The sequence below is a fragment of the Pseudomonas sp. 1928-m genome (assembly GCF_029269135.1).
Classification (GTDB): domain Bacteria; phylum Pseudomonadota; class Gammaproteobacteria; order Pseudomonadales; family Pseudomonadaceae; genus Aquipseudomonas.
This window is the reverse complement of sequence record NZ_JARIXO010000004.1, coordinates 170,415-228,085: the sequence shown is the minus strand read 5'-3', so window position 1 is coordinate 228,085 and position 57,671 is coordinate 170,415. Positions and strand designations below refer to the sequence as shown.

Here is a 57,671-nt window from a genome sequence, read left to right as displayed (position 1 = left end):
GCTCAGGCTGGCTTACGCCATTGAGACGGATGATCACGAAATCGCCATTGCTCAGACTGATACCGGCGAAAGTCGGCTTGTCGGCCGCTTCAGGCTTGGGCATGCGGAACAGCGCCTGCAGCACCACCGGCTCAACGCCTTCCTGGCTACGCGTCGCCGCTTCAACAACATTCCAGCCTTGCGCAGCATCGGCCTGGGTAACCGGCGTCTGACCTGCGCGCAGAGCAGCCAGCTGCTCCTCGGCTTGGGCTTTGACGGCTTCGCTTGCACGAACCTTGGTCAACTGAGCGCGGATGCTATCGGCAACCTGCTCAAGCGGCAGTTGCTCAGGCTTGTTGTGCTCTTTAACGCGCACCACCACCACAGTGTTCGGATCAAGCTCGATCACACTGCTGTTGCTGCCGTCTTCCAGCACTTCATCGCTGAATGCCGCTTGAATCACCTGACGATTGGCAGTCAGGCCTTCAGTACCACCCTGACGACCAAAGGCCTCAGTGGTCTTGACCTCAAGACCCAGCTCCTGAGCTGGCTGAGCCAGGTCAGAGGCTTCAAACGCGGCGTCTTCAAGGTCTTTGGAAACTTCGACAAAGCGCTGCTCAACCTGACGCGCCTTGAGGTCGCGCTGCAGTTTCTCTTCCAGGCTGGCGAAGCTCGGCACTTCCGGCGCCTGAACGCCCAACAGCTTGATCAGGTGCCAGCCGAACTCACTGCGTACGGGAGCCGATACAGCATTCTCGTCCAGCGCATACAGCGCTTCTTCAAAGGCAGGGTCATATACGCCAGGGCCGGCAAAGCCCAGATCACCGCCCTCACCTGCCGAACCCGAATCATCGGAGACTTCTTTGGCCAGCGCGGCGAAATCTTCGCCCTGCTCAAGACGCTTCTGCACCGCAACCAGTTTGGCCTGGGCTTGTTCGTCATTCAGCTTATCGTTGACCTCAACCAGAATGTGCGCGGCACGGCGCTGCTCGGCGAGATTGGCGATTTCGCTCTGATAAGCGCTTTGCAGCGCCTCATCAGTGACTTCAACCTGATCGAAGAAGGCATCCTTCTTCAATTCGACGTATTCCAGCACAACCTGCTCAGGACTCATGAACTCGCTGGCCTGAGCGTCGTAATACGCCTTGATGTCGTCATCGCTAAGCGTGACTGCATCCAGATCAGCTTTGAGGGTCAGCGTGGCGAAGTCGCGGGTCTGCTTTTCCAGGGCGGCAAAGGCTTGCACCTGGGCATCGGTCACAAAGCCGCTGTTGGCCAAACCAGCGCGCAACTGACCGATGAGCATTTCCTGCTCAAGCATCTGGCGGAACTGCAAGCGGCTGTAGCCCAGCTGACGGATAACCTGATCGAAACGCTCAGCGTTGAACTGGCCATCAACAAGAAACTCAGGTGTTTTCAGGATCAGCTGATCCAGCGCTTGTTGCGAAAAGGCGAACTTGGCGTTTTTGGCGCTATCGAGCAACAAGGTGCGCTCAACCAGGCCATTCAGGGCGGCTTCACGCAGCAGCTTCTCGTCCAGCAGGGAGGCATCAAAATCGCGCCCCAACTGTTGCAGCAATTGACGACGCTGCATCTCGACAGCCTGGCTGAGCTCGGCAGAAGTGATCTTCTCGCCATTCACTTCAGCGGCATTCTGGCTATTACTGGTGCTGGTAAAAATGGCATCCACACCCGTCAGCGCGAGCAGCGCGACAATGATGCCGATGATGGTTTTGGCAATCCAACCCTGTGAATTGTCCCTGATGTTTTGCAGCATGCGTCCCCCAGAACGACTGTACAAATAAAGCAGTCGCGCAGTGTGGGTAAAATCCGGATAGAAGAAAGGCGCATCAGTGGATGCGCCTTCTCGTAACTGGCGAAGCGGATCGAACTCAAGCAGCTGATTCGTCGTGTTCAGCGAGTTATGACTGACTGAACATCCCGCCCCGCGTCAGATCAGCCATTCAACTGATCTGCTGGGCAAAACCGAAAGAGGCTTAGTTGACAGCGTCTTTCAGAGCTTTACCGGCTTTGAAGCCTGGAATCTTGGCAGCAGCGATGCTGATCGGGTTACCAGTTTGTGGATTACGGCCAGTGCGAGCAGCACGCTCTTTAACAGCGAAGGTGCCGAAGCCAACCAGTACTACGGAGTCACCAGCCTTCAGAGCGCCAGTAACGGATTCAATTACTGCGTCCAGCGCACGGCCGGCAACAGCTTTTGGGATATCAGCAGATGCAGCGATGGCATCGATCAGTTCCGACTTGTTCACTCTTAAGTCCCCTTAATTTCTGTTGAGTTTATTTCTTGCTTTTAAATGTAAGCGAAGCTGGTGCGGAGAGCCTGCCGACACGATAAGAGCCGCTTTATAACAAGGGCTCTAAAAATGTGTCAAGAAACCCCTCCGGCTAATGCGTGCTAATTCGCTCCTTGGAATCAGTCTCGCGTTTTTCATCCTTTGCAACCATGGGAGCCGCATCAGGCAAGGGCTCCGGGGCGTATTGCAGCGCAATTTGCAGGACCTCGTCAATCCATTTAACCGGTTTAATCTGCAGGTCTTGCTTAATATTCTCCGGAATCTCTTTCAAATCGCGCACATTCTCTTCCGGAATGATCACGGTCTTGATTCCACCACGGTGAGCGGCCAGCAGTTTTTCTTTCAAACCACCAATGGCCAATACTTGACCACGCAGGGTAATTTCACCGGTCATTGCCACGTCCGCACGCACCGGTATCTGCGTCAGGGCTGAAACCAGCGCCGTACACATGCCAACGCCTGCGCTGGGGCCATCTTTGGGCGTCGCCCCTTCCGGCATATGGATATGGATGTCCTGCTTCTCATAGAAGTCCACAGGCACGCCCAGACTCTTAGCTCGACTGCGTACAACAGTCTGCGCAGCAGTGATGGATTCCAGCATCACATCACCAAGCGAGCCGGTTTTGATCAGCTGACCTTTACCAGGCACCACAACCGCCTCGATGGTCAGCAGCTCACCGCCAACCTGGGTCCAGGCAAGGCCGGTGACCTGACCAATTTGATCCTGCTGCTCGGCCAAACCATAGCGGTGCTTACGCACGCCGAGGAAATGCTCAAGCGAATCAGCTGTGACGGTGACCTGGAAGCGCTTCTCGGTGGAGTGCTCCTTGACCACCTTACGGCACACCTTGGCAATCTGCCGTTCCAGACCGCGCACACCCGCCTCGCGAGTGTAATAGCGAATGATGTCGCGGATCGCTGCGTCCTCAAACACCAGCTCAACCTTCTTCAGACCATTGGCCTGAACCTGCTTGGGCGCCAGGTATTTGATCGCGATGTTGATCTTCTCGGCTTCGGTGTAACCCGGTAGGCGAATCACCTCCATACGGTCCAGCAACGGCCCTGGAATGTTCATCGAGTTGGCCGTGCAGAGGAACATCACATCGGACAGGTCGTAATCGACCTCCAGATAGTGATCGTTGAAGTTGTGATTCTGCTCTGGGTCCAGTACCTCAAGCAGCGCCGACGCAGGGTCGCCGCGCATGTCCTGGCCCATCTTGTCGATTTCATCGAGCAGGAACAGCGGGTTGCGCACGCCAACCTTGGTCATCTTCTGAATCAGACGACCTGGCATGGAACCGATGTAAGTGCGGCGATGACCACGGATTTCCGCCTCATCACGTACGCCGCCAAGGGCCATGCGTACGAACTTGCGGTTGGTGGCGCTGGCAATCGACTCAGCCAGCGAGGTTTTACCCACACCAGGCGGGCCGACCAGACAAAGCACCGAACCTTTGATTTTCTTCACGCGCTTTTGCACGGCGAGGTATTCAAGAATGCGCTCTTTGACCTCATCCAGACCGTAATGGTCGGCATCGAGGATCGCTTCGGCACGCGCCAGATCCAGGCGTACCTTGCTCTGCGCCTTCCACGGCACATTGACCAGCCAATCGATATAAGAGCGCACCACGGTGGCTTCAGCCGACATCGGCGACATCTGCTTGAGCTTGTTCAGTTCAGCATTTGCCTTGGTGTGCGCTTCGGCAGTCAGCCCAGCATTCTCGATGCGTTTTTTCAGCTCATCGAGTTCGTTATGACCTTCTTCGCTGTCGCCCAGCTCCTTCTGGATGGCCTTCATCTGCTCATTCAGGTAGTACTCGCGCTGGCTGCGCTCCATTTGCTTCTTGACCCGACCACGGATGCGCTTCTCGACCTGCAACAGGTCGATTTCAGCATCAAGCAGCGCCAGAACATGCTCGACCCGCGCCTGCAGATCAGTGATTTCCAGGATTTCCTGCTTCTGCTCGATCTTCAGCACCATATGCGCGGCCATGGTGTCGACCAAGCGGCTCGGCTCATCGATGCCATTGAGGGACGCCAGCACCTCGGCAGGTACCTTCTTGCCGAGCTGTACGTACTGCTCAAATTGGCTGAGCAGGCTGCGGGTGAAGACCTCGGACTCACGCTCGGCGGCAGCCACCTCATCGATCAGCTGCACTTCAGCCCGGCAGTGACCATCGACCTCGATAAAGCGCTCAATCTCGCCGCGCTGCTCGCCCTCGACCAACACCTTGACGGTGCCGTCTGGCAATTTCAGCAGCTGCAACACAGTGGCGACGGTACCGACGCGGTAGAGGCCAGCCTCATCCGGATCGTCGTCAGCAGGATTCTTCTGTGCGAGGAGCAGAATTTGTTTGTCGCCCGTCATCGCAGCCTCAAGGGCCTCAATGGATTTCTCACGCCCGACGAATAACGGAATGACCATGTGCGGATAGACCACAACATCGCGCAACGGCAGGAGAGGCAATTCGATGGTTGTCTTCATGATTTTGGCTCTACAGCGGCCATACGGCCGTAAACAGATGGGATGACCCTTAGCCCTAAGATGGGGGCAGCCCCAACAAAAAACAAGCGCTGGCGCAGCAAAAGCAAAGGGGCCCGCAGGCCCCTTGCTTTCAACATGTTGCAAAGCTGTTACGCGTCAGGCGCAGCCTTGGCTGGCAGCTCGTTGTTCTCATAAATGAGCAACGGCTTGGAGGTGCCATCGATGACGCTTTCATCGATAACCACCTTGCTGACATCAGACTGCGACGGAATCTCGTACATGGTATCGAGCAGGATACCTTCGAGAATCGAACGCAGGCCGCGGGCCCCGGTCTTACGCTCCAGCGCCTTGTGGGCAACCGATTTCAGCGCATCCGGACGGAACTCCAGTTCAACCCCTTCCATCTCGAACAGCTTGGCGTATTGCTTGGTCAGGGCGTTCTTCGGCTCAGTCAGAATCTGCACCAAAGCCGCTTCGTCCAATTCATCCAGCGTGGCGATAACCGGCAAGCGGCCCACGAACTCAGGAATCAGGCCAAACTTGACCAAGTCATCAGGCTCAACGGCGCGCAGTGACTCGCCGATTTTCTTGCCCTCTTCCTTGCTGCGGACTTCGGCGCTGAAGCCGATACCACCCTTGGTCGAGCGACCCTGGATAACTTTTTCCAGACCAGAGAACGCACCACCGCAGATAAACAGAATGTTGCGCGTATCAACCTGCAGGAACTCCTGCTGCGGATGCTTGCGACCGCCCTGCGGCGGCACTGAGGCAACCGTACCCTCGATCAGCTTGAGCAGTGCCTGCTGCACGCCCTCGCCCGATACGTCGCGGGTAATCGACGGGTTATCCGATTTGCGCGAAWTCTTGTCGATTTCGTCGATGTAGACGATGCCCATCTGGGCTTTTTCCACATCGTAATCACACTTCTGCAGCAGCTTCTGAATGATGTTCTCGACGTCCTCACCGACATAACCGGCTTCGGTCAGGGTGGTGGCGTCGGCGATAGTGAACGGTACGTTAAGCAAGCGTGCCAGGGTTTCGGCCAGCAGGGTTTTACCCGAGCCAGTCGGACCAATCAGCAGGATGTTGCTTTTGCCCAGCTCGACATCGTCTTTCTTGTCGCGCTGGTTGAGGCGCTTGTAGTGGTTGTACACCGCTACCGCCAGAACCTTTTTCGCACGCTCCTGACCAATGACGTACTGATCGAGGATGGTGCTGATTTCCTTGGGAGCAGGCAATTTATGCGCGCTGCTCTCGGCCTGGGCTTCCTGCACCTCCTCACGGATGATGTCATTGCACAGGTCGACGCACTCGTCGCAGATAAAGACCGAGGGGCCGGCAATCAATTTGCGCACTTCATGCTGGCTTTTGCCGCAGAAGGAGCAATAAAGCAGCTTGCCGTTGTCCTCGCCGTTGCGGGTGTCAGTCATTCGTTCAATCCAAATCCGATAGGCTTGCAACACAAGATGAAGGCTTATGCGGGCTTTTTCAAGCCCGCCAGAGGCCGGACACGCCGACCCGCCCTATTTTGAGTTGCTTATATTAAGCGGGGCGCTTTTCAATCACTGCGTCGATCAACCCGTACTCACGAGCGGCTTCGGCGCTCATGAAATTATCACGGTTGGTATCGCGCTCGATTTCTTCCAAGGTGCGTCCACTGTGCTTGGCCATCAGCATGTTGAGGCGCTCACGGATGAAGAGGATTTCCTTGGCGTGAATTTCGATGTCCGACGCCTGCCCTTGGAAACCACCCAGAGGCTGGTGAATCATCACGCGCGAGTTCGGCAGGCAGTAACGCTTGCCCTCGGCGCCAGCGGTCAGCAGGAATGCGCCCATGCTGCACGCCTGACCAATACAGGTAGTGGACACGTTAGGCTTGATGAACTGCATGGTGTCGTAAATCGACATACCCGCTGTCACCGAACCACCCGGGGAGTTGATGTACAGGTGAATGTCCTTGTCCGGATTTTCCGCCTCAAGGAACAACAGTTGCGCACAGATCAGGTTGGCCATGTAGTCCTCTACAGGGCCAACAAGAAAGATCACTCGCTCCTTGAGCAGGCGCGAATAGATGTCGTAGGCGCGCTCACCGCGAGCCGTCTGCTCGACAACCATGGGTACCAGGCCGCCAGCGGCTTGGATATCAGGCATTTGCTGCATAAAAGGATTGCGGGACATGCGTGCACTCGCTCCCTAAATAGTCATGTCACAAATACGCATAAGCCAGCACGGAGGCTGGCTTATGGCGTGTTCGAACGAGGTAAAGAAATCAGGCGGCTTGTGGTGCTTCTACCGGCTTGACAGCTTCTTCGTACGAGACCGCTTTATCGGTCACGTTGGCCTTCTGCAAAACAGTATCTACAACTTGCTCTTCCAGTACAACCGAACGCACTTCGTTCATTTGCTGGTCGTTTTTGTAGTACCAGGCCACAACCTGCTCAGGCTCTTGGTAAGCCGAAGCCATTTCCTGAATCATTTCGCGAACGCGGGCGTCGTCCGGCTTCAGTTCACACTGCTTGACCACTTCAGCGACAACCAGGCCCAGCACAACACGACGCTTGGCTTGCTCTTCGAACAGCTCAGCTGGCAGCTGCTCAGGCTTGAGGTTGCCACCGAACTGCTGAACGGCCTGCACGCGCAGACGGTTCACTTCGTTGCTGATCAGCGCCTTCGGCACTTCGATCGGGTTGGCAGCCAACAGACCGTCCATCACCTGGTTTTTAACCTTGGATTTGATGGCCTGGCGCAGCTCGCGCTCCATGTTCTTGCGCACTTCAGCGCGGAAGCCTTCCAGACCGCCTTCTTTCACGCCGAACAGGGCGAAGAAGTCATCATTCAGCTCAGGCAGCTGAGGGGCCGCAATGCTGTTGACGGTGACAGTGAACTCGGCAGTTTTGCCAGCCAGGTCCAGATTCTGGTAATCAGCCGGGAAAGTCGGGTTGATTACGCGCTCTTCGCCGGCCTTGGCGCCAACCAGGGCATCTTCAAAGCCAGGGATCATGCGGCCGGAGCCGAGAACCAGCTGAGTGCCCTTGGCCGAACCGCCCGCGAAAGCTTCGCCGTCGATCTTGCCAACGAAATCGATATTCAGCTGATCGCCATTCTCAGCAGCACGCTCGGTGGCTTCGAAACGGGTGTTCTGCTTGCGCAGGATTTCCAGCATGTTGTCGACGTCGGCGTCAGCCACGTCAGCCTGCAGGCGCTCGATGGCGATGGACTCGAAGCCGCCAACGGTGAACTCCGGGAATACTTCGAAGGTCGCAACGTATTCCAGATCCTTGCCTTTCTCGAACGACTTCGGCTCAACGGCCGGAGCGCCAGCTGGATTGAGCTTCTGCTCAACAACGGCTTCGTAGAAAGTGGATTGGATCAGATCACCCAGAGCTTCCTGACGCGCAGCATCTTCATAACGCTGACGGATCACGCTCATTGGCACTTTGCCAGGACGGAAACCAGGGACCTTGGCACGACGGGCAGTCTGCTGCAGACGCTTGTTGACTTCAGTCTCGATGCGCTCAACAGAGACGCCAACGGTCATACGGCGCTCGAGAGCAGAGGTACTTTCAACAGAAACTTGCATGGATAATCCTCGTTGCACAGACATAAGCCGGCCGCTTGCCGGCCCCTAATCAAGGGCATGCATTCTAGAGGGTCGATTTGCAGAAGTCACCCTAGATGCAGGCGGCAAACGGGAGGGAGTTAAAAGATGGTGCGGACGGAGAGACTCGAACTCTCACGCCTTGCGGCGCTGGAACCTAAATCCAGTGTGTCTACCAATTCCACCACGTCCGCGTGGTAAAGCTTTATACAAAAACGCCAGGAATTAACCTGGCGCTTTGGAATATGGGGTGGACGATGGGGATCGAACCCACGACAACAGGAGTCACAATCCTGCGCTCTACCAACTGAGCTACGCCCACCATATTGCATTTTGCTTGAGCCAAGACCGCCAAATGGCACGCCCGGCAGGACTCGAACCTGCGACCATCCGCTTAGAAGGCGGATGCTCTATCCAGCTGAGCTACGGGCGCCTATCCATCTGCAGATGCAGACTTAAAGCTTTCGGCTTCGGAAAAAACTTTGCAGCTTCGACCTTTGCCGTCTTACCCAGCGACTGGCTGTGCTCGACAAGCGGGGCGAATGTTATAGAGGCAGTTTCAGGTCGTCAACAGGAAAAGTTAAAAAAATTCAGCCATTTAAAGGAGTTACGCGAAAACCGCGGCGTGCGCCTTTGCCCCACAGCATGGTCATGCGAGAATGCGCGTCCTTTTTCCATCCTTTCTTTATGGTTAACCAAGCGCAATGACCGCACAACTGATCGATGGCAAAGCAATTGCCGCCAGCCTGCGCCAGCAGATCGCCCAACGTGTCGCCGAACGACGTCAGCAAGGCCTGCGCGCACCCGGGCTGGCGGTGATTCTCGTCGGTAGCGACCCTGCGTCCCAGGTCTACGTTTCGCACAAACGCAAAGACTGCGAAGAAGTCGGCTTCGTATCGCAGGCCTATGACCTGCCAGCCAGCACCGGCCAGGACGAGCTGATGGCATTGATCGACCGCCTGAATGACGAGCCGAGCATCGACGGCATTCTGGTGCAGCTGCCACTGCCAGAACATCTCGACGCTTCTTTATTACTGGAGCGCATTCGCCCGGATAAAGACGTTGATGGTTTCCACCCTTACAACATCGGCCGCCTGGCCCAGCGCATGCCACTGCTGCGCCCTTGCACCCCGAAAGGCATCATGACCTTGCTGCAAAGCACCGGCGTCGACCTGTACGGCATGCACGCGGTGGTGGTTGGCGCCTCGAATATCGTCGGCCGCCCAATGGCGATGGAGCTGCTGCTCGCTGGCTGCACCGTCACCGTGACCCACCGCTTCACCAAAGACCTGCCGATGCATGTCGGTCAGGCCGACATCGTCGTGGTAGCGGCCGGCAAGCCTGGCCTGGTGCATGGCGAATGGATCAAGCCTGGCGCCATCGTTATCGACGTTGGCATCAACCGTCAGACCGACGGCAAGCTGATTGGCGATGTGGTGTATGAAACCGCCCGGCCCCGCGCTGGCTGGATCACTCCGGTCCCGGGCGGCGTTGGCCCGATGACCCGCGCCTGCCTGCTGGAAAACACCCTGCATGCCGCGGAGCATTTGCACGACTGAGTGCCGCGCCGACAGAAATAGAAAACGGCACCTTAGGTGCCGTTTTTTTATGCCTAGTTCAACCCACAGCGTCAGTCGCGGGCTTGTTCCCAAGATTTCAGCAGTTCGTTGTAGTTGATGGTTTCACCCTTGGGCTTCTCGTTGGCCAGTTTCGGCTTCGGTGCGCCAGGCTGATCCAGCCAGTACTGCGGATCACGCGGCTCGTTCAKCTTCGGTCCACACTCGCCGAGCACGCCGGAACGCTCAAGGCGACCCAGCATGGTGTCCTGCGCCGCTGCCAGGCCATCCAGCGCCTCTTGCGGTGACTTGTCGCCGCTGGCTGCTTCGGCAATGAATTGCCACCACAGCTGAGCCAGACGCGGGTAGTCAGGCACGTTGGTGCCGGTCGGAGTCCACTGCACCCGCGCCGGGCTGCGATAGAACTCCACCAGGCCGCCCAGTTTCGGCGCAACGTCGGTCATGGCCTGCGAGTTGATATCCGACTCACGAATCGGCGTCAGGCCAACCAGGGTCTTCTTCAGCGATACGGTTTTCGAAGTAACGAACTGCGCGTAGAGCCAGGCGGCCAGGCGTTGTTTCTCCGGGGTGGATTTGAGGAAGGTCCAGGAACCGGCGTCCTGATAGCCCAACTTCATGCCCTCTTCCCAGTACGGCCCTTTCGGTGAAGGCGCCATACGCCACTTCGGCGTGCCGTCTTCATTTACTACCGGCAGACCTGGCTTGGTCATGTCAGCGGTAAAGGCGGTGTACCAGAAGATCTGCTGAGCGATGCTGCCCTGCGCTGGCACCGGGCCGGACTCGGAGAAGGTCATGCCCTGCGCTTCTGGCGGCGCGTATTTGCGCATCCAGTCGACATACTTGCTGGTGGCATACACCGCCGCCGGGCCGTTGGTATCGCCGCCACGGGCGACGCTGGAACCCACCGGACGGCAACCGTCTACGCGAATACCCCACTCATCCACGGGCAAGCCGTTAGGCAGCCCCTTGTCGCCGCCACCCGCCATAGAGAACCAGGCATCGGTAAAGCGCCAGCCCAGGGATGGGTCCTTCTTGCCGTAATCCATATGGCCGTAGATGCGCTGGCCATCGATTTCCTTGACCTTCTCGGAGAAGAACTCGGCGATGTCTTCATAGGCCGACCAGTTGACCGGCACACCCAGCTCGTAGCCGTAGATTTCCTTGAACTTGGCCTTCAGCTCCGGACGCTCGAACCAGTCGGCGCGGAACCAGTAGAGGTTAGCGAACTGCTGGTCCGGCAGCTGATAGAGCTTGCCGTCAGGTCCGGTGGTGAAGGAAATTCCGATAAAGTCCTGCAGATCGAGGGTCGGCGAGGTCACCGCCTTGCCTTCGCCTTCCATCATGTCGCTGATGGCTACCGCTTTGCCGTAGCGGAAGTGGGTGCCAATCAGGTCGGAGTCGTTGATATAGCCGTCGTAGATGTTCTTGTCCGACTGCATCTGGGTTTGCAGCTTTTCGACGACATCGCCCTCCTGCATCAGGTCGTGCTTGAGCTTGATCCCGGTGATTTCGCTGAAGGCCTTGGCCAGCACCTTGGACTCATATTCGTGGGTGGCGATGGTTTCCGAGGCCACGCTGATGCTCATGCCGCGAAACGGCTCGGCGGCCTTGATAAACCACTGCAGCTCAGCCAGCTGCTGCTCGGGCGTCAGGGTCGAGGGGCTGAACTCCTCGCCGATCCACTTCTTTGCCGCTTCTTCGTAGGCATCAGCCCAGGCTGCGCCGCTCAAGCCGGACAACGTCAGCAGGGCAGCCAGCGCCATGCTATGTCGAGTTTTGTTGTTATTGTCGAACATAGAGACCTCCATCTCAGGGTTTGGAATGAGGCAAGCGGGTCATGGCCGCGCCCAACCAGCGGGCACGGCCAAGGCAGCCCGGTTCAGCCCCAACGCATCACTGCAAACAACCAGAACAGGGACAGCACCGAGGCTATCCAGACACTCCAATCGGTCGCGCCCACCACCAGCAGGTGCAGGTAGGCACTTCCAAGCAGACCGATAAACAGCCGATCACCACGGGTGGTAGCAATCGGCAACAAGCCTTTGCGCTCGATACAGGGCGAACGCAGCTCCCAGATCGTCATGCCGACCAGCAGCATGCCGATAAAGCCGAAAAACAACGCCGTTGGCAGAGTCCAGGCCATCCAATCCATAGTCGCGACTCCTATACCCGGCCCAGGGCAAAGCCCTTGGCCACATGGTTACGGACAAACCAGATCACCAGCATGCCCGGCAGAATGGTCAACACCCCCGCCGCCGCCAGCACGCCCCAATCGATCCCCGATGCCGACACCGTACGCGTCATCACCGCGGCAATCGGCTTGGCATCTACCGAGGTCAAGGTGCGCGCCAGCAGCAGCTCAACCCAGGAGAACATGAAGCAGAAGAACGCGGTAACGCCGATGCCCGAGCCAATCAGCGGAATAAAGATCTTCACGAAAAATTTCGGGAAGCTGTAGCCGTCGATATAAGCGGTTTCATCAATCTCCTTCGGCACGCCGGACATAAAGCCTTCGAGAATCCACACCGCCAGCGGCACGTTGAACAGGCAGTGCGCCAGCGCCACGGCGATATGCGTATCGAACAGGCCGATCGACGAGTACAGCTGAAAGAACGGCAGCAGAAACACCGCCGGTGGCGCCATGCGGTTAGTCAGCAACCAGAAGAACAGGTGCTTGTCGCCGAGAAAGCGGTAGCGCGAAAACGCATAGGCCGCCGGCAGCGCCACTGTCAGCGAAATCACCGTGTTCAGGCACACGTAATACAGTGAGTTGAGATAACCCTCGTACCAGCTCGGGTCGGTGAAGATCACCTTGTAGTTATCGAGAGTGAAGCCATGCGGCCACAGCGTCAGGCCGCCAAGGATCTCGGTGTTGCTCTTGAACGACATGTTCAGCAGCCAGTAAATCGGCACCAGCAGGAACAGGACATACAGCCCCAATACCACCTTCTTGCGTAGGGTCATGGTCGGCCTCAGCGAGTCTTATCGTTGTGGGTCATGGCGGTGTAGAACAGCCAGGACACCAACAGGATGATCAGGAAGTACACCAAGGAGAACGCCGCCGCCGGGCCCAGATCGAACTGGCCGATGGCCATTTGTGTCAGGGTCTGGCTAAGGAAGGTGGTGGCATTGCCCGGCCCGCCGCCGGTCAGCACAAAGGGCTCGGTGTAAATCATGAAGCTGTCCATAAAGCGCAGCATTACCGCGATCAGCAGCACGCTTTTCAGCTTGGGCAGCTGGATATGGCGGAACACGGCCCAGTCGGATGCACGGTCGATGCGCGCGGCTTGGTAGTACACATCCGGAATGGCGCGCAACCCCGAATAGCACAGCAGCGCCACCAGCGAGGTCCAGTGCCAGACGTCCATGATCAGCACCGTGACCCAGGCGTCGCTGGTGTTGGAGGCGTAGTTGTAGCTGATGCCCAGGCTGTTCAGGCTCCAGCCGAGCAAACCGATGTCGGCGCGGCCGAAGATCTGCCAGATGGTGCCAACCACGTTCCACGGAATCAGCAACGGAATCGCCAACACAATCAGCACCAGCGAGGCCATGCGACCCTTGGTCGGCATACACAGGGCGATGGCGATGCCCAAGGGAATCTCGATCAGCAGCACGCAGGCGGAGAAGATGAACTGGCGCAGCAGCGAGTCATGCAGACGGGTGTCCTGCAGCACTTGCTTGTACCAGTCGACGCCGACGAAATAGCGCGTGGAATGGTCGAAGATGTCCTGCACCGAGTAGTTGACCACCGTCATCATCGGCACGATGGCGCTGAACGCCACCAACAGAAACACCGGCAGCACCAGCCACCAAGCCTTGTTGTTCTGCACCTTCATGGCTGCACCTCCTGCGCTTGCGCCTCAACCAGAAAGTCATCGGCATAGAGCATCAACCACTGCGCCGGAAAGCTCAGGTAGACCTGCTGCTGCGGCACGGGCTGGTCTTCCTGCAGGCGCACCTTGAGCGACTGGCCATCGAGTTTTAGGGTGAGAATCTTGTAGGTGCCAAGGTCTTCGACATGCACCACCTCGCCACACAGCGCGTCTTCGTTGGGGCCATCCCAGACGTGCACGAACTCCGGGCGGATGCCAATTTTCAGCTTGGCCCCAGGCCGCTCAGCCAGGCGCCGATTGAGCGCTGCCGACAACGGCAGCACGGTATTGTTGAAGCGCACACCGCCGGCATAAGGCAGCACATCAATCAGGTTCATACCCGGGCTACCAATAAAGTAGCCGACAAAGGTATGGCTGGGCCGCTCGAACAACTCACGCGGGGTGCCGAACTGGACGATCTGCCCGCCGTACATCACCGCAATCTTGTCGGCGAAGGTCGAGGCTTCGAGCTGGTCGTGGGTGACGTAGACCATGGTGATATTGAACTGCTCGTGAATCTGCTTGAGCTTGCGCCGCAGTTTCCACTTCAGGTGCGGGTCGATCACCGTCAGCGGCTCATCGAAGAGAATCGCCGACACGTCATCACGCACCAGGCCGCGGCCCATGGAGACCTTCTGCTTTTCGTCGGCAGTCAGGTTGCGAGCGCGTTTGTGCAGCAGCGGGTGCAACTCCAGCACCTCGGCAATTTCATTGACCTTGGTGAGGATCTTCGCCTCGTTCATGCCCTGATTGCGCAAGGGGAAAGCCAGGTTATCGAACACCGTCATGGTGTCGTAGACCACCGGAAACTGGAAAACCTGGGCGATATTGCGCAGCTCCGGCGGCAGTGCGTTGACCACTTTGCCATCAAACTGTACTTCGCCATGGGAGGGGCTAAGCAGCCCAGAGATAATGTTCAGCAGGGTCGACTTGCCGCAGCCGGAAGGCCCCAACAGCGCATAGGCACCGCCCTGCTCCCACACATGGTTCATCTCGCGGATGGCGTAATCGGCTGATTCAGTCGGCGCACGGCTGTAACTGTGGGCCAGGTTATGCAAGCGGATCTCGGCCATCAGGCGACCCTCCCCAAGCGGCGACTGGGCGCCTGAATCAACTGCCCATCAGCGGCGAAGACAAACAGCTTATGGGTGGGGATATAGATGAGGATCGGCGTGTCCACGTCGTACTCATGCACCCCTGGCAGATGCAGCACCAGCACGAACTGCTCGTTGCGCACATGCAGAAAGGTTTCCGAACCGCTGATCTCGGCCAACTCGACCGTGACCGCCAGCTCCAGGTCGTCATCGTTGGACGGCACCAGGCCGATATGGCTGGGGCGCACGCCGAAGCGGTATTCACCCTCGGCAATGCCTTGCAGGTCCGGATTGAGCGGGAAATGCACGGTATCGGCAAAACTTACTTCGGTGCCGCTGACGCGCCCCGGCATCAGGTTGATCGCTGGCTCCGAGAACAGCTCGGCGGCCAGCACCTGCTGCGGACGGTGATAGACCTCGGCGGTCTTGCCGCTCTGCACCACCCGCCCCTCATGCAGGATGGTGGTGGTGCCGCCCAGGGCCAGGGCTTCGTTGGGCTCGGTGGTGGCATAGATGGCGATGGTATGACGAGCCTGGAACAGCTCGCGCATCTCCTGGCGCAGCTCTTCTCGCAGCTTGTAGTCGAGGTTGACCAGCGGCTCATCAAACAGAATCAGCGAAGCATCCTTGACCAGCGCCCGCGCCATGGCTGTGCGCTGCTGCTGGCCGCCGGACAGCTCCAGCGGGTAGCGCTTAAGCAAGCCATCAATGCGCAGCATTTGCGCTGTGGCGTGGACTTTTTCCAGAATCTCAGCCTTGCTCACACCAGCTTGACGCAGCGGCGAGGCGATGTTCTCGAACACCGTCAGGGTCGGGTAATTGATGAACTGCTGATAAACCATGGAAACGTTGCGCTGGCGCACCGAGACATTGGTCATGTCCGCGCCATTCATCAGGATGCGTCCGCTGCTGGGCTTGTCCAGTCCCGCCATCAGGCGCATAAGGCTGGTCTTGCCAGACAACGTGCGCCCCAGCAGCACATTGAAGGAGCCAGGTTCGAAGCTCAGGCAGGCATCGTCGATATACAGCTGGTGATCAACGATCCGCGTGACATGCTCCAGGGTAAGTGACATGGGCCGTCCTTTTTCTTGTTATCTGCCCAGCTACAAGGCGAGTTCCGTGCCAACCCTTTGAGACGCATCCAAACCATTGATTTAAAACAACTACCGCTAAACATAAACAACACACAGAGACAGCACTGAACACTTTTGAACAGTGCACAGTGAACAACTGAACAGTCACAGCGTTGACATTGAACAGCCTTCGGCGACACTGCAGGGGCCCGGCGCAGACCGTGGCCCATAACAACAAGAACCCGCGCGAGAGACCTGTCATGGCTGACGCTGTCACTGCCCTGCCCCACGAGACCATCATCCAGGACTCCTGGACCCGCTGCCGCGACTACGGCCTGACCCACCAGAGCACGCCGATCTTCAACCAGCCAGAGCGCGGCGAAGTCAGCGCCCTGCTGGAAAGCCAGCACGCCCTGGTGCACACCACCCATAAAGAAGTGCTGCCCTACTACGGCACCATCCTGGCCAACTCCAATTGCCTGATCATGCTGGCCGACCATCAGGGCCAGGTGCTGCAATCCTGGGGCGACCAACGCTTTATCGAACCGAGCCGCGCCGCCGGCTTTGTCGCCGGAGCCACCTGGCTGGAGCGTTATACCGGCACCAATGCCATCGGCACCGCCCTGAGCTGCGCCCAGGCCGTCCACATTCAGCACGATGAGCACTTCCTCAAAGCCAACCGTTTTATGACCGGCTCGGCCTCGCCGATATTTGATGAGCAGCGGCAGATGATCGCGGTGCTGGATGTGTCCAGCGACAGCTACCTGCCGCCTTCGCACACCCTGGGCATGGTCAAGATGATGAGCCAGTCGGTGGAGAACCGGCTGATCCTCAACCTGTTCCAGCAGCGCTACTTCCAGCTGAGCTTTAACACCAGCCTGGACAACCTCAGCAGCCCCTGGGCTGGGTTGCTGATTTTTGATGAGCAAGGCCAGGTGGTTTCCGCCAATCGCCGCGCCGACAGCCTGCTTGGTGTCGGCCTGGCCCAAGTGAATATCGAAAGCCTGTTCGACGTGCCGCTGCAGCAACTGCTCAACCAGCCCGAGGCGCTGCCATTTAACCTGCGCGCCAGCGGCCGCTTTCGTTTTCACGCGCAGATCAAACGCCCACAGCAGCCCGCGCCGATCCAGGCACGCGACTTTCGCCAAACCCAGCAGCCGCCTGCCAACGCCACTCGCACCCCATTCACCCTCGCCTCGCTTAACCTCGGCGATCCACGAGTCGATAAAGCCGTGCGCCAGGCCGAACGCCTGCTGGAAAAGAACATCCCGATCCTGGTGCACGGAGAAACCGGTGTCGGCAAAGAAGTCTTCGTTAAAGCCCTGCATCACGCCAGCTCGCGCGCCAGCCAGGCATTTATCGCCGTCAACTGCGCGGCCATTCCCGCCGAACTGGTGGAGTCCGAGTTGTTTGGCTATGAAAAGGGCGCGTTTACCGGGGCCAACCAGAAAGGCAGCATCGGCCTGATCCGCAAGGCCGACAAAGGCACGTTGTTTCTCGACGAAGTCGGGGATATGCCACTGCGGGTGCAGGCCCGCCTGCTGCGGGTATTGCAGGAGCGCTGCGTCCAACCGCTGGGCAGCAGTGAGCTGTACCCGGTGGATATCCGCCTGATCTCGGCCACCAACCGTCCGCTGCGCCAGGATGTGGAAGGCGGGCTGTTTCGCCAGGACCTCTACTACCGCATCAGCGGCCTCAACCTGCAGTTACCGCCGCTGCGCGAACGCACCGACAAGGCCGCCATGGTCCAGCGCATCTGGGATTACCACCGCGAACCGCAACAATGGGCAGGACTGAGCAATGAAGTGCTTAGCCTGTTCGAGCGTCACCCGTGGCCCGGCAACCTGCGCCAACTGAGCAGCGTCTTGCAGATTGCCCTGGCCATGGCCGATGACCAGCAGATCCGCGCCGAACACCTACCGGATGATTTCTTTGCCGATTTGCAGCCAGCAGCCGCCAGCCAGCCGCAACCGCTGGCCAGCACCAGCGCGGATGATCTGGCCAGCCAATACCAGGCCTGCGGCGGCAATATCTCGCACCTGGCGCGCAACCTCGGGGTCAGCCGCAACACGCTGTACAAACGGCTACGGGAAGTGGGCCTGGCGGCTCGCTAGCACAGGCTGTCGCAGCTGTAAGCCTTAGCCTGATTCAGCCGTCTTAGTCAGCCATGGACTTATATGGCCCTAATAGGGTCGAACCCCTTAGATCGCCATTACAGATTCCCACTGCGACCWGCGCCGCATAGACTCCGCGCCCCGCCTTCTATCCTGCGCCTCCACTGCACCCGCCCTTTTCCCTCGCGAGTCAAAGCCTAATGCGTTACCCCGCAACTCCCACACACGCTTTTTCGCGAATCACGCCATTGGCCTGCGCCTTAGTCAGCATGTTGCTGTTGAGCGCCTGCAGCAGCCTTGCGCCGCCTAAACCCAACCCCGTGATTGAGCCGATACGCTTTCTCCTGAGTTTCGATGACGGCCCCAGCGCCAGCACCCGCGATAACCCAACTGAGCAGATCCTCAACACATTGGCAGACAACCCGATCCAGTCAGGAATCAAGGCACTGTTCTTTGTCCAGACCCGCGCTGCCGGGGCCGGTGGCAGCGTGCAAGGGCAAGCGCTGCTGCGTCGCCAGCAACGTGAGGGCCATCTGCTGGGTTTTCACACCGCGACGCCAGGCCATGCCAACCACCGCTTCCTTAGCCCAGCGGCTCTGGATCAATCATTGAAAGATGGCGTAGCCGACCTGACCGCCATTAGCGGCGCCGCGCCGCGCCTGGTGCGCCCCCCCTTCTGGAACTACGACGAACGCACCTTCGCCGCCTACCAGGCACATGGCCTGCGCTTGCTCCTGACCGATTTGAGTGCCAACGATGGCAAGACCTGGGGCATCAATGGCAGCCTGCGCCGGCGCAGCAATCTGCGTGACCAGCTCGCCCGCGCAGCGCAGCAGATCAGCGTCGGCGCCTTACCAGCAGTCGATGGGGTTATCCCGGTGGTGGTGACCTTCCACGACCTCAACCCCTACACCGCGCGGCATATGCAGGAGTACCTGCAGATCCTGATGGATGTGGCCGAAGATGTTGGCCTGGCCACCGATAAACAGCCGTTCTATGGCCAGCGCGATGCTCTGCAACGTGCTGCTCTCAGACGCGCGCTTGGCGACCCACTGCAGTACGCCCGCCTGCCGGGGCTGTGGAACTGGCTGTGGAACTAGCAGACCGCAATAAAAAAGGCCGCTCGAAGCGGCCTTTTCATTCCAGCAACGCAGCTAGTCAGCCAAACGCCAGGTAGTGCCACCCTTGCCATCTTCCAGCACCACCCCCATGGCGGTGATCTGATCGCGGATGCGGTCGGACTCGCCCCAGTTCTTCTCGGCGCGAGCCTGCAGTCGCGCGGCGATCAAGGCTTCAACCTCGGCAGCATCGACCTTACCGGCAGCACCGGCCTGGAGGAACGCCTCAGGCTCAAGCTGCAGCACACCCAGCACTCCAGCCAGCTCCTTCAAGCGCGCCGCCAGGCCGGCAGCGGCTTGCAGATCACTGTCACGCAGGCGGTTGATCTCGCGAGCCAGCTCGAACAATACGGCGCAAGCTTCCGGCGAGTTGAAGTCGTCATCCATGGCTGCCGCAAAGCGCTCGACAAAGGCATCACCGCCAGCCGGTGCCGCATCGGGCAGGCCTTTGAGCGCGTTATAGAAGCGCTCCAGCGCACCCTTGGCTTCACGCAGGCTGTCTTCGGAGTAGTTGATCGGGCTGCGGTAGTGGCTGGACACCAGCAGGTAGCGCACCACTTCCGGGTGGTACTTCTCCAGCACTTCGCGAATGGTGAAGAAGTTGCCCAGGGATTTGGACATCTTCTCGCCATCCACGCGCACCGCACCGGCGTGCATCCAGGCGTTGGCGTAGAGCTTGCCGGTGGCCGCCTCGCTCTGCGCGATTTCGTTTTCGTGGTGCGGGAACACCAGATCCGGGCCGCCGCCATGAATGTCAAAGGTCTCACCCAGGCAGCAGGTGGACATCACCGAGCACTCGATATGCCAGCCTGGACGGCCTGCGCCCCACGGCGACTCCCAGCTCGGCTCGCCCGGCTTGACGCCTTTCCACAGGACGAAATCCAGCGGGTCCTGCTTGGCTTCATCAACTTCGATGCGCGCGCCAATCTTCAGGTCTTCGATCTTCTTACGCGACAGCTTGCCGTAACCGACAAACTTGCCAACGCGGTAGTACACGTCGCCATTGCCGGGCGCGTAGGCAAAACCCTTATCGATCAAGGTCTGGATCATCTCGTGCATGCCGGCGATATGCCCGGTGGCACGTGGTTCCTGATCCGGACGCAGGACATTCAGACGCGCCTCGTCTTCGTGCATGGCCGCAATCATGCGTTCGACCAGCGCTTCAAACGGCTCGCCGTTGTCGTTGGCGCGCTTGATGATCTTGTCGTCGATGTCGGTGATATTGCGCACGTAGGTCACGTCATAGCCGCGATGGCGCAGCCAGCGAGTCACCACATCGAACGCCACCATCACCCGCGCATGACCGATATGACAGAAGTCGTAAACCGTCATGCCACACACATACATGCGCACCTGGTTACCCACCAGCGGTTTGAAGACGTCTTTGCTTTTGGTCAGCGTGTTGTAGATCGAGAGCATCGGAGTTCCTTGGAAAACCACGGGCCAGCGCACTGGCCCGGTTCTAATCAGAGCGACTGAGCACTAGAGCCTGTTTCGGATCTCGCGAGCTAGAGCGAGACAAGGCAAAAATGGCCGAGGAAGCGGACTGGGCTCGCATGCGAGTTTACTAGCTGTAAATGAGCATTCCGAGGCCATTTTTAACGCAGTATCGCTGACGCGCAGCAGATCCGAGGCTGGCTCTTAGGCCCAGGAATCGCGCAACGTTACGGTACGGTTGAAGACGGGCGCACCCGGCTTGCTGTCCTTGATGTCGGCGCAGAAGTAGCCTTCGCGCTCGAACTGGAAGCGCTCTTCCGGTGCGGCTTCGGCCAGGGATGGCTCGGCGCGACAACCTTTCAGCACTACCAACGAATCTGGGTTGATATTGTCGAGGAAGCTGCCGCCTTCTTCGTCCTTCTCCGGATTAGCAGAGCGGAACAGGCGGTCGTACAGGCGCACTTCACACTCAACGCTTTCAGCGGCCGGCACCCAATGGATCACGCCCTTGACCTTACGGCCTTCAGGGTTCTTGCCCAGGGTGTTTTCGTCGTAGCTGCAGCGCAGCTCGACGATATTGCCGTCGGCATCCTTGATCGCCTCGTCGGCGCGAATCACGTAGCTGCCGCGCAGACGCGCTTCGCCGCCAGGGATCAGGCGTTTGAAGCCGTCCGGCGGGACTTCTTCAAAGTCACCAGCGTCGATATAGATCTCGCGGCTGAACGGCAATACACGCACGCCCATGTCCTGCTTGGGATGACGCGGCAGTTCGAGGTTCTCGACCTGGCCTTCCGGGTAATTGGTGATCACCACTTTCAGCGGTTTGAGCACGCACATGGCGCGGCCCGCGTTGGCATCCAGGTCATCACGGATGGCGAACTCGAGCATGCCGACATCGACCACACCACCTGCGCGGTTGACGCCGATCATGTCGCAGAAAGTGCGGATCGAAGCCGGGGTGTAACCACGGCGACGGAAGCCCGACAGGGTCGACATGCGCGGGTCGTCCCAACCATTGACGTGGTTTTCGTCAACCAACTGCTTGAGCTTGCGCTTGCTGGTGATGGTGTAGTTCAGGTTCAGACGAGCGAACTCGTACTGACGCGGCTGCGCCGGCACTGGCAGTTGCGCCAGGAACCACTCGTACAGCGGACGGTGATCTTCGAACTCCAGGGTGCAGATCGAGTGGGTGATGCCTTCGATGGCATCCGACTGACCGTGGGTAAAGTCATAGCTCGGGTAGATGCACCATTTGTCGCCGGTCTGGTGGTGATGGGCGTGGCGAATGCGGTACAGAATCGGGTCGCGCAGGTTGATGTTCGGCGAGGTCATGTCGATCTTCGCGCGCAGCGAACGGGCGCCATCAGCGAATTCACCGGCTTTCATGCGGGCAAACAGATCAAGGTTTTCCTCGACACTGCGCTCACGGAACGGGCTGTTCTTGCCCGGCTCGGTCAGATTGCCACGGTAGGCGCGCATTTCTTCGGCGTTGAGGTCGCAGACAAAGGCCTTGCCAGCCTTGATCAGCTCGATGGCCCAGGCATGCAGTTGGTCGAAGTAGTTGGAGGCGTAACGCTCCTCGCCCGCCCACTGAAAGCCCAGCCACTGCACGTCGCTCTTGATCGCGTCGATATATTCCTGGTCTTCCTTGGCCGGGTTGGTGTCGTCAAAGCGCAGGTTGCACTCGCCACCAAACTCCTTGGCCAGGCCGAAGTTCAGGCAAATCGACTTGGCGTGGCCGATATGCAGGTAGCCATTAGGCTCCGGCGGAAAACGGGTAATGATCTTCGCGTGCTTGCCGGCATCCAGATCGGCCTGGACGATGGGACGAAGAAAGTTAGCGGCGGCGACGGTTTCTGGCTTGCTCATGGGGTCCTTGATCGTGCAGGTGCGCGGCACAGGGTAGGCCGACTAAAACAAAGCGCTTATCATAGCCGAAGCTGTCAACCCCCTGACAGGCCCAAGAACCGCTGCAATGCCCTTTGCTGGAAATTCAGCGGCTCACGGATTTATCGACAGAGCGATTACCTCCATGATCAAGCTGCACACCAACCACGGCGTTATCACCCTCAACCTGTTCGAAGACAAAGCCCCGGAAACCGTGGCCAACTTCAAGCAGTACGTTAAAGAAGGCCATTACGACAACACCGTTTTCCACCGCGTGATCAGCAACTTCATGATCCAGGGCGGCGGTTTCGAGCCGGGCATGAAGCAGAAAACCACCCGCGCCCCGATCAAGAACGAAGCTAACAATGGCGTCGCCAACAAGATCGGCACCGTGGCCATGGCCCGTACCATGGAGCCGCATTCGGCCTCCGCGCAGTTCTTTATCAACGTGGGTGACAACAGCTTCCTTAACCACAGCGCACCAACCGTACAAGGCTGGGGTTATGCGGTGTTTGGTGAAGTGGTTGAAGGCATGGACGTGGTCAACGCCATCAAGGCCGTTGCCACCACCAGCAAATCCGGCCACCAGGATGTACCGGTTGATGACGTGATCATCGAGCGTGCCGAGATCGTTGAGTGATTCTACTGATCTCCGATCTGCATCTTGAACAGGAGCGCCCGGACATCAGCCGGGCGTTTCTGCATTTTCTCGAAACCCGCGCGGTCCAGGCCCAGGCGCTGTATATCCTGGGCGACTTCTTTGAAGTGTGGATCGGCGACGATGCCATTACCCCCTTTCAACGTTCGATTGCCCAGGCCCTGCGCCAACTCAGCGAGCGCGGCACGCGCATCTACCTGATGCACGGCAATCGCGACTTCTTGATCGGCAAAGCCTTCTGCCGCGAAGCCGGCTGCACCCTGCTCCCCGACCCTAGCGTGATCGAACTGAATGGCCAGCGCGTGCTGCTCATGCATGGCGACAGCCTGTGCACGCGGGATACGAGCTATATGAAGCTGCGCCGCTGGCTGCGCAACCCACTGTCGCTGTTTATCCTGCGTAACCTGCCGCTGAGCACCCGGCAAAAGCTGGCGCGCAAGCTGCGCAATGAAAGCCGCACGCAGACGCGGATGAAAGCCAGCGAGATTGTCGACGTAACCCCGGACGAAGTGCCGCGCATCATGGCCGAGCACGGCGTACGCACGCTGATTCACGGCCACACCCATCGCCCCGCCACCCACGATCTGCAGGTCAACGGCCAAACAGCGCAGCGCATCGTGCTGGGCGACTGGGACAAACAGGGCTGGGCACTGCAGGCAGACCGTCAAGGCTTGCAGCAAAGCGCCTTCGATCTTGCTCCTGCATAAAACTTTGACGCCGCGCACAAAGCGCTGAGTGCCCCCACTTGACGGACGATTCGCCGATCATCAGCATCGGCGACCTCAAAACGCCATCAGGGACCGACCATGCTGCTCAGCAAGGAACACCTTCTTAAATACGCCATCGCACCGGCCGCACTGGTTGCGGTGAGCTTCGTCACCTTCAACAGCGTGTTCTTCTATAACGAAGCCGGTTTTGCCACCCACGTGCGCACCATCTTCGGTGAAGAGAAAGTGGTCGACGACGTTGGCTACGCCACCAAATGGTTCGGCCGCGCCACCGCCTGGAAGAAGGCCCTGAGCGTGCAATCGGTGCTCACCGAAGCTCTGGCCATCGACGACAGCAGCGACAACGACTCGCTCGGCGCGACCATTGAAGCCTTCCCCATCGTATTTCTCGGTAACGTCGACGCCAAGGTCGAGTCCTCGGCGCGTTTCCGCCTGCCGGCGGGTGAGCAGTTCCTGAAAATCGCCCAGGAATACCGCAACCCGGAAAACTTCATCAAGACCGCCCTGGTGCCGGCCATCAAGGAAACCCTGCAGGCCACCGCCTCGCTGATGAGCGCCGACGACTTCTATGCCGGTGCACGCAGCGAGTTCGCCGCCGAGTTCGAAAACCAGCTGAATGATGGCCTGTACCTGATCAAGCGCAAGGAAATCCGCGGCCCGCGCGGCCATCAGCCGAGCCAGACCGCGATTCTGCAAGCCGGCACCGAACAGGGCGCGTTCGGCGATAACAATGTCAGCCAGTTCATCACCGAGAAGGTCATGGACAGCAAGGGCATTCCGGTGCGCAAGCAGCAGCAGTTCCGCAAATACGGCGTCGAAGTGGTCGAGGCGCGCATCACCAACGTCGACCCCAACCCGCAGTACAAGCAGCGCATGGTCAAGGTGCAGCAAGCCCTGGCTGAGCTGGCCGTCGCGCGGCAGAACCGCCTGAAGGAAGAGGAAGAGAAGCTACTGGTGACCGCCCGCGGTGAGAAAGAAGTAGAAKCACGTCGCCAGGAAACCCTGCGCGACCAGATCGAACGCACCACCCAGGCGGAAACCGAGAAGCAACTGGCGATCATCAACGCCGAGCGTGAGAAAGGCCGCGCTGAGATCGAWAAACAGACCGCCGAACTGCTGCGCGATAAAGCGGCGATCACCGCCGATGCGACGAAGATCACCGCTGATGCTGAAGCCCACGCCCGTGAAGCGGTGATCAAGGCCGACGGCGCGCTGCAACCCAAGCTCGATGCGCTGATCGCGATCAACAAGGTCTGGGCCGAAGCCGCCGCCCAGGCGCCGGTGCCGAGCGTGATGATGGGGGGCGGTAGCGATGGCGCCAGCAGCCGTCAGGACGAAATCAGCCAGCTGATGGGTGTGCTGGCCAYCAAGGCCGCGCGCGACCTGTCGCTGGATCTGAAAGTGCAGCAGTAAGCACCGCACACTCGCCTACAAAAAAGCGCCCGATTGGGCGCTTTTTTGCTTTAGAGCGGCGGCACACCGCTGTGAAAGCGAAACTCAGTGTCCGGCGACTCGATCAGCTCGCGCTCCGCCGCCCTCACCCGCTCGATGGCCTGGTCTACGTCACGCGCCTCGCCGTACTGATAAGCCAGCTTCAGATAGTTCTGAAAATGCCGCGCTTCGCTTTTCAGCAAGCCGAAGTAGAACTTGCCCAGCTCTTCATCCAGATGCGGCACCAGCGCCTCGAATCGCTCGCAGCTGCGCGCCTCGATAAACGCACCGACCACCAGGGTATCCACCAGTTTGTGCGGCTCGTGGGTACGCACCACCTTGCGCAGACCCGAGGCGTAGCGCGCCGCCGATACCGGGCGCAGGCCGATCTTGCGGCGCTTCATGATGCGCAGCACCTGCTCATGGTGCACCAGCTCCTCACGGGCCAGGCGCGACATGGCGTTGAGCAAATCAACATAGGTGCTGTACTTGGCCATCAGGCTCAGGGCCGTGCTGGCAGCCTTGAACTCGCAGTTCTTATGATCAATCAGCAGGGTCTGTTGATCAGCCAGGGCCGCAGTGATCCAGGCATCCGGCGTGCGGCAGCCGAGAAACTCGTGGATTTCCGGCAGGTTCATCGGCGCACACTCAACATCGGGCTATAACCGGAGTGAAGAGTGGCGCAACGCAGCAAATGATCGATTTCGGCTAACAGATACATAAATTCACAAAAATGGGCGGGCTTGAGTGGTGCGGCTGCAGGGCCGCCATTATACGAATGAACACGCGAACAGCCACTCGATTGACGCCGGTCAAGCACCAAGCCAGTGGCAGCGATCTATAGTGATAAACAGTACAACCGACTGCACATGGAGATGATCATGCAAGCTATTCGCAGCATTCTGGTGGTGATGGAGCCCAATCACACGGAAGACCTGGCCCTCAAACGCGCCAAACTGATTGCCGGCGTCACCCAATCGCACCTGCACCTGCTGGTCTGCGACAGGAAAAGTGATCACACCGGCTACCTGCGCGATCTTACCGGCTTGCTCAACAGCGAAGGGTTCAGCACCTCCAGCCAACAGGCCTGGGATGAAAATCAACACCAGACCATCATCAACGTGCAACAGGCCGAAGGCTGCGGCCTGGTGGTCAAGCAGCACTTCCCCGACAACCCACTGAAAAAAGCCCTGCTCACCCCCGATGACTGGAAACTTCTGCGCTACTGCCCGGCGCCGGTGCTGATGGTAAAAACCGAAAAATCCTGGGCGGGCACCGCCATCCTCGCGGCGGTTGATGTAGGTAATGCCGACAGCGAGCACCGCACCCTGCACACCAGTATCGTCAGCCATGGCTTTGATATTGCCGCCCTGGCCAAGGCCGAACTGCATGTGATCAGCGCTCACCCGGCGCCGATGCTTTCGGCTGCCGATCCGACCTTCCAGCTCAAGGAAACCATCGAGGCGCGCTACCGCGAGCAATGCAAGGCCTTCCAGGCTGAATACGAGATCAGCGATGAGCGCCTGCATATCGCCGAAGGCCCGGCCGACGTGCTGATCCCTCAGGCTGCGCACCGGCTCAATGCTGGCGTGACGGTGATCGGCACCGTGGCGCGCACCGGGATTTCTGGCGCACTGATCGGCAATACCGCCGAGGTGATTCTCGACTCGCTGGAAAGCGACATTCTGGTACTCAAGCCGGATGACATCATCGCCCATCTGGAAGAACTGGTCGCCCAGCGCTAACCCGACTGCCGCGCAACAAAAAGCCGCCTGGATAGGCGGCTTTTCATTTGCAAGATGGCTTCAGACTCTTATCTCAAGCCCTTCAAGCAGAAAGCGCGGCGCGATATAGCGCTCGTAGTGCGCTTCGGACAGCAGAAAGAATTCGCGATCAATCGCATCGCGCAATTCCGGCAGGCCCCAGTCGCGAAACTCCGGCAACAGCACCATGCCATAGGCATTCAGCTGACTGATCACCCGCGCGCCACGGGCAATCAGCTGATAGGCCCAGCAATACGGCGATTGCTGCGGCACAAAGCGGATCTTGCGCTGTTCCAGCTGCATGCGCAGGCGATCGGCATCGAAAACTTCCAACTTAGCGGCCATCACCTGCACCAACAGCACCTCCAGGCGCAGCCATACGGCGCGTTTTTCCTCGTCGTTATAGCCGTTCCAGTTGATCACCTCATGGTGGAAGCGCTTGCAGCCACGGCAGACCAAATCGCCGTAAACCGTGGAGCACAGGCCGACACAAGGGGTTTTGATACGTTGGTTGGACATAACGAAAGGCATGGGTACTGGCGGACAGGCTGGCATCTTAGCCCTTTGTCTAAGGCAGATCACCCCTATATAAGCGGGGCCTTTGGCTTAACTTATTCAAAGCTTTCCAGTAGAATCGGCCGGCCTTTTAGAGGCAGCAACGTCCGTTGGAAGCTGTTTTCAAAGCGTCACGAGCACAGTCAATCCTGCAGGTTCGATGTTGGTGCCGACCCTTGAGCCACCCTTCAAGTGTCTGCACCAGCCCTCATCCAGCCCGTCCTGCCGGCGTAAAACTTTGAAAACAGCTTCTGCAAGAAAGCAGCGCAACCTCGGCTGAGCGGCCCATAAAGCCACGAAGCGCCTGGTTTGTTGCTTTCTGGATCGCGTCCCGGACAACCCTTTGGGACCACTGATGAGGGTAATAACTGTGCTTGAAGCCTATCGCAAACATGTAGCAGAGCGTGCCGCTCAGGGTATCGTGCCCCAGCCGCTGAACGCCGAACAAACCGCAGGCCTGATCGAGCTGCTGAAAAACCCGCCAGCCGGCGAAGAAGCTTTTCTGCTCGACCTGATCACCAACCGCGTGCCGCCAGGCGTCGACGAAGCCGCCTACGTTAAGGCCGGTTTCCTCTCTGCCCTTGCCAAAGGCGAAGTCACTTCCCCACTGATCAGCAAGCAACACGCTGTTGAACTGCTCGGCACCATGCAGGGCGGCTACAACATTGCCACCCTGGTTGAGCTGCTCGACGACAGCGAACTGGCTGCCGTGACTGCCGAGCAACTGAAGCACACCCTGCTGATGTTCGACGCTTTCCACGACGTCGCTGAAAAAGCTAAGAACGGCAACGTTCACGCCAAAGGCGTACTGCAATCCTGGGCTGACGGCGAGTGGTTCAAGAACCGCCCGACTCTGGCCGACAAGATCAGCCTGCGCGTGTTCAAGGTCACCGGCGAAACCAACACCGACGACCTGTCCCCGGCTCCAGACGCCTGGTCGCGTCCGGATATCCCGCTGCACGCCCTGGCCATGTTGAAAATGGCCCGTGACGGCATCGTGCCGGACGAGCAAGGCGTAACCGGCCCGATGAAGCAGATCGAAGCCATGCGCGGCCAAGGCTTCCCAATCGCTTACGTCGGTGACGTAGTCGGTACCGGTTCCTCGCGTAAATCCGCCACCAACTCGGTGCTGTGGTTCTTCGGCGACGACATCCCTAACGTGCCGAACAAGCGCGCTGGTGGTTTCTGCTTCGGCAGCAAGATTGCTCCGATCTTCTACAACACCATGGAAGATGCCGGCGCTCTGCCAATCGAATTCGACGTTTCCAACATGCACATGGGCGACGTGATCGACCTGTACCCGCATGCTGGCAAAGTCTGCAAGCACGGCACCGACGAAGTACTGACCACCTTCGAAATGAAGACCCCAGTACTGCTCGACGAAGTCCGCGCTGGCGGCCGTATTCCGCTGATCATCGGTCGCGGTCTGACCGAGAAAGCGCGCGCCGAACTGGGCCTGGGCCCAACCGACCTGTTCAAGCTGCCTGAGCCACCTGCTGCCAGCACCAAGGGTTTCACCCTGGCGCAGAAGATGGTCGGCAAGGCGTGCGGCCTGCCAGAAGGCAAAGGCGTGCGTCCAGGCACCTACTGCGAACCGAAGATGACCACCGTCGGCTCCCAGGACACCACTGGCCCGATGACCCGCGACGAGCTGAAAGACCTGGCTTGCCTGGGCTTCTCCGCTGACCTGGTGATGCAGTCGTTCTGCCACACCGCGGCTTATCCGAAGCCAATCGACGTCACCACCCACCACACCCTGCCGGATTTCATCCGCACCCGTGGCGGCGTGTCCCTGCGTCCTGGCGACGGCATCATCCACAGCTGGCTGAACCGCATGCTGCTGCCGGATACCGTCGGCACCGGTGGCGACTCGCACACCCGTTTCCCAATCGGCATTTCCTTCCCGGCCGGTTCTGGCCTGGTTGCCTTCGCCGCTGCCACTGGCGTAATGCCGCTGGATATGCCGGAGTCGGTACTGGTGCGCTTCAAGGGCAAACTGCAACCGGGCATCACCCTGCGTGACCTGGTGCATGCCATCCCTTACGTGGCCATCCAGAAAGGCCTGCTGACCGTCGAGAAGAAAGGCAAGAAGAACATCTTCTCCGGCCGCATCCTCGAGATCGAAGGGCTGGACGAGCTGACCGTTGAGCAGGCTTTCGAGCTGTCCGACGCCTCGGCCGAGCGTTCCGCCGCTGGTTGCACCATCAAGCTGCCGGAAAAGGCCATCGCCGAGTACCTGCGTTCGAACATCACCCTGCTGCGCTGGATGATCAGCGAAGGCTACGGCGATGCCCGCACCATGGAACGTCGCGCTCAAGCGATGGAAGCCTGGCTGGCCGATCCGAAGCTGATGGAAGCCGACAAGGACGCCGAGTACGCCGAAATCATCGAAATCGACCTGGCCGAGATCAACGAGCCGGTTCTCTGCGCACCGAACGATCCAGACGACGCTCGTCTGCTGTCCAGCGTTCAGGGCGAGAAGATCGACGAAGTGTTTATCGGTTCGTGCATGACCAACATCGGTCACTTCCGCGCGGCTGGTAAGTTGCTGGAAAAAGTCGAAGGCACCCTGCCGACTCGTCTGTGGCTGTCGCCGCCGACCAAGATGGACCAGCATCAACTGACCGAAGAAGGCTACTACGGCATCTACGGCAAAGCCGGCGCGCGCATGGAAATGCCGGGCTGCTCGCTGTGCATGGGTAACCAGGCACGCGTTGAGGCGAACTCCACCGTGGTGTCGACCTCCACCCGTAACTTCCCCAACCGTCTGGGCGATGGTGCCAACGTCTACCTGGCCTCGGCCGAGCTGGCGGCTGTTGCGGCCATCACCGGCAAGCTGCCGACTGTTGAGGAATACATGGTCTACGCGAAGAAAATCGACACCATGGCAGCGGACGTTTACCGCTACCTGAGTTTCGACCAGATCGCCGAGTTCCGTGAAGCTGCTGCAAACGCCCAGATCCCTGCTGTTCAGGTCTAAGCGTTACCCGCAACAAGAAAGCCCCGCCTAGTGCGGGGCTTTTTCTTTTCCGTCGTACTAGCTCGCAGACAGATGGCATATACCTTGCTCTGGCTTAAGCCATCAGGCCTTTCCAACGGCGGAAATGGCTGAAATAGACAATGGTGTCGTTCTGATCGCAGACTGAAGTCGGCGTTTGGTACGGCACCTTTTTGTGTGGGCACAGGAAACGCACCATGAATGAGCACGACATCAGCCGCAGCGATACGCCGGAAAAACCGGTACTGAATATCGGCTTTATGGCCCTCACAGACGCTGCATCGGTCATCGTGGCCGCCACCCAGGGCTTCGCTGAGAAGCATGGACTGACCCTCAACCTGCAGCGCCAGGCCTCCTGGGCCACCTTGCGCGACAAACTGCTGAGCGGTGAGCTGGACGCCGCCCATAGCCTCTACGGGCTGATTTATGGCGTGCAGCTCGGCCTGGGCGGTGCGCCAGCCACCGATATGGCGGTGCTGATGGGCCTGAACCAGAACGGCCAGAGCATCAACCTGTCGCCCGCCTTGCAAGCCGCAGGCGTGAGCACTGGCAGCGCATTGGCGCAGCGTGCGCACCAGTCTGGCGCAAAACTGACTTTCGCCCAGACCTTCCCCACCGGCACCCACGCCATGTGGCTGAATTACTGGCTGGCCAGCCAGGGCATTCACCCGCTGAGCGATGTCGACAGCGTTGTAGTGCCACCACCGCAGATGCTCGCCCACCTCAAGGCCCGGCGTATCGACGGCTTCTGCGTCGGCGAGCCCTGGAGCGCCCAGGCAGTGGATGAACAGATGGGCTGCACCCTGACCACCAGCCAGGCGATCTGGCCCGATCACCCGGAGAAAGTCCTGGGCTGCACCCGTGAATTTGCCGAACAGCACCCCAACAGCGCTCGCGCTTTGATCATGGCGGTGCTGGAGGCCAGCCGGTTTATCGATGAGAGCGAAGAAAACCAGCGCAGCACCGCGCAACTGCTCAGCGGCAGCGAGTATGTCGACGCGCCGCTGTCGGCCATCCAGCCGCGCTTTCTCGGCCAGTATCAGGACGGCCTCGGCCACGCGTGGCAGGACGCCCATCCGCTGCGGTTTCACGCGGGCGGCGCGGTCAACCAGCCCTACCTATCCGACGGCATGTGGTTTATGACCCAGTTCCGCCGCTGGGGCCTGCTGCGCGAAGACCCAGACTACCTGGCTATTGCCCGCCAGGTGCAGCAACTCGACCTCTACCGTCAGGCCGCCTTGGCCCTCGGCATCGCCGTACCCAGCGAGATGCGCAGCAGCCAGTTGCTTGATGGACAGATCTGGGATGGCAGCGACCCGGCCGGTTACGCGCGCAGTTTTTCCCTGCATGCCCTGGCCGATGCGCCCCTCAGCGCCCAACAGGAGAGCCGCTAACATGCTGCGCATCCTGCTGATCAACGACACCGCAAAGAAGGTCGGCCGCCTGAAAACCGCCCTGACCGAGGCCGGTTTCGAGGTAATCGACGAATCCGGATTGACCATCGACTTGCCGGAGCGGGTCGAGGCGGTACGCCCCGATGTAATCCTGATCGACACCGAATCGCCGAGCCGCGACGTGATGGAACAGGTGGTGCTGGTCAGCCGCGATCAGCCGCGGCCGATTGTCATGTTCACCGACGAGCACGACCCCGGCGTGATGCGTCAGGCGATTCAGAGCGGCGTCAGTGCCTATATCGTCGAAGGCATTCACGCCCAGCGCCTGCAGCCGATTCTCGACGTGGCCATGGCCCGCTTCGAGAGCGACCAGGCCCTGCGTGCACAACTGCAGGCACGCGATGCCCAGCTGGCCGAGCGCAAGCGCATCGAATTGGCCAAGGGCCTGCTGATGAAGATGAAAAGCTGCGACGAGGAACAGGCCTACACCCTGATGCGTCGTCAGGCCATGAGCCGTCAGCAGAAGCTCGCGCAGGTGGCCGAACAGATCATCGCCATGCACGACATGCTCGGCGGCTAACCACCGCGCCTGTAGCCCGGATGCAATCCGGGGATTGCGCCCCCGGATTGCATCCGGGCTACGACCTACCAACCTACGGCTGTACTGCCGAGTTTCACGGCAACTGCTCTAGACAGGACCACTGCGCCCCGCTTATCTTCGCCGCCTGGCCAGCGCACTGGCCAACGTCGCTCGGACGGTTCCGGGCGCTTACGTATCCGAGGAAAGCATGGCTGACCAAGCTTCGCGCCGCTTTGCGCGCATTGATCGACTCCCCCCCTACGTTTTCAATATCACCGCCGAGCTGAAGATGGCCGCGCGTCGCCGTGGCGAAGACATTATCGACTTCAGTATGGGCAACCCGGATGGCCCCACCCCGCCGCATATCGTCGAGAAGCTGGTGCAGGTCGCCCAGCGTGAAGACACCCACGGCTACTCCACCTCACGCGGCATTCCGCGCCTGCGCCGCGCCATTTCGCGCTGGTACAAGGACCGCTACGAGGTCGAGATTGATCCGGAAAGCGAAGCCATCGTCACCATCGGCTCCAAGGAAGGTCTGGCGCACTTGATGCTGGCCACCCTGGACCATGGCGACACCGTACTGGTGCCCAACCCCAGCTACCCGATTCATATCTACGGCGCGGTGATCGCCGGCGCCCAAGTGCGTTCGGTGCCGCTGATTCCCGGCGTGGACTTTTTCGCCGAGCTGGAGCGGGCAATTCGCGAGTCGATCCCCAAGCCGAAAATGATGATCCTCGGCTTCCCCTCCAACCCCACCGCGCAGTGCGTGGAGCTGGACTTCTTCGAGCGCGTGGTGGCCCTGGCCAAGCAATACGATGTGCTGGTGATTCACGACCTGGCCTACGCCGATATCGTCTATGACGGCTGGAAAGCCCCGTCGATCATGCAGGTGCCCGGCGCCAAGGATATCGCGGTGGAGTTCTTCACCCTGTCCAAGAGTTACAACATGGCCGGCTGGCGAATCGGCTTTATGGTCGGCAACAAAGAGCTGGTCAGCGCCCTGGCACGGATCAAGAGCTACCACGACTACGGCACCTTTACCCCTCTGCAGGTGGCGGCGATTGCCGCGCTGGAAGGTGATCAGCAATGCGTGCGCGATATCGCCGAGCAATACCGCCAACGCCGCAATCTGCTGGTTAAAGGCCTGCACGAGCTGGGCTGGATGGTCGAAAACCCGAAAGCCTCGATGTATGTCTGGGCGAAGATTCCCGAGCAGTACGCCGCACTCGGCTCGTTGGAATTCGCCAAGAAGCTGCTGCTGGAGGCCAAGGTCTGCGTCTCCCCGGGCATTGGCTTCGGCGACTACGGCGATGACCATGTGCGCTTTGCCCTGATCGAAAACCAGGATCGCACCCGTCAGGCGATTCGCGGGATCAAAACGATGTTCCGCGCCGATGGCCTGTTACCCGGCAAGAAGGCCAAGGCCGACGAGTAAACAAACAGAGGGCACCTTAGGGTGCCCTCTTTAGTTTCAGCCGGAGTAATCCAACACCGTCCAAACCCGGGTAAGACCATCAGCAATTACGCAGCCGCTCTGCCCCAGTTGATTATTGCTGTGCAGCGACATCAGGTTGGTCATGCCATCCGCCGCATCCGAGCGCTCGCTCAGCCACTGCACACGGCCGCAATTGGCCGTTTCGATCACATAACTGGCTGCCACGGCAGAATCCTCGCTCGGCAATCTGATCACATCCACCACCGTGCCTTGCTCTTCCACGCGTTTGCCGTCAGATACCAGCACCGCCCAAGCCTGCCCGTTCTCGATCACCAGGTAGGTGCCATTGACCCTCGGTTGATCAAGCTGCGGTTGCGCACAACCGGCCATAAGACCCAACAGCACAATTGTCATCAGCATCTGTTGCATTGTTAGTGACTCCTCTGCAGTGCCTGTGGCCATTGGCTTTGCGGGCAGATGGCGCGAGTGATCGAGTAGGTGCCGGTTAGGGCCTTGGGCTTACTATTATCGAATACTGTTTATTTGTACAGTATTTTTCGATTACCCTTGGTCATGCCATCCAGCCAACCGTTCAGCCCGGCTAACGGGCCCATACAAGGCGTTAACAGGAGTACCCAGATGCTCGACGTACTGCAGCTGAAACACAGCGTAAACCGCATGCACCTGGACAAAGTCCGGGCCACCGTCAATGAATTGCAGCTTGAAGGCATCGTTACCGAGGGCAAGACGCCGTTTTCCCGGGTGCACTTCAACACCTGTTTTGCCGAGATCGAAGCTTTGCTGCAGCGCGCCGGCTATCACCGTCAGCTGGATGTGGTCGGCTATCAGGGCCTGGCCTATGCCATGTTCGACCCCTCACGCTGGGAGGCGGTGGAGGTGCTGCGCTGGCTCAAGGAGTTTGTCGAGGAAGCCCAGGGCAAAACGCTGTCGCGCTAGGCCACTGACACGCATCAACACCTGGACTCGCCCAGCACCAAGGCGAAGCAAAAGCGCTCAACCGCAGTTCGGCCATGCACAGCATTGGCTCAATAAGCTGGCTGAGAGCGCTGCTGATCTGCGGCATGGCGCACTGCTACGGCAAGAAAACTCTGCTCTAGCCAACATTCAATACTGCGCTTAAGCCTATGATTTATAGCGCTTAAGCCTGCCAACCTAAGGCTCGTTCGAGCCGTCTTCAGCGCGCCACGACAGCGGCTAACTGTGGTGCTGCAGCAAAACTGGCAAGCCCCTTGCAATTGCCCTCACAAGATTCCTGCGCAGCCCACCAATGGCGGTGAGCCGCGGATCACGGACAACGGCGTCCGTCAGGCCCCCTCCTCGAGGTGGCCTGGCGTACGCCGTTTTTTGTTTCAGCCGGTTTATCGGCCAGAAAGGACAGACCTATGACTGATCGTGATTCGAAGCACCCAAGCCTGCACAGCCGCCGTAATTTCCTGAAAACCTCGATTGCCGTAGCCGGCACCGTCGGCGGTGTCGCCGCCCTTGGCCTTAGCGCGCCCGCCTCGCTGCGTAGCGTGGCTTGGGCCGCCGGTTCCGATGCGCCAGAAAAGGCGGCGCTGAAAGTCGGCTTTATTCCGTTGACCGACTGCGCATCGGTAGTAGTCGCCGCTACTCAGGGCTTTGGCGAGAAATACGGCCTGACCATCACCCCAAGCAAGGAAGCCTCCTGGGCCGGTGTGCGCGACAAGCTGAATACCGGCGAGCTGGATGCCGCCCACGTGCTGTACGGCATGATGTACGGCGCACAACTGGGTATCGCCGGGCCGCAGAAGGATATGGCCGTGCTGATGGGCCTGAACCAGAACGGCCAGGCCATCACCCTCTCCAAACAGCTCAAGGAAGCGGGCGTCACCAACGGCGCACAACTGGCCGAGCATGTGAAAAAAGGCGGCAACCCGCTGACCTTCGCCCAGACCTTCCCCACCGGCACCCACGCCATGTGGCTGTATTACTGGCTGGCGAGCCTGGGCATCAACCCGATGAGCGATGTAAAAACCATCGTCGTGCCGCCACCACAGATGGTCGCCAATATGCGTGTCGGCAATATGGACGGTTTCTGCGTCGGCGAGCCTTGGGGCGCGCGGGCGATTGCCGACAAAATTGGCTTCACCGCCGTCACTACCCAGCAGATCTGGCCGGATCACCCGGAAAAGGTCCTCGGCACCACCCGCGCCTTTATCGAGCAATACCCCAACGCGGCACGTGCGCTGATCATGGCGGTGCTGGAAGCCAGTCAGTTTATCGAGGCCAGCGAGGAAAACCGCAAGAGCACGGCCAAGCTGATTTCCGGCAAGGCTTACGTCAATGCGCCGGTCAAGGTGATCGAGCCGCGCTTCCTCAGCCACTACGAGGACGGCCTGGGCAACAGCTGGAAAGATGACCACGCCATGGCCTTCTGCAAGGACGGCACAGTGAACTTTCCGTATCACTCCGACGGCATGTGGTTTATGACCCAGTTCAAACGCTGGGGCCTGATCAAGGAAGACCCGAACTACGCCGCCGTCGCCGCCGGGGTCAATCAGGTGGCGCTGTTCAAGGAAGCCGCCAGTGCGCTGAACATCCCTGTGCCGGCCAGCTCGCTGCGCAGCAGCACGCTGATCGACGGCAACGTGTGGAATGGCTCCGACCCGGCGGCCTACGCCAACTCCTTTGCGATTAAAGCCTGATTGGGAGGTTCGTGATGAACGCACCACTGAAAACCCCATTGCCGTTAGCTGCGCCGATCAGCAAAGCGCCACGCCTGGTTCTGCCAGGCGTGGCGGCGCTGACCAGCCTGCTCAAGGCGGTTGTGCCGCCATTGCTCGGCATCCTGCTGTTTATCGGCGTGTGGGCGCTGATTGCGACCAAGAGCGAGGGCCTGCCTGGCCCGGTCAGTACCTGGGCTGCAGCGCTGGAGCTGTTTGCCAACCCCTTCTATGACAACGGCCCGAATGACATGGGCATCGGCTGGAACATCCTGCATTCGCTAGGCCGCGTCGGTATCGGCTTTGGCTTGGCGGCGCTGGTGGGCATTCCACTGGGCTTTGCCATCGGCCGCTTTGCCTTTCTCGCCGGCATGCTCTCGCCGATCATCAGCCTGCTGCGTCCAGTGTCGCCGCTGGCCTGGCTACCGATTGGTCTGCTGGTGTTCGAAGCAGCAGGCCCTGCCTCGATCTGGGTGATTTTTATCAGCTCGATCTGGCCGATCATCCTCAACACCGCTGCTGGCGTGGCCAGCGTGCCGCAGGATTACCTGAACGTGGCGCGGGTGCTCAAGCTGTCGGAGTTCAAAGTACTTACGCGCATTCTGTTTCCTGCCGTATTGCCGCACCTGATGACCGGCATCCGCCTGGCCATTGGTGTGGCCTGGCTGGTGATCGTCGCCGCCGAGATGCTCACCGGCGGCACCGGCCTGGGTTTCTGGGTGTGGGATGAGTGGAACAACCTCAACGTCGAACACATCCTGATCGCCATCATCATCGTCGGCCTGGTCGGCCTGGCCCTTGAGCAACTGCTGTTGCTGCTGGCCAAGCGTTTCGACTACGCCAGTTAAAGCAGGCCAGCTGATTACGCCCGTTTAAGGAGCCGCAACATGGATAAATTCGTGGAGCTGACCCAGGTCGGCAAGCATTTCGACACCAAGAAAGGCCGCTTTCAGGCCCTCACCGACGTCAACCTGAGCATTGCCAAGGGTGAGTTCGTCACCCTGATCGGCCATTCGGGTTGCGGTAAATCCACCGTACTCAACCTGATCGCCGGCCTGCTGGAGGCCAGCGAAGGCGGCCTGATCTGCAATGGCCGCGAGATCGACGGCCCTGGCCCGGAGCGCGGCGTGGTGTTCCAGAACCACAGCCTGCTGCCCTGGATGACCTGCTACGGCAACGTCTACCTGGCGGTGGAAAAGGTCTTCGCCGGCAAGGAAAGCAAGGCCCAGCTCAAGGAGCGCACCGAAGCGGCGCTGGCCATGGTTGGCCTGAGCCACGCCACCTACAAGCATCCCAATGAAATCTCTGGCGGCATGAAGCAGCGCGTCGGCATCGCCCGCGCCCTGGCCATGCAGCCCAAAGTGCTGCTGATGGACGAGCCCTTCGGCGCGCTGGATGCCCTGWCCCGCGCGCACCTGCAGGACGAGTTGCTGCGCATCGTCGGCGAAACCCACAGCACGGTGGTGATGGTGACCCACGATGTCGATGAAGCGGTGCTGCTGTCAGACCGCATCGTGATGATGACCAACGGCCCGGCGGCGACCGTGGGCGATATCGTCAAGGTCGAGCTGGCGCGTCCACGGGATCGCCTGGCCCTGGCCAATGACCCGCAGTACCACGCCTACCGCACTGCCGTGTTGGAGTTTCTCTACCAGCGTCAGCAACGCCCGGCTGCATAAGGCACGGTTTTGCCCGTCGCGTTCGCCGCTCTGGCCGGACGCGACGGGTAAAGGTGCTTAGCCGCCGATCAGGCTGATTGAACTTCGCCCAGCGATATTCAACGAACAGGAGCCAGCACCTCTTCTCTAAGGATCACCTGTGCTCGACCTCACCACCTGGAATCTCTCCGTGCCCAGCGCGCCCGCGCCCAGCACCATCAGCACCGCCCGCCTGAACAACGGTTACAACAGTCAGTATTTCCGCCGCAACGCCGACGACAGCGTGACCTTCTGGGTGCCGGTCAACGGCTCGCGCACCGCCGACGCCCGCTACCCACGCAGCGAACTGCGCGAGACCCAAGCCGATGGCAGCCTGAGCAACTGGTATCACGCCAGCGCCGACAACTACCTGAGCGCGGTATTGACGGTCAATCAGGTGCCGAGCCAGAACAAGATCGTGATCGCCCAGGTACACAGCAAGGACGAGCCCGGCAGCAACAACGACCCCCTGCTGAAATTGCAGTACCACTATCTGCGCGGCGTCGGCCGCCTCGAACTGCTGCTGCGCAAGCGCCCGGGCGACAGCGGCGTACAAAACATTCTGCTGGCGGAGAATATCCAGCTTAATCAGCGCTTCAGCTACGAGCTGCGCATCACCCCAAGTGGCAAGCTCGGCGTCAAAGTCACCAGCAGCCATGGTGATAATGGTTCGTTTTACCAGCAACTGAGCGGATACTGGAGCACGCAACTGCTCTACTTCAAAGCCGGCGCCTACGTTCAGGACAACTACGGCCCCAGCACCGAAGGTGCGCGGGTGACCTTCTACTGGCTTAACAGCCTGCACCGTTAAAACACATCTCTAGGTTAAGCCTCGCTTAAGCCAGCAGCATTAGGCTGCAAGGCTTCGTGCATCTCTAATAAGGAACTGTCTATGCCCCCCTTTGCGCCCGCGCGCCGCGTTGATGCGTTGTATTGGCTGTTTACCTGGCTGGCCGTAGCCATTCACCTCGGCCAGCTTTTCGAACCGGCCGAATCACTGGGCATGGGGGTGTATCAGGGTGCGCTGATCAGCAGCTACGCCTTATTGTTTATCAGCCCGTTCTGGCTACTATGCCGGCTCTGCGGGCGCTGGCTGGGGGCGGCGCGCATCGTTTTGCTGATCGCTCTGGCCAGTGCGCTACAACTGCTGATCTACGCCGACATGCTGCTGTGGAAGCTCTATGGCTTTCACCTCAACGGTTTTGTCTGGAACATTCTCACCACCCCCGGCGGAATTGCCGCACTGGGCTCATCGGAATCCAGCGAGCGCGGCTTTGCCTTGATTGCCCTCGCCACAGTGGCCGGCCAAGGCGCGCTCTATCTGCTGGCCGCAGGTCTGCTGCGCAAGGCACGCGGCGTGCCGGTACCGCGCCTGCTGTGGGTGCTGCCGCTGTTTATCCTGCTGGCCGTAGGTGAGCGAACCAGCTATGCGCTCAGCCATTTCTATGGCTACAGCCCACTGCTGGAAACCGCCCAGCGCATGCCGTTTTATCAGCCCCTGACCATGCGCGGCTTCCTCGAAAAGCGCCTGGGCCTGGAGCGCCCGCAGCGTATGGAAGTGGAAAATGTCGCGTTGAAAGGCCAGCTGGCCTACCCGCAAGCGCCCTTGCGTATTGAACCGCCGGCCAAGCCATTGAACGTGGTCTGGTTGGTGGCCGAGTCCTGGCGTGCGGATAGCCTCAACCCGCGGGTAATGCCGCAGACCAGCGCATTCGCCGAGCGCGCGCAACGTTTCGACAATCACTTTTCCGGCGGCAACGGCACACGCATCGGCATGTTCAGCCAGTTCTACGGGCTGCCGGCCAACCTCTGGTTCCCGGTGCTGGACGCACGGGTGGGCAGTCCGCTGATCGATGTGCTGCAACAGCAGCAGTACCAGATGAAGCTGTTTACCAGTGCCAAATTCAGCTACCCGGAGTTCGACAAAACCCTGTTCGTCAAAGTCCCCGCAGAGCAGATGCAGGCCTTTGACCAGGGCCACAGCTGGCAGCGTGACCGCAAGAATGTCGATGACCTGCTGCAGTTCATTGACCAGCGCGCGCCGGCCAAGCCCTTTATGACCTTTATGTTTTTCGAGTCGCCCCACGCCAACTACGAATTCCCACCTGAGTCGGTTATCGAGCCGGACTACCTGCCGGACTTCAGCTACGCCAGCATGGATCTTGAGCGAGACATCCAGGGCATCTACAAGCGCTACCTCAACTCGGTGCACCACCTCGACAGCCAGATAGCGCGCATCACTGAGCATCTGCAGGCCAAGGGACTGCTCGACAACACGCTGATCGTGATCACCGGCGACCACGGTGAAGAATTTATGGAAAAAGGCCGTTGGGGCCACAACTCGACCTTTGTTGATGAGCAGATCAAGGTCCCGCTGGTGCTCTGGGTGCCTGGCCAGGCGGCGCATCGCGAAGTGCTGCCGACCAGCCATGTCGACCTGCTGCCAACCCTGCTGCCGCTGCTTGGGGTGAATAACCCGCCCCGCGACTACAGCATCGGTCAAAGCCTGTTCAAACCCAGCGCCAAGCGCATGCTGATTGCCGGTGACTGGGACCGCCTGGCCTTTATGGACGGCCAGCACAAGGTGGTACTGCCGTTTTCCAGTGGCAGTTTTACCGCGATGCAAACCAGCCACGCCGACGACCGCCCGATAGTCGATGCCTCGCGGCTGTTGCCACTGGCCATGCCGGTGATACGCAGCGAACTGCAAGGCATTCGCCGCTTTCTCGCGCATTAACTAGCGCGGGTGTAGACAGCCATGGATGGCGCCCAACTCTAGTGGGTAAACTGGCAATCTTTCTCGACTGCGATTTTGCCCATGGCCCGCCTGACCCTTGAGTTTCCCGAAGACCAGTTCTGCTACAGCACCCACCTGACCGTGCGGGTGACCGATATCAATGCTGCCAACCACCTGGGCAACGATTCGATGATCTCGATGATTTCCGAGGCGCGGGCGCGTTTTCTGTTTGAGTTCGGCATCGAAGAAACCCAGGAAGACGGCACCGGCATCATCGTCACTGACCTAGCCACCACCTACCGCGCCGAGGCTCACGCCCGCGATCAGTTGCTGTTCGAGGTCGGCGTGATGGACTTCAACACTTACGGCGGCGATATCACCTTCCGCATCACCCGCCCCGCCGATGGCGCGCTGGTGGCCATGGCCAAATCCGGTTTCGTGTTCTTCAACTACAAACTGGGCAAAGTGGTGCAGATGCCGGCGACCTTCAGCGGCAAATTCAGCAAGGTCAACTGGCTCGGTAAGTAACCTGGCCCTAGCGACATAAAGCTGGCAATTGCCTGCTTGATCACGCCTGATCGCGACAATACGTCCAGATCGCAGCTTAATTGCGCAATTATTCGGCTGCTACCGTGACAGCTGGCACATCCTCTGCTACGCCTTAGGCATAACAACAAAAGCAGGGGAATTGCTATGCCGACCACGCGCAGCCATGTCCGCCACGCCGGGCTCTTGAGCAACCTACTCGCTCTGGCCCTCCTCACCCTTCCCTTACCCACCCAGGCTGCAAGCACCGCCGCCGACGCCACATCCAGTGAATCACGCTGCAGCGCGCTAACGCGTATCAGCTGACGCACTCGAACCAAGGCCCATCGCGGCCTGCCCTTCCCCAACCTGGTTTGCCAGAACCGGGAACAGTCTCTGCGCCCTATTCAGGGGCAAGCCATTCACTAACGCCTCCTTTTGCAGCACAGCCGCAGCTATCCAACAGCTGAAAGCCCCGTAAAACCGTGGATTACCCGGTTGGCGCAGCTCTTGCTATAGCCCTGTTACAGGTAGCCAATGGCGGCTGCTCAACAAACGACAAAGACGTCGCATAAACCACGCCCCAGGGCGTTCGGCTTATGCGGCGTTTTGCGTTTTATGCCCCAGCGTTTGGGGCTGGCACCTGCCCTGCGATCCAGGACTTGCGCTAGTAACTCTCTCAACCCAGCTGTGGCGGAGGGTCTGTTGATGTTTCGCCGCAATCGCGTCGAAGCGTCAACAGACCCTGTTCCTCAGGGTGGCGTACCACAAGTACACCACCTCCCCGATGGGTTGCGGCCGCCGTGTCCACGACCATGGCGTACCGCACCCCACCGGGACCCTTTTTTGCTGAATGAGGTTTTCGATGAATACAAGTTTCTGGAAATCCGGCCACGCCCCAACCTTGTTCGCCGCGTTTCTGTATTTCGACCTGAGCTTTATGGTCTGGTACGTGCTCGGCCCACTGGCTGTGCAGATCGCCACCGATCTCGACCTGACCGCGCAACAACGCGGCCTGATGGTCGCCACGCCAATTCTCGCCGGCGCCGTGCTGCGTTTGCTGATGGGTTTTCTGGCTGATCGTCTGTCGCCCAAGAGCGCCGGCCTGATTGGCCAGGTAATCGTCATCGTGGCGCTGTTCTGCGCCTGGCAGATCGGCATCAGCAGCTATGAGCATGCCTTGTTACTCGGTCTGTTCCTCGGCTTTGCCGGTGCCGCGTTCGCCGTCGCCCTGCCGCTGGCCTCGCAGTGGTATCCGCCGCAGCATCAGGGCAAGGCCATGGGCATTGCCGGTGCGGGCAACTCCGGCACTGTGCTGGCTGCGCTGTTCGCCCCCGGTCTGGCGGCGCTGTTCGGCTGGCAGAACGTCTTCGGCTGGGCGCTGATCCCACTGCTGGCGACCCTGCTGATCTTCGCCCTGGTGGCCAAAAATGCTCCGGAGCGCGCCAAGCCCAAAGCCCTGGCCGACTACCTGAAAGCCCTGGGTGACCGCGACAGCTGGTGGTTTATGTTTTTCTACAGCGTGACCTTCGGCGGCTTTATCGGCCTGGCCAGCGCCCTGCCCGGTTATTTCAACGACCAGTACGGCCTGAATCCGGTGACCGCCGGCTACTACACCGCCGCCTGTGTCTGTGCCGGCAGCCTGTTGCGCCCCCTCGGCGGCGCCCTGGCCGACCGTATCGGCGGCATCCGCACCTTGCTGATGATGTACACCCTGGCGTCCTTGAGCATTGCAGCAGTGGGTTTCAATCTGGAAAGCTCGACCGCCGCACTGGCCTTGTTCGTCACTGCCATGCTCGGCCTTGGCGCGGGTAACGGCGCAGTGTTCCAACTGGTGCCGCAGCGCTTTCGCAAGGAAATCGGTGTAATGACCGGACTGATCGGCATGGCCGGTGGTATCGGCGGCTTCCTCCTGGCCGCTGGCCTGGGCACCATCAAGCAGCAGACCGGTGATTACCAGCTCGGCTTATGGCTGTTCGCCAGCCTCGGCGTGCTCGCCTGGTTCGGCCTCTATGGAGTCAAGCTGCGCTGGCGCACCACCTGGGGCAGCGCCGCAGTGACCGCAGCCCGCGTGTAACTACACAAACGTAGGGTGGATGGCGCTTTCTCATCCACCATCAAGCAACGGTGGATCGCTAAAGCGCGATCCACCCTACGCCAAACCATTGGAGCACTGAGGCAAAGGCGAGGCTGACTGGCAGCGCTTATTGCACTGGTCAGGAAAGGCGGGAGAAGTCGGCAGCGGCTCTCCTTAGCTGCCTCACCAGCCTCGCCTTTGCCTCAGCGCTTCCTCAGTAACAGACCCAGGAATTTCAGCATGGCCTTGCAACTGACCTTCGGCGAAGCCAGTGCCACCGGCCCACGCAGCGAGAATCAGGATGCCATTCGCGTGGTCACCCCGGTACCGGCGCTGGCGGCCAGCAAGGGTTATCTGTTCGCCCTCGCCGATGGCGTCAGCCAGTGTGCCGATGGCGGTCTGGCGGCGCGCGCCACCTTGCAGGCGCTGGCCCTGGATTACTACTCCACCCCGGAAACCTGGGCAGTCACCCAATCGCTGGACCGCGTACTGGTCGCGCATAACCGCTGGCTGCAAGCCAATGGCGGTGGCCAGCCGTTACTCACCACCCTGAGTGCGCTGATCCTGCGCGGCCGGCGCTTTACCCTGGCGCATGTCGGCGATTGCCGGGCCTACCGCTGGCTGGACGGCACGCTTGAGCGCCTCAGCGAGGACCATGTGTGGGAGCAACCAGGCATGCAGCATGTGCTCAAACGCGCCATGGGCCTGGATCAGCACCTGGTGATGGATTACCTGGATGGCGAGCTGCGCCAGGGCGAATGTTTTGTGCTGGTCAGCGACGGTATCTGGGCCACCCTGGGCGATGCGGGCATTCAGCGCATCCTCCACGATGAGCAGGATCTGCCCGCCGCCAGCCGTGCGCTGGTCAATGCCGCGCACCTGGCAGGCAGCCAGGACAACGCCAGCGCACTGCTGCTGCGCGTTGAGGCATTGCCGCAAAGCGATCTGGCCGACACCCTGGCGCAACTGCAGCACTGGCCACTGCCGGCCAAACTGCGTGAAGGGCAGAATTTTGAAGGCTGGCAGGTCGAGCGACTGCTGGCCGAATCGCGCCAATCGCTGGTGTATCGAGTGCGTGATGCTCAAGCGCGGCGCTGGCTGCTGAAAACCCTGCCGCCCAACCGCAGCGATGAGCCACAAGCCGGCCCCGCGCTGCTGCTCGAAGAGTGGTTTCTGCGCCGCGTGGCCGGACGCTTCTTCGCCGAAGTGCATCCGCTGCCGCAGCGTCAGCATCTGTATTACGTGCAGCGCGAATACGCCGGACAAACCCTGGCCGAACACCTGCGCCTGAGCGGCCCGCTGGGGCTGCCGGAATGGCTGGACATTGCCCCTAGGCTGATCAAAGCCCTGGGTATGCTGCATCGGCGCAATATCCTGCACCGCGATATCAAGCCGGAAAACCTGCTGTGGGGCGATGACGGCGAGCTGCGCGTGCTGGACTTCGGCCTGGCCTACTGTCCCGGCCTGACCCGTGATGAAGCCTGCGAACTGCCCGGCACTCCCAGTTATATTGCCCCGGAAGCCTTTACCGGCGCAGCGCCCAGCCCACAGCAGGACCTCTACAGCGCAGGCGTTGCGCTGTATTTTCTGCTCACGGGGCACTATCCCTACGGCGAAATTGAAGCCTTCCAGCATCCACGCTTCGGTCAACCGACCCCAGCCAGCCGCTACCGGCCAGATTTGCCCAACTGGGTCGACGACAGCCTCAACCGCGCGCTCAGTGCCGAGCCGAAACAGCGCTATGAAACCGCCGAAGAATGGCTGCTAACTTTAGAGCAGGCCGAACGTAAATCCCTTAGCAGCCGGCCACGCCCGTTGCTGGAGCGCGAGCCACTGCTGGTCTGGCGCAGCGTGGCATTGTTTTCCCTGCTGCTGAATCTGCTCCTGCTGATCGGGCTGTTGCGCTAAAGCCAAAGACCACGCACCAATGTGGCGCAAGGCGCTTTAAAAAGGTGCGTAAAGGCATCACAAATCGACCGTAAGCAACTGATAAGCCTTTAAAAATGCTACTAAGCAAGTTGGCACAAGCTCTGCATTGCCAGATGCACAATTTAATAAAGCGCGGCCTCAACGAAGCAGGCTGCACTTCCCGATAGAACGGGACTTGGACAAAGGCGTCCTCGCTAGGTAACTAGCGGGACGCCTTTTTTGTTTCCAGCCATCCGAAATACACAAGGCCCGAGGAGATCAATATGAGCGCAAAAGTCTGGCTGGTAGGCGCTGGCCCCGGTGACCCGGAGCTGCTGACCCTCAAGGCGGTCAAAGCCCTTAACCAGGCCGAGATCGTGATGATCGATGATCTGGTCAATCCAGCCGTACTGGAGCATTGCCGCAACGCGCGGATCATGTCGGTCGGTAAACGCGGCGGTTGCCGTTCAACCCCGCAAGCGTTTATCCACCGCCTGATGCTGCGTTATGCGCGCCAGGGCAAATGCGTGGTGCGCCTCAAAGGCGGCGATCCCTGCATCTTCGGCCGTGGCAGCGAAGAAGCCGACTGGCTGAACGAGCACGGTATCGAGGTGGAAATGGTCAACGGCATCACCGCTGGCCTGGCCGGCGCGACCAATTGCGGTATTCCTCTGACCCTGCGCGGCGTAGCACGCGGGGTAACCCTGGTTACCGCCCACACCCAGGACGACAGCAGCCTGAACTGGCCCGCCCTGGCCCAGAGTGGCACCACCCTGGTGGTGTATATGGGCGTGGCCAAGCTGCCGGAAATCCGCGAAAGCCTGCTAGCGGGCGGCATGCGCGCCGACATGCCGGTGGCCATGATCGAAAACGCTTCGCTGCCACACCAGCGCGAGTGCCGCAGCAGCCTTGCAGCCATGCAGCAGGCCGCTCACGACTTCCAGCTGAAAAGCCCGGCCATTCTGGTAATCGGTGAAGTCGCCGCGCAACCGAATATGCAGCTCGCTGCTATCAGCGCCTAACCGCTTCGCGCTCCGAGAAGTTCCCCTTGCCCGCCACCAGCGGGCTTTTTTTGCGCGGGTTTTTCTTTATGACTGCCCAGGATGGCATGCCATAAAGAAAAACCCGGCCGAAGCCGGGTTTTCTATACAGCCAGATCGATTACTGCTTGATCTGAGCTTCTACTTCAGCTTCTACGCGGCGGTTAACCGCGCGGCCGGCGTCGGTAGCGTTGTCAGCAACCGGACGAGCTTCGCCGTAGCCAGCAGCGTTAACGCGAGCAGCGTCTACACCGTACTGGTTGACCAGCACGTCACGAACAGCGCTTGCACGACGCTCGGACAGGTTCTGGTTGTAGGCGTCGCTGCCTTTGGAGTCAGTGTGACCCTCAACCACGGTGGTGGTCTGTGGGTACTGCTTCATGAAGTCAGCCAGGTTCTTGATGTCGCCGTAGCTTTCTTCTTTAACGCTGGCTTTGTCGAAGTCGAACTTAACGTCCAGCTCAACGCGAACCAGTTCCATCGGCTCTTCAGCAGCAACTGGCTCAGGGGTCGGCTCAACAGCAGCGACAACAACTGGAGCCGGCTTGCTGCCGCCACCGAAGTTCATGCCGATACCGACGCTTGGAGCCCACTCGGTGTCGCCCTGGTCGATGTTGTACTGAGCTTCAACGCCAGCACGGGCGTAGAAGTTTTCAGTGAAGTAGTACTTGGCGCCGCCGCCGATGTTGGCGAAGGTGGAGCCGTTACGACCACCGCGACCGGACTGGCCGATGCTCTGATCAGAGAAGCCTGCCGAAACGTAAGGACGCAGTGCGTCGCCAGCGTTGTTGAAGTGGTACAGAGCATCCAGAGCGGTGTTAGAGCCCTTGATGTTGCGGCCGTCTTCGCCACGAGCGTTGTGCACTTCGTCGTAGGCCAGGCGCAGTTCAACGTCGTCAGTCAGGTAGTAGCCGATGCTACCGCCGAACAGGTTGCCGTTGTTTTTGAAGTCACGGGCGCTGTCGAACATTTCCTTCTTAGCAAAACCCTCCACTTCGACAGCGCCTTGACCCTGAGCCAGAACGCTGAGGGAGGATGTGGCCAACAGCGAGCCAATGACAACGCCTAAAGTGTTTTTCAATTTCATTACTAATGTTCCCTATCTTGGTGGTCAGTAAGTTGTCTGACAGACACAAGACAACTCAGCCGGCTATTCTAACAGAATTAACCGTTAGCTATGACGGGTTTATTCAAGATAAGTTTCAGTGCTATCGGAAAATTTATCACGCAGACGATCAAGTGCGCGTTTATAGCGCATTTTTGTGGCACTCAGGCCCATGTGCATAATGTCGGCAATCTCCTGAAACTCCAGCTCTGCGACAAAACGTAGCACCAGAATTTCTCGATCAATCGGATTGACGTGCACCAGCCAACGATCAAGACCGGCCTTATCTTCAGGCTTTGGCGCCTTTTCTTCGGACGCTTCTTCAAGCGGGTCCAAACTTAAGGCGTCAATAAGACGGCGCTTACGCCGTTCTTTGCGATATTGAGTAATACATTCGTTGTAAGTAATGCTGTACAACCAGGTTTTGAACTTTGATTTGCCCTCAAAGTTCTTTAGGCCATATAAGACCTTGAGCATGACCTCCTGACAAACATCGTCAGCATCGCGGTCGTTACCCAAATAACGCGCACACACGTTGAATAACGTGCGCTGGTAACGACGCATCAGTTCTTCATAAGCACGGGTTATGTGAAATAACTCGTCATGGGCACGCGCCACCAACTCTTCGTCCGAGAGTTCGCGGGGGTCGTAACGCAGAGACGCAGAGTGGGCTTTATTCAAAACGAGTCGGGCCGACAGTCAGGACATAAGCCAGCGCAGCCTGCAAATCAGGCTGCGGATTGGCCGCATACAATAACAGGGATTAGCCTTAGCGGCTGCTTACCTGCTGCTCGAGCAAGGTACGGTTGGCCACTGAAACCAGCTCGCCGGCTTCCGTCAGCAACGTGGTTTTGACCGTGCCGATTTCCTCGATCTGCCCTTCGACCGCACCAACCTGCACTTGTTGCCCAACCTCATACAACTCGCGCACATAAATGCCGGCCAGAATCTGGCTGGCAATATCCCGGCTGCCCAGGCCCAGCGCCAGGGCGACCGCCAGACCCACCGAGATCAGCACAATGGCGATCACGTTGTTGAGCAGGTCGGTTTTCACTTCAAGCTGACCGATCGCCACCGAGATACTGATGATGATCACCAGACCCTGAGCCACGCGACCCAGCCCGCTTGCATAGTCCAGCCCGACACCTTCTGCGGCGCCGCGCACCAGGCCGCTGACCAGCTGCGCCAACAGCACACCCGCGAGCAGCACCAGGGCTGCACCGAAGACTTTCGGCAGGTACAAGGCCAGCACATCAAGGGTTGCGGAAACCCGCTCCAGCCCCAGGGATTCGGCGGCCGTAACCAGGAAGATCAACAGCACGAACCAGTAGACGATCTTGCCGATCAGGGTCGACACCGGCACCTGAATGCCGGCGCGGCTCAGCAGCTTGGTCAGGCCCGTACCGGCCATCAGGCGATCCAGGCCGATCTTGCCGAGCAATTTCGACAGCAGCGTGTCGAGGAACTTGGCCACCACAAAACCCAGCAGTACCACCACCATGGCGCCAAACAGACGCGGGATAAAGGCGGCAATTGGGGTCCAAACGCTGGCCATCGCGTCAACCAGAACTTGAGTAAATTCCATGCTCAGTCAGCCTTATTAACAGTTGATTCGGTGGTTTTACGGCGCGAGACCGGCGCCACATGCGCCGAGCCGTTATTCAGTGCCAGCATCAGTGCGCCGGCCCAGTGCCCCATAAGGGCAAACAGATCGCCTGCACCGACCTGACGGTTGGCGGTTTTCAGCACGCGATGCAGACAAGCGTCATCGTCGTGACTTGAGGTGGGCGACTTGAGCAAATCGCGCAGTGATTCTTCAAAGGGATCGTGCATGGCGCACCTCACAGGATGTGTCGGCTAGACGAGACGAGTACCGAGCAAGTCACATCAGATCCAGCGCAAGCGACGAAACAGCAGCCACTGCACCAGCGCCACGGCGGCCATCAGCGAACAGGCCAGAAGAAAGCCATGGGGGCTTTCCGAACCCGGAATACCGCCAACATTGATGCCGAGCAGGCCGGTAAGAAAACTCATCGGCAGGAAAATCCCGGTAATGATGCCGAAGCGGTACATGGTGCGGTTCATCCGCTCATCCATGCGCCGATTTTCCGCCTCAAGCAGCAGGTTGACCCGTTCACGGCTCAACTCCAACTCTTCGAGGTAGCGCGTCAGGCGGTTATTCAGCTCGTTCCAATAACTGCTGTCGGCGCCCACCAGCCAGGCCTGGGCACTGGCCGTGAGCTGCCCGTAGATATCGCGCTGTGGCGAGAGAAAACGCCGCAAGCTGGCGGCACGCCGGCGAATTTGCAGCAGCGCGGCATGATCGGGTGCCTGACTTTCCAGCGCATCAGCACGCTCTTCCTGATCGTCGACCTGCTCGGACAACTCGCCGACCAGCAGCTCGATCTTGTCGGTCAGGTAATGCGCCAGACGCAGGATCAGCTCAGCCGAGGTTTTCGGCCCCCTGCCCGCCAGCAAGTCCTCGATCAAGGCTTCGGTTGCGTGCAACGGCCGCAAACGCAGGGAGATCGCGCGCTGGGCATCGGCAAAAATGCGCACCGACACCATGTCCTCGGGTTCTGCCCCAGGGTTGAGGTTCAGGCCACGCAGGAACAGCAGCAGTTGCTGTTCAGGCAGCGCCAACAGACGCGGACGGGTGTTCTCTTCCAGCAGCAGATCGCAGGCAAAGCCGCTCAGGCCACTCTCTGCACGCAACCAGGTATGCGTCTGCGGATGACTGCGATCCCAATGCAGCCAGAGGCTTTCCTGCTCGCCCAGCACCAGGCCGTGCAGCTCCTGCCGGGCAATGCTGCGGGCGCCGCCCTGACCATTGAGGACAAAGGCGTGCACCAGACCCCATTGCGCGTTGTCACCTTCGTGCATGACAGTTTCCTGCAAGCGCCCTACTCCGGCATCTGCAGCGCAGACGGCGAGATGATCACGCCGTTGTTGTCGGCATAAACAAACTCGCMCGGACGGAAGGTCACGCCGCCAAAGGTCACCGCGACATTGAGGTCACCGATACCGCGCTTATCGGTTTTCATCGGGTGGCTGGCCAGGGCCTGGATGCCCAGGTCGGTTTGCGCCAGTACATCGACATCACGCACGCAGCCATACACCACAATGCCTTCCCAGCCATTCTTCGCGGCTTTCTCGGCGAGCATGTCACCGAGCAGCGCGCGGCGCATGGAAGCACCACCGTCAACCACCAGCACTTTGCCTTTACCTGGAAGGTCGACCTGCTCCTTGACCAGCGAGTTGTCCTCGAAGCACTTGACGGTGACGATCTCGCCGCCGAAAGAGTCGCGACCACCGAAATTGCTGAACATCGGCTCAACCACCTGGACCAGTTCCGGGTAGGCGTCGCACAAATCGGGAGTGATGTAGTGCATGGCAAAGCTCCTTGGATAGTGTGAGGGTGCTTACAGGTCGATCCCGACCCGGTCCGCATCATAAGCCACAGGCAAATACACAAGACTGGCGCAGGGCGCATTCAGCGCGCGGCCACTGGCCAGGTCAAACTCAATTCCGTGCCGCGGGCAACGCAGCACACCAGCGGTGATGCTGGCTTTATCGAGCGCTGCACCTTGATGGGGGCAGCGGTTTTCCAGCAATAAGGTACGACCTTCGACCACCAGCAACAGCAGACTACGCCCCTGCAGCTGAAAAACCTGCCGGTAGCCGTCATCCAGGTTGAGCAAGCGTTCAAGAGCAATAAACATCGCACCTGCGCCTTCGCGGCAAACGTGAACCGCGATACTAGCCGCAAGCTTACTCAGCGGAAACGGCTTTATTGCCCTCTAACTCGCTGTTTTCCAGCTCTGCAGCCACCTGTGGGCTCTTGCGCAACCATTGCTCGACCAGCGGCCAGACCTCGCGCTGCGCTTCTTTACTGACGAGCATTTCGACATGACCGAAATCACCGCTAAAACCATGCTTTTTGCCTAGACAGAGAAACTCGCTCAGGGGCGAACCAAATTGCTTGAGCAACTTCTCGCAGGCCCAGGCCGGGTCCTGATGATCACCCAGCGCGGCCACGGCCATAACCGGTACACGCACCTCCGCTAGGCCTGCCCACCAATCACGCTCAGCATCGCCAAAACGGCCGAACAAGCCATGCCAACGCAAGCTTTCGACCGCCAGACCAATCGGTTCATCCTCAGGGCCGCGCTTGAGCCGCGAGCCGGAAATCACCGAGAAACGCTTGAGCAGCAAGCGGCTGCCCCACTCCAGTGGCGGCAACTTCAGTGGCCAGTAGACCCGACTGACCTGGCTGCCAAACAGCACGCCAGAGGCAACTTTGCTTTCACTCAGGTAATGCCCGCCAAGCGCACCGGCGAGAATGATCCCGCCAAGGGAATGCCCCAGCCAATGGGCCTTCTGCGGGTTCTGCTCATACACAAAATCGGCAATCGCCGGCAAGTCGTAGCGTACGTAGTCACTGACCGTGTTGCGTGAATAGTCGCGGTTACGCGGCGACAGGCCATGGCCACGCATTTCGGCGATCCACACATCAAAACCGGCGCGCGCCAGGTAAGGCCCCAAACCAATGCACTTGGGCGAATACCAGAAACGGCGGTTGGAAAAACTGCCGGGAATCAGTATCACCGGCACGCCGCGATGCTGCTCATGCCCGGCGCGGCCGAGACGCGTCAGTGCCAGCTCGACACTGCTGTCCGGGCTGTTGCCGGGTTTGAGGCGATAGACATCCTCGCTCAAATCGCCACGGAACTCCGCGCTGATCAAGGCGACGGGGAAAAGCTCACTGCTGCTTTGCATTTTTGCTCTGGCGTAAAAAAGGGCAGGATTAACCCGCCCTTGAATAGAGATTTTAAAGCGCTATCAGGCTGGCGCTTGACCTTCGGCCAGGAAGAACCAGGTATCGAGCACCGAATCCGGGTTCAGCGATACGCTTTCGATGCCCTGCTCCATCAGCCAGCGCGCCAGATCCGGGTGATCGGACGGGCCCTGACCGCAAATACCGATGTACTTGCCGGCCTTGTTACAGGCCTGGATAGCGTTGCTCAGCAGCTTCTTCACTGCCGGGTTACGCTCATCGAACAGGTGCGCGACGATGCCGGAGTCACGGTCCAGGCCCAGGGTCAGCTGAGTCAGATCGTTGGAGCCGATGGAGAAACCGTCGAAGAACTCAAGGAATTCCTCAGCCAGGATGGCGTTGGACGGCAGCTCGCACATCATGATGACCTTCAGGCCATCCTGACCACGGGCCAGGCCGTTGGCAGCCAACAGATCGACCACCTGGCTGGCTTCGCCCAGAGTACGCACGAACGGCACCATGATCTCGACGTTGGTCAGGCCCATCTCGTTGCGCACTTTCTTCAGCGCACGGCACTCCAGCTCGAAGCAGTCGCGGAACGATTCGCTGATGTAACGCGAAGCGCCACGGAAACCGAGCATCGGGTTCTCTTCTTCCGGCTCATACAGCTTGCCGCCGATCAGGTTGGCGTATTCGTTGGACTTGAAGTCCGACAGACGCACGATGACCTTCTTCGGCCAGAACGCAGCAGCCAGGGTGCTGATACCCTCGACCAGTTTCTCGACGTAGAAATTGACTGGATCGTCGTAACCGGCGATGCGCTTCTCGACGCTGTCCTTGATCTCCGGCGGCAGGCCGGCGAAGTTCAGCAGAGCTTTCGGGTGCACGCCGATCATGCGGTTGATGATGAATTCCAGACGCGCCAGACCAACACCTTCGTTGGGCAACTGGGCGAAGTCGAAGGCGCGGTCGGGGTTACCGACGTTCATCATGATCTTGAACGGCAGCTCGGGCATGGCATCGACCGAGTTCTTGCGAATGTCGAAGCCCAGCTCACCTTCGAAGATAAAGCCGGTGTCGCCCTCGGCGCAGGAAACCGTCACACCCATGCCGTCTTTCAGCACCTGGGTGGCGTTGCCGCAACCGACTACAGCAGGGATACCCAGCTCACGGGCGATGATCGCGGCGTGGCAGGTACGCCCGCCACGGTTGGTGACGATGGCGCTGGCGCGCTTCATCACCGGCTCCCAGTCCGGGTCGGTCATGTCGGATACCAGCACATCGCCGGGCTGGACTTTGTCCATTTCGGACACGTCATGGATCACCCGCACGCGGCCTGCACCGATCTTCTGACCGATAGCACGACCTTCCACCAGCACGGTGCCGGTTTCCTTGAGCAGGTAGCGCTCCATCACATTGACGTTGGTGCGGCTTTTCACCGTTTCAGGACGGGCCTGAACGATATACAGCTTGCCGTCATCACCGTCTTTGGCCCACTCGATGTCCATCGGACGACCGTAGTGCTTCTCGATGATCATGGCCTGCTTGGCCAGCTCGCTGACCTCGGCATCCGTCAAGCAGAAGCGCGCACGTTCGGCGCGATCGACATCGACCACCTTGACCGATTTACCGGCCTTGGCTTCGTCGCCATAGATCATCTTGATGGCTTTGCTGCCCAAATTGCGGCGCAGAATGGCCGGGCGACCGGCTTCCAGCGTCTGCTTGTGCACATAGAATTCGTCCGGGTTGACCGCACCCTGCACCACAGTTTCGCCGAGGCCGTAAGCGCCGGTGATAAACACCACGTCGCGGAAGCCCGACTCGGTGTCCAGGGTGAACATCACGCCGGCCGTGCCGGTTTCCGAACGCACCATGCGCTGCACGCCGGCAGACAGGGCGACCAGTTTGTGGTCAAAGCCCTGGTGCACGCGGTAGGCAATGGCGCGGTCGTTGAACAGCGAGGCGAATACCTCTTTGGCGGCACGGATCACGTTGTCCACGCCGCGGATATTCAGGAAGGTTTCCTGCTGGCCAGCAAACGAGGCGTCTGGCAGGTCTTCGGCGGTGGCCGATGAGCGCACGGCAACGGCCATATTGTCGTTACCGCCGGCCATTTCGGCGAAGGCGGTGCGGATCTGGGCGTTCAATTCTTCGGGGAAAGCCGCATCCATCACCCACTGGCGGATCTGCGCGCCGGTCTTGGCCAGGGCGTTAACGTCATCAACGTCAAGGGCATCCAGCGCGGCATGGATCTGCTCGTTCAGGCCGCTCAGTTCGAGAAAGTCCCGGTAGGCCTGGGCCGTAGTGGCGAAACCGCCAGGCACCGAAACTCCGGCACCGGCAAGGTTGCTGATCATCTCGCCCAGGGAGGCGTTCTTGCCCCCTACGTGCTCAACATCGTGATTGCCGAGCTTATCGAGGGAAACTACGTACTCTACCAAGGTGATCTCTCCACTAAATGTTGGAAAAGCTCAGAACCCGTTCAAGGCTCTCTAGGGGCTGGGAAGCTCGGCGGCAGACATGCCCGCACGATTGTGGCCTGGCCCTGGAAAATAAGTAACAATGCCGGCCAGATCGGCCCTGCAAAGGCGGGCCTATGATAGCCAAGATTCGTCCTCAGCTTAAGGCCCATGGTGCAAATGAAACGAACCGCTTTTTTCATCTCCGATGGCACCGGCATAACCGCCGAAACCCTGGGCCAAAGTCTGCTGGCACAGTTTGAAACCATCGACTTCACCAAACTCACGCGCCCTTACATCGACAGCGTGGAAAAAGCGCGCGCAATGGTACAACAAATCAACACCGCCGCAGAGAAAGACGGCGCGCGGCCGATCATCTTCGACACCATCGTCAATCAGGACATTCGCGACATCCTGGCCGAATCCGATGGTTTTATGATCGACATCTTCTCGACCTTCCTCGCCCCACTGGAACAGGAACTGACCTCACATTCCTCGTACTCGGTCGGCAAGTCCCATTCCATTGGCCACAACTCCAATTACATGGAGCGTATCGAGGCGGTCAACTTCGCCCTGGACAACGACGACGGCGCGCGCACCCACTACTACGACAAGGCCGACCTGATCCTGGTTGGCGTCTCGCGTTGCGGCAAAACGCCCACCTGTTTGTATATGGCCATGCAATACGGCATTCGTGCCGCAAATTACCCGCTGACCGAAGACGATATGGAGCGCCTGCAGCTGCCAGCCTCACTAAAGAAGTACAAAGACAAACTGTTTGGCCTGACCATCGACCCGGATCGTCTCACCGCGATCCGCCACGAGCGCAAGCCCAATAGCCGCTACGCCAGCTTCGCCCAGTGCGAATTTGAAGTACGCGAGGTGGAAAACCTGTTCCGCCGCGAGAATATCGCCTTTATCAACTCCACCCATTTTTCGGTTGAAGAAATTTCGGCAAAAATACTGGTAGAAAAAGGTGTTGAGCGCCGCCTCAAATAACCTATACAACCCATTGAAGCGAAAAGAAAAGGCTCGAACACTTCGAGCCTTTTCTCATTTACAAGCCTACAAAATATCGCCCGGCACGCGCACCCAACCTTCCATCAAGATTCGCGCGCTGCGACTCATGATCGCCTTGGTTACCGTCCACTGGCCATCAACCAGCGCCGCTTGAGCCCCCACACGCAAGGTGCCGGATGGATGGCCAAAACGCACCGCTTCGCGCGCGCTGCCACCGGCCGCCAGATTGACCAAGGTGCCGGGAATCGCCGCTGCCGTGCCGATTGCGACTGCGCAAGTGCCCATCATCGCGTGGTGCAGCTTGCCCATGGACAGCGCGCGCACCAGTAGATCGATATCAGCGGCCTGCACCGTTTTACCGCTGGATGAAACGTAATCCTTGGGTTGGGCGACAAAGGCAATCTTCGGCGTGTGCTGGCGGGTGGCCGCCTCTTCCGCCGTTTTGATCAAGCCCATACGCAAGGCGCCGGCCACGCGAATTTTCTCGAAACGCGCCAGTTGCTCAGGGTCGCCATTGATCTGCTCGCGCAGCTCAGTGCCGCTGTAGCCAATGTCTTCGGCATTGACGAATACGGTCGGAATACCGGCAGTGATCATGGTCGCTTTGAAGGTACCGACACCTGGCACCTCCAAGTCATCAACCAGATTGCCGGTGGGGAACATCGAACCGCCCTCTTCGCCGTCATCGGACGGATCGAGAAACTCCAGCACGATTTCGGCCGCCGGAAAGGTCACTCCATCAAGCTCGAAGTCGCCGGTTTCCTGTACCTGGCCATTGCTGACCGGCACATGGGCGATGATGGTTTTCTGGATATTCGCCTGCCAGATCCGCACCACGCATACGCCGTTTTCCGGGATACGCGCGGGGTCAAGCAGGCCGGCATGAATGGCAAAAGCCCCAGCACCGGTAGACAGGTTGCCGCAGTTGCCGCTCCAGTCGACGAAGGCCTTATCTATCGAAACCTGGCCATAGAGGTAGTCAACGTCGTGACCCGGTTGACTGCTTTTCGACAGGATCACGCACTTGGAGGTCGAGGACGTTGCGCCGCCCATGCCGTCGATCTGCGCGGCATAGGGATCGGGGCTGCCGATCACCCGCATAAACAGCGTGTCGCGCGCAGCGCCCGGCACCTGGCAGCTTGGCGGCAGGTCCTGCAGGCGGAAGAACACGCCCTTGCTAGTGCCGCCACGCATATAGGTGGCGGGAATTCTAATCTGGGATAGATGAGCCATGGCTTGGTCCTGGCTGAAGAGTGAAATTGCCGTAGGGTGGATCACGCTTCAGCGATCCACCGTCTGTGCGCGAAAACGGTGGATGGGAAAGTGCCGTCCACCCTACGGAATCAGGCGACGGCGCCTTCGAGGAAGTCCTGGGCGAAACGCTGCAGCACGCCACCGGCCTTGTACACATGCACTTCGGCCGCAGTGTCCAGACGGCAGATCACCGGCACTTTGACCACTTCACCATTGCGGCGATTGACCACCAGGGTCAGCTCGCAGCGCGGCGACACATCGCCCTGAATGTCGTAA

The 57,671-nt window shown here is 59.6% G+C and carries 50 protein-coding genes and 3 tRNA genes (2 of these 53 cut by a window edge); 22 read left to right on the top strand and 31 right to left on the bottom strand.

Going from position 1 to position 57,671, the window contains the following annotated elements; translation table 11 throughout:
* The 9 genes from P3C18_RS14855 to P3C18_RS14815 form a co-directional block, all read right to left on the bottom strand.
* A protein-coding gene (locus P3C18_RS14855) for a SurA N-terminal domain-containing protein (RefSeq protein ID WP_275962619.1) crosses the window boundary here: on the bottom strand, window positions 1–1,756 show its 5' portion. 122 nt of this gene lie to the left of the window's left edge; only the first 1,756 of its 1,878 coding nucleotides appear in the window; its start codon is at window positions 1,754–1,756; its stop codon lies off the left edge, out of view.
* Between the two features lie 220 nt (window positions 1,757–1,976).
* Window positions 1,977–2,249, bottom strand: coding sequence for a nucleoid-associated protein HU-beta (hupB, locus tag P3C18_RS14850; protein WP_010490206.1), 273 nt, complete (start codon window positions 2,247–2,249; stop codon window positions 1,977–1,979).
* A 136-nt stretch (window positions 2,250–2,385) separates the two neighbouring features.
* Window positions 2,386–4,779, bottom strand: coding sequence for an endopeptidase La (gene lon / locus P3C18_RS14845; RefSeq protein WP_275962618.1), 2,394 nt, complete (start codon window positions 4,777–4,779; stop codon window positions 2,386–2,388).
* A gap of 149 nt (window positions 4,780–4,928) precedes the next feature.
* Window positions 4,929–6,209, bottom strand: a complete 1,281-nt coding sequence (clpX, locus tag P3C18_RS14840) for an ATP-dependent Clp protease ATP-binding subunit ClpX (protein WP_275962617.1) — start codon at window positions 6,207–6,209, stop codon at window positions 4,929–4,931.
* A gap of 112 nt (window positions 6,210–6,321) precedes the next feature.
* A complete protein-coding gene (clpP, locus tag P3C18_RS14835) occupies window positions 6,322–6,957 on the bottom strand; it encodes an ATP-dependent Clp endopeptidase proteolytic subunit ClpP (RefSeq protein WP_275962616.1) in 636 nt (211 codons plus the stop codon).
* A 91-nt stretch (window positions 6,958–7,048) separates the two neighbouring features.
* Window positions 7,049–8,359 (bottom strand): trigger factor, encoded by a 1,311-nt coding sequence (gene tig, locus P3C18_RS14830; protein WP_275962615.1) that lies wholly within the window; start codon window positions 8,357–8,359, stop codon window positions 7,049–7,051.
* Between the two features lie 127 nt (window positions 8,360–8,486).
* A tRNA-Leu gene (locus P3C18_RS14825) sits at window positions 8,487–8,571 on the bottom strand.
* A 52-nt stretch (window positions 8,572–8,623) separates the two neighbouring features.
* Window positions 8,624–8,699, bottom strand: a tRNA-His gene (locus tag P3C18_RS14820).
* Between the two features lie 34 nt (window positions 8,700–8,733).
* A tRNA-Arg gene (locus P3C18_RS14815) sits at window positions 8,734–8,810 on the bottom strand.
* Window positions 8,811–9,081: 271 nt separating this feature from the next.
* Between P3C18_RS14815 and folD the strand changes: the two genes are divergently transcribed.
* On the top strand, window positions 9,082–9,936 hold the full coding sequence (folD, locus tag P3C18_RS14810) for a bifunctional methylenetetrahydrofolate dehydrogenase/methenyltetrahydrofolate cyclohydrolase FolD (RefSeq protein WP_275962614.1): 855 nt from the start codon (window positions 9,082–9,084) through the stop codon (window positions 9,934–9,936).
* A 71-nt stretch (window positions 9,937–10,007) separates the two neighbouring features.
* Here folD and P3C18_RS14805 read toward each other — a convergent pair whose 3' ends face one another.
* The 6 genes from P3C18_RS14805 to P3C18_RS14780 all read right to left on the bottom strand — a co-directional run bounded on the left by P3C18_RS14805 (window position 10,008) and on the right by P3C18_RS14780 (window position 15,993).
* Window positions 10,008–11,750, bottom strand: coding sequence for an ABC transporter substrate-binding protein (locus P3C18_RS14805; protein WP_275962613.1), 1,743 nt, complete (start codon window positions 11,748–11,750; stop codon window positions 10,008–10,010).
* Window positions 11,751–11,833: 83 nt separating this feature from the next.
* A complete protein-coding gene (locus tag P3C18_RS14800) occupies window positions 11,834–12,106 on the bottom strand; it encodes a DUF2160 domain-containing protein (RefSeq protein WP_090255866.1) in 273 nt (90 codons plus the stop codon).
* A gap of 11 nt (window positions 12,107–12,117) precedes the next feature.
* Complete coding sequence (locus P3C18_RS14795) at window positions 12,118–12,918, bottom strand: carbohydrate ABC transporter permease (protein WP_090255867.1); 801 nt, start codon at window positions 12,916–12,918, stop codon at window positions 12,118–12,120.
* An 8-nt stretch (window positions 12,919–12,926) separates the two neighbouring features.
* Complete coding sequence (locus P3C18_RS14790) at window positions 12,927–13,790, bottom strand: sugar ABC transporter permease (RefSeq protein WP_160014187.1); 864 nt, start codon at window positions 13,788–13,790, stop codon at window positions 12,927–12,929.
* A complete protein-coding gene (locus tag P3C18_RS14785; RefSeq protein ID WP_275962612.1) occupies window positions 13,787–14,899 on the bottom strand; it encodes an ABC transporter ATP-binding protein in 1,113 nt (370 codons plus the stop codon). Before P3C18_RS14785 ends, P3C18_RS14790 begins: the two co-directional genes overlap by 4 nt.
* Window positions 14,899–15,993, bottom strand: coding sequence for an ABC transporter ATP-binding protein (locus P3C18_RS14780; protein WP_275962611.1), 1,095 nt, complete (start codon window positions 15,991–15,993; stop codon window positions 14,899–14,901). The genes P3C18_RS14785 and P3C18_RS14780 overlap by 1 nt, the downstream gene beginning before the upstream one ends.
* A 260-nt stretch (window positions 15,994–16,253) precedes the next feature.
* On the opposite strand from P3C18_RS14780, the gene P3C18_RS14775 reads away from it, so the two are divergent.
* Window positions 16,254–18,107 (top strand): sigma-54-dependent Fis family transcriptional regulator, encoded by a 1,854-nt coding sequence (locus tag P3C18_RS14775; protein ID WP_275962610.1) that lies wholly within the window; start codon window positions 16,254–16,256, stop codon window positions 18,105–18,107.
* 269 nt (window positions 18,108–18,376) lie between these two features.
* Complete coding sequence (locus P3C18_RS14770) at window positions 18,377–19,207, top strand: polysaccharide deacetylase family protein (RefSeq protein ID WP_275962609.1); 831 nt, start codon at window positions 18,377–18,379, stop codon at window positions 19,205–19,207.
* A gap of 54 nt (window positions 19,208–19,261) precedes the next feature.
* Here P3C18_RS14770 and cysS read toward each other — a convergent pair whose 3' ends face one another.
* A complete protein-coding gene (gene cysS, locus P3C18_RS14765; RefSeq protein ID WP_275962608.1) occupies window positions 19,262–20,644 on the bottom strand; it encodes a cysteine--tRNA ligase in 1,383 nt (460 codons plus the stop codon).
* 222 nt (window positions 20,645–20,866) lie between these two features.
* Window positions 20,867–22,531 (bottom strand): glutamine--tRNA ligase/YqeY domain fusion protein, encoded by a 1,665-nt coding sequence (locus tag P3C18_RS14760; RefSeq protein ID WP_275962607.1) that lies wholly within the window; start codon window positions 22,529–22,531, stop codon window positions 20,867–20,869.
* A 163-nt stretch (window positions 22,532–22,694) separates the two neighbouring features.
* Here P3C18_RS14760 and P3C18_RS14755 point away from each other — a divergent pair, with 163 nt between their 5' ends.
* The 3 genes from P3C18_RS14755 to P3C18_RS14745 all read left to right on the top strand — a co-directional run bounded on the left by P3C18_RS14755 (window position 22,695) and on the right by P3C18_RS14745 (window position 25,348).
* Window positions 22,695–23,189, top strand: coding sequence for a peptidylprolyl isomerase (locus P3C18_RS14755; RefSeq protein WP_275962606.1), 495 nt, complete (start codon window positions 22,695–22,697; stop codon window positions 23,187–23,189).
* Entirely contained in the window at window positions 23,186–23,914 is a 729-nt protein-coding gene (lpxH, locus tag P3C18_RS14750; protein WP_275962605.1) for a UDP-2,3-diacylglucosamine diphosphatase, read from the top strand. Before P3C18_RS14755 ends, lpxH begins: the two co-directional genes overlap by 4 nt.
* A 99-nt stretch (window positions 23,915–24,013) precedes the next feature.
* Window positions 24,014–25,348: an SPFH domain-containing protein gene (locus P3C18_RS14745; RefSeq protein ID WP_275962604.1), complete on the top strand. Its 1,335-nt coding sequence runs from the start codon at window positions 24,014–24,016 to the stop codon at window positions 25,346–25,348.
* Window positions 25,349–25,398: 50 nt separating this feature from the next.
* Here P3C18_RS14745 and miaE read toward each other — a convergent pair whose 3' ends face one another.
* Window positions 25,399–26,004: a tRNA isopentenyl-2-thiomethyl-A-37 hydroxylase MiaE gene (miaE, locus tag P3C18_RS14740; RefSeq protein WP_275962603.1), complete on the bottom strand. Its 606-nt coding sequence runs from the start codon at window positions 26,002–26,004 to the stop codon at window positions 25,399–25,401.
* Between the two features lie 243 nt (window positions 26,005–26,247).
* Between miaE and P3C18_RS14735 the strand changes: the two genes are divergently transcribed.
* Window positions 26,248–27,111, top strand: coding sequence for a universal stress protein (locus P3C18_RS14735; RefSeq protein ID WP_275962602.1), 864 nt, complete (start codon window positions 26,248–26,250; stop codon window positions 27,109–27,111).
* A 60-nt stretch (window positions 27,112–27,171) separates the two neighbouring features.
* On the opposite strand, the gene P3C18_RS14730 is transcribed toward P3C18_RS14735, so the two are convergent.
* The gene (locus P3C18_RS14730; RefSeq protein WP_275962601.1) at window positions 27,172–27,648 is read right to left on the bottom strand and encodes a DUF1289 domain-containing protein; all 477 of its coding nucleotides are present in this window, start codon (window positions 27,646–27,648) and stop codon (window positions 27,172–27,174) included.
* 406 nt (window positions 27,649–28,054) lie between these two features.
* Here P3C18_RS14730 and acnB point away from each other — a divergent pair, with 406 nt between their 5' ends.
* From acnB to alaC, 4 genes are all read left to right on the top strand, one after another.
* Window positions 28,055–30,664: a bifunctional aconitate hydratase 2/2-methylisocitrate dehydratase gene (gene acnB / locus P3C18_RS14725; RefSeq protein WP_275962722.1), complete on the top strand. Its 2,610-nt coding sequence runs from the start codon at window positions 28,055–28,057 to the stop codon at window positions 30,662–30,664.
* Between the two features lie 215 nt (window positions 30,665–30,879).
* On the top strand, window positions 30,880–32,076 hold the full coding sequence (locus P3C18_RS14720; protein ID WP_275962600.1) for a CmpA/NrtA family ABC transporter substrate-binding protein: 1,197 nt from the start codon (window positions 30,880–30,882) through the stop codon (window positions 32,074–32,076).
* A 1-nt stretch (window position 32,077) separates the two neighbouring features.
* On the top strand, window positions 32,078–32,656 hold the full coding sequence (locus P3C18_RS14715; protein ID WP_160014173.1) for an ANTAR domain-containing response regulator: 579 nt from the start codon (window positions 32,078–32,080) through the stop codon (window positions 32,654–32,656).
* A 208-nt stretch (window positions 32,657–32,864) separates the two neighbouring features.
* Entirely contained in the window at window positions 32,865–34,091 is a 1,227-nt protein-coding gene (gene alaC / locus P3C18_RS14710; protein WP_275962599.1) for an alanine transaminase, read from the top strand.
* A 36-nt stretch (window positions 34,092–34,127) separates the two neighbouring features.
* On the opposite strand, the gene P3C18_RS14705 is transcribed toward alaC, so the two are convergent.
* Window positions 34,128–34,520, bottom strand: coding sequence for a hypothetical protein (locus P3C18_RS14705; protein WP_275962598.1), 393 nt, complete (start codon window positions 34,518–34,520; stop codon window positions 34,128–34,130).
* A gap of 210 nt (window positions 34,521–34,730) precedes the next feature.
* Between P3C18_RS14705 and P3C18_RS14700 the strand changes: the two genes are divergently transcribed.
* The 10 genes from P3C18_RS14700 to cobA all read left to right on the top strand — a co-directional run bounded on the left by P3C18_RS14700 (window position 34,731) and on the right by cobA (window position 46,762).
* Window positions 34,731–35,048 carry a transcriptional regulator gene (locus P3C18_RS14700; protein WP_275962597.1) on the top strand — a complete coding sequence of 106 codons (318 nt, stop codon included), beginning with the start codon at window positions 34,731–34,733 and terminating at the stop codon, window positions 35,046–35,048.
* Between the two features lie 446 nt (window positions 35,049–35,494).
* Complete coding sequence (locus tag P3C18_RS14695; protein ID WP_275962596.1) at window positions 35,495–36,778, top strand: CmpA/NrtA family ABC transporter substrate-binding protein; 1,284 nt, start codon at window positions 35,495–35,497, stop codon at window positions 36,776–36,778.
* 14 nt (window positions 36,779–36,792) lie between these two features.
* The gene (gene ntrB / locus P3C18_RS14690) at window positions 36,793–37,644 is read left to right on the top strand and encodes a nitrate ABC transporter permease (protein ID WP_275962595.1); all 852 of its coding nucleotides are present in this window, start codon (window positions 36,793–36,795) and stop codon (window positions 37,642–37,644) included.
* 39 nt (window positions 37,645–37,683) lie between these two features.
* Window positions 37,684–38,475: an ABC transporter ATP-binding protein gene (locus P3C18_RS14685; protein ID WP_275962594.1), complete on the top strand. Its 792-nt coding sequence runs from the start codon at window positions 37,684–37,686 to the stop codon at window positions 38,473–38,475.
* 139 nt (window positions 38,476–38,614) lie between these two features.
* Window positions 38,615–39,304 (top strand): polysaccharide lyase family 7 protein, encoded by a 690-nt coding sequence (locus P3C18_RS14680; RefSeq protein ID WP_275962593.1) that lies wholly within the window; start codon window positions 38,615–38,617, stop codon window positions 39,302–39,304.
* Window positions 39,305–39,385: 81 nt separating this feature from the next.
* Window positions 39,386–41,230: a sulfatase-like hydrolase/transferase gene (locus tag P3C18_RS14675; protein WP_275962592.1), complete on the top strand. Its 1,845-nt coding sequence runs from the start codon at window positions 39,386–39,388 to the stop codon at window positions 41,228–41,230.
* Between the two features lie 81 nt (window positions 41,231–41,311).
* Complete coding sequence (locus tag P3C18_RS14670; protein WP_275962591.1) at window positions 41,312–41,758, top strand: thioesterase family protein; 447 nt, start codon at window positions 41,312–41,314, stop codon at window positions 41,756–41,758.
* Between the two features lie 862 nt (window positions 41,759–42,620).
* The gene (locus P3C18_RS14665) at window positions 42,621–43,832 is read left to right on the top strand and encodes a nitrate/nitrite transporter (protein WP_275962590.1); all 1,212 of its coding nucleotides are present in this window, start codon (window positions 42,621–42,623) and stop codon (window positions 43,830–43,832) included.
* A gap of 240 nt (window positions 43,833–44,072) precedes the next feature.
* Window positions 44,073–45,740 carry a bifunctional protein-serine/threonine kinase/phosphatase gene (locus tag P3C18_RS14660; RefSeq protein ID WP_275962589.1) on the top strand — a complete coding sequence of 556 codons (1,668 nt, stop codon included), beginning with the start codon at window positions 44,073–44,075 and terminating at the stop codon, window positions 45,738–45,740.
* Between the two features lie 284 nt (window positions 45,741–46,024).
* Window positions 46,025–46,762, top strand: coding sequence for a uroporphyrinogen-III C-methyltransferase (gene cobA / locus P3C18_RS14655; protein ID WP_275962588.1), 738 nt, complete (start codon window positions 46,025–46,027; stop codon window positions 46,760–46,762).
* 139 nt (window positions 46,763–46,901) lie between these two features.
* On the opposite strand, the gene P3C18_RS14650 is transcribed toward cobA, so the two are convergent.
* The 9 genes from P3C18_RS14650 to ppsA form a co-directional block, all read right to left on the bottom strand.
* A complete protein-coding gene (locus tag P3C18_RS14650; RefSeq protein ID WP_275962587.1) occupies window positions 46,902–47,867 on the bottom strand; it encodes an OmpA family protein in 966 nt (321 codons plus the stop codon).
* Between the two features lie 99 nt (window positions 47,868–47,966).
* A complete protein-coding gene (sigX, locus tag P3C18_RS14645; RefSeq protein WP_275962586.1) occupies window positions 47,967–48,566 on the bottom strand; it encodes an RNA polymerase sigma factor SigX in 600 nt (199 codons plus the stop codon).
* Window positions 48,567–48,654: 88 nt separating this feature from the next.
* Window positions 48,655–49,470 (bottom strand): mechanosensitive ion channel domain-containing protein, encoded by an 816-nt coding sequence (locus P3C18_RS14640; protein ID WP_160014145.1) that lies wholly within the window; start codon window positions 49,468–49,470, stop codon window positions 48,655–48,657.
* A 2-nt stretch (window positions 49,471–49,472) separates the two neighbouring features.
* Entirely contained in the window at window positions 49,473–49,718 is a 246-nt protein-coding gene (locus P3C18_RS14635) for a CrfX protein (protein ID WP_108488145.1), read from the bottom strand.
* 54 nt (window positions 49,719–49,772) lie between these two features.
* Window positions 49,773–50,768 (bottom strand): zinc transporter ZntB, encoded by a 996-nt coding sequence (locus P3C18_RS14630; RefSeq protein WP_275962585.1) that lies wholly within the window; start codon window positions 50,766–50,768, stop codon window positions 49,773–49,775.
* A gap of 20 nt (window positions 50,769–50,788) precedes the next feature.
* Window positions 50,789–51,277 carry a ribonuclease E activity regulator RraA gene (gene rraA / locus P3C18_RS14625; RefSeq protein ID WP_275962584.1) on the bottom strand — a complete coding sequence of 163 codons (489 nt, stop codon included), beginning with the start codon at window positions 51,275–51,277 and terminating at the stop codon, window positions 50,789–50,791.
* A 30-nt stretch (window positions 51,278–51,307) separates the two neighbouring features.
* On the bottom strand, window positions 51,308–51,607 hold the full coding sequence (locus P3C18_RS14620) for a Rieske (2Fe-2S) protein (RefSeq protein ID WP_275962582.1): 300 nt from the start codon (window positions 51,605–51,607) through the stop codon (window positions 51,308–51,310).
* Window positions 51,608–51,656: 49 nt separating this feature from the next.
* Window positions 51,657–52,664 carry an alpha/beta fold hydrolase gene (locus tag P3C18_RS14615; RefSeq protein WP_275962581.1) on the bottom strand — a complete coding sequence of 336 codons (1,008 nt, stop codon included), beginning with the start codon at window positions 52,662–52,664 and terminating at the stop codon, window positions 51,657–51,659.
* Window positions 52,665–52,727: 63 nt separating this feature from the next.
* Window positions 52,728–55,103: a phosphoenolpyruvate synthase gene (gene ppsA / locus P3C18_RS14610; RefSeq protein ID WP_275962580.1), complete on the bottom strand. Its 2,376-nt coding sequence runs from the start codon at window positions 55,101–55,103 to the stop codon at window positions 52,728–52,730.
* A gap of 198 nt (window positions 55,104–55,301) precedes the next feature.
* On the opposite strand from ppsA, the gene P3C18_RS14605 reads away from it, so the two are divergent.
* Entirely contained in the window at window positions 55,302–56,120 is an 819-nt protein-coding gene (locus tag P3C18_RS14605) for a pyruvate, water dikinase regulatory protein (RefSeq protein WP_275962579.1), read from the top strand.
* Between the two features lie 66 nt (window positions 56,121–56,186).
* Here P3C18_RS14605 and prpF read toward each other — a convergent pair whose 3' ends face one another.
* Window positions 56,187–57,374 (bottom strand): 2-methylaconitate cis-trans isomerase PrpF, encoded by a 1,188-nt coding sequence (gene prpF / locus P3C18_RS14600; protein ID WP_275962578.1) that lies wholly within the window; start codon window positions 57,372–57,374, stop codon window positions 56,187–56,189.
* A 110-nt stretch (window positions 57,375–57,484) separates the two neighbouring features.
* Window positions 57,485–57,671, bottom strand: the final stretch of a protein-coding gene (gene acnD / locus P3C18_RS14595) for a Fe/S-dependent 2-methylisocitrate dehydratase AcnD (protein WP_275962721.1). It continues 2,423 nt past the right edge of the window; only the last 187 of its 2,610 coding nucleotides appear in the window; its start codon lies beyond the right edge, outside the window — the gene reads right to left on this strand; it ends in the stop codon at window positions 57,485–57,487.

Coding starts and splice junctions, on each gene's coding strand:
- P3C18_RS14630 (WP_275962585.1), bottom strand. CDS start 50,768: ATGCACGAAGGTGACAACGCGCAATGGGGTCTGGTGCACGCCTTTGTC.
- P3C18_RS14770 (WP_275962609.1), top strand. CDS start 18,377: ATGTTGCTGTTGAGCGCCTGCAGCAGCCTTGCGCCGCCTAAACCCAAC.
- P3C18_RS14720 (WP_275962600.1), top strand. CDS start 30,880: ATGAATGAGCACGACATCAGCCGCAGCGATACGCCGGAAAAACCGGTA.
- P3C18_RS14695 (WP_275962596.1), top strand. CDS start 35,495: ATGACTGATCGTGATTCGAAGCACCCAAGCCTGCACAGCCGCCGTAAT.
- P3C18_RS14785 (WP_275962612.1), bottom strand. CDS start 14,899: ATGGCCGAGATCCGCTTGCATAACCTGGCCCACAGTTACAGCCGTGCG.
- P3C18_RS14780 (WP_275962611.1), bottom strand. CDS start 15,993: ATGTCACTTACCCTGGAGCATGTCACGCGGATCGTTGATCACCAGCTG.
- miaE (WP_275962603.1), bottom strand. CDS start 26,004: ATGAACCTGCCGGAAATCCACGAGTTTCTCGGCTGCCGCACGCCGGAT.
- clpP (WP_275962616.1), bottom strand. CDS start 6,957: ATGTCCCGCAATCCTTTTATGCAGCAAATGCCTGATATCCAAGCCGCT.
- P3C18_RS14665 (WP_275962590.1), top strand. CDS start 42,621: ATGAATACAAGTTTCTGGAAATCCGGCCACGCCCCAACCTTGTTCGCC.
- P3C18_RS14730 (WP_275962601.1), bottom strand. CDS start 27,648: ATGTCCAACCAACGTATCAAAACCCCTTGTGTCGGCCTGTGCTCCACG.
- alaC (WP_275962599.1), top strand. CDS start 32,865: ATGGCTGACCAAGCTTCGCGCCGCTTTGCGCGCATTGATCGACTCCCC.
- P3C18_RS14615 (WP_275962581.1), bottom strand. CDS start 52,664: ATGCAAAGCAGCAGTGAGCTTTTCCCCGTCGCCTTGATCAGCGCGGAG.
- cysS (WP_275962608.1), bottom strand. CDS start 20,644: ATGCTCTCGATCTACAACACGCTGACCAAAAGCAAAGACGTCTTCAAA.
- P3C18_RS14760 (WP_275962607.1), bottom strand. CDS start 22,531: ATGAGCAAGCCAGAAACCGTCGCCGCCGCTAACTTTCTTCGTCCCATC.
- P3C18_RS14755 (WP_275962606.1), top strand. CDS start 22,695: ATGATCAAGCTGCACACCAACCACGGCGTTATCACCCTCAACCTGTTC.
- tig (WP_275962615.1), bottom strand. CDS start 8,359: ATGCAAGTTTCTGTTGAAAGTACCTCTGCTCTCGAGCGCCGTATGACC.
- P3C18_RS14775 (WP_275962610.1), top strand. CDS start 16,254: ATGGCTGACGCTGTCACTGCCCTGCCCCACGAGACCATCATCCAGGAC.
- P3C18_RS14715 (WP_160014173.1), top strand. CDS start 32,078: ATGCTGCGCATCCTGCTGATCAACGACACCGCAAAGAAGGTCGGCCGC.
- cobA (WP_275962588.1), top strand. CDS start 46,025: ATGAGCGCAAAAGTCTGGCTGGTAGGCGCTGGCCCCGGTGACCCGGAG.
- P3C18_RS14605 (WP_275962579.1), top strand. CDS start 55,302: ATGAAACGAACCGCTTTTTTCATCTCCGATGGCACCGGCATAACCGCC.
- P3C18_RS14670 (WP_275962591.1), top strand. CDS start 41,312: ATGGCCCGCCTGACCCTTGAGTTTCCCGAAGACCAGTTCTGCTACAGC.
- lon (WP_275962618.1), bottom strand. CDS start 4,779: ATGAAGACAACCATCGAATTGCCTCTCCTGCCGTTGCGCGATGTTGTG.
- P3C18_RS14790 (WP_160014187.1), bottom strand. CDS start 13,790: ATGAAGGTGCAGAACAACAAGGCTTGGTGGCTGGTGCTGCCGGTGTTT.
- P3C18_RS14700 (WP_275962597.1), top strand. CDS start 34,731: ATGCTCGACGTACTGCAGCTGAAACACAGCGTAAACCGCATGCACCTG.
- P3C18_RS14640 (WP_160014145.1), bottom strand. CDS start 49,470: ATGGAATTTACTCAAGTTCTGGTTGACGCGATGGCCAGCGTTTGGACC.
- P3C18_RS14675 (WP_275962592.1), top strand. CDS start 39,386: ATGCCCCCCTTTGCGCCCGCGCGCCGCGTTGATGCGTTGTATTGGCTG.
- P3C18_RS14620 (WP_275962582.1), bottom strand. CDS start 51,607: ATGTTTATTGCTCTTGAACGCTTGCTCAACCTGGATGACGGCTACCGG.
- folD (WP_275962614.1), top strand. CDS start 9,082: ATGACCGCACAACTGATCGATGGCAAAGCAATTGCCGCCAGCCTGCGC.
- P3C18_RS14735 (WP_275962602.1), top strand. CDS start 26,248: ATGCAAGCTATTCGCAGCATTCTGGTGGTGATGGAGCCCAATCACACG.
- P3C18_RS14705 (WP_275962598.1), bottom strand. CDS start 34,520: ATGCAACAGATGCTGATGACAATTGTGCTGTTGGGTCTTATGGCCGGT.
- P3C18_RS14660 (WP_275962589.1), top strand. CDS start 44,073: ATGGCCTTGCAACTGACCTTCGGCGAAGCCAGTGCCACCGGCCCACGC.
- prpF (WP_275962578.1), bottom strand. CDS start 57,374: ATGGCTCATCTATCCCAGATTAGAATTCCCGCCACCTATATGCGTGGC.
- P3C18_RS14650 (WP_275962587.1), bottom strand. CDS start 47,867: ATGAAATTGAAAAACACTTTAGGCGTTGTCATTGGCTCGCTGTTGGCC.
- P3C18_RS14635 (WP_108488145.1), bottom strand. CDS start 49,718: ATGCACGATCCCTTTGAAGAATCACTGCGCGATTTGCTCAAGTCGCCC.
- P3C18_RS14800 (WP_090255866.1), bottom strand. CDS start 12,106: ATGGATTGGATGGCCTGGACTCTGCCAACGGCGTTGTTTTTCGGCTTT.
- ntrB (WP_275962595.1), top strand. CDS start 36,793: ATGAACGCACCACTGAAAACCCCATTGCCGTTAGCTGCGCCGATCAGC.
- P3C18_RS14795 (WP_090255867.1), bottom strand. CDS start 12,918: ATGACCCTACGCAAGAAGGTGGTATTGGGGCTGTATGTCCTGTTCCTG.